The 57,671-nt window shown below is 66.9% G+C and carries 53 protein-coding genes and 2 tRNA genes (2 of these 55 running past the window's edge); 28 read left to right on the top strand and 27 right to left on the bottom strand.

All coding sequences use genetic code 11. The features are described 5' to 3' along the window. Positions 1-814, top strand: partial view of an MFS transporter gene (locus ACFWVD_RS21325; protein ID WP_379245468.1) — the 3' portion only. It extends 440 nt beyond the left edge of the window; only the last 814 of its 1,254 coding nucleotides appear in the window; the start codon falls outside the window, past its left edge; it ends in the stop codon at positions 812-814. On the opposite strand, the gene ACFWVD_RS21320 is transcribed toward ACFWVD_RS21325, so the two are convergent. Beyond that, positions 789-1,043, bottom strand: coding sequence for a hypothetical protein (locus tag ACFWVD_RS21320; RefSeq protein WP_379245332.1), 255 nt, complete (start codon positions 1,041-1,043; stop codon positions 789-791). The genes ACFWVD_RS21325 and ACFWVD_RS21320 overlap by 26 nt on opposite strands. 91 nt (positions 1,044-1,134) lie before the next feature. Between ACFWVD_RS21320 and ACFWVD_RS21315 the strand changes: the two genes are divergently transcribed. Further along, complete coding sequence (locus ACFWVD_RS21315) at positions 1,135-2,649, top strand: DUF4185 domain-containing protein (protein WP_379245330.1); 1,515 nt, start codon at positions 1,135-1,137, stop codon at positions 2,647-2,649. Here the strand turns inward: ACFWVD_RS21315 and ACFWVD_RS21310 are convergent. The 7 genes from ACFWVD_RS21310 to ACFWVD_RS21280 form a co-directional block, all read right to left on the bottom strand. Continuing rightward, positions 2,618-3,496, bottom strand: a complete 879-nt coding sequence (locus tag ACFWVD_RS21310; RefSeq protein WP_379245328.1) for a biotin-dependent carboxyltransferase family protein — start codon at positions 3,494-3,496, stop codon at positions 2,618-2,620. The two genes, ACFWVD_RS21315 and ACFWVD_RS21310, sit on opposite strands and share 32 nt — an antisense overlap. A 73-nt stretch (positions 3,497-3,569) precedes the next feature. After that, positions 3,570-4,220, bottom strand: coding sequence for an allophanate hydrolase subunit 1 (locus tag ACFWVD_RS21305; RefSeq protein ID WP_379245326.1), 651 nt, complete (start codon positions 4,218-4,220; stop codon positions 3,570-3,572). Positions 4,221-4,232: 12 nt separating this feature from the next. Beyond that, on the bottom strand, positions 4,233-4,982 hold the full coding sequence (locus tag ACFWVD_RS21300; RefSeq protein WP_379245324.1) for a LamB/YcsF family protein: 750 nt from the start codon (positions 4,980-4,982) through the stop codon (positions 4,233-4,235). Between the two features lie 61 nt (positions 4,983-5,043). Beyond that, a complete protein-coding gene (locus ACFWVD_RS21295; protein ID WP_379245466.1) occupies positions 5,044-6,168 on the bottom strand; it encodes a sulfate/molybdate ABC transporter ATP-binding protein in 1,125 nt (374 codons plus the stop codon). Between the two features lie 20 nt (positions 6,169-6,188). Then, a complete protein-coding gene (locus tag ACFWVD_RS21290) occupies positions 6,189-7,019 on the bottom strand; it encodes an ABC transporter permease (protein ID WP_379245322.1) in 831 nt (276 codons plus the stop codon). After that, positions 7,016-7,759 (bottom strand): molybdate ABC transporter substrate-binding protein, encoded by a 744-nt coding sequence (modA, locus tag ACFWVD_RS21285; protein WP_379245320.1) that lies wholly within the window; start codon positions 7,757-7,759, stop codon positions 7,016-7,018. Before modA ends, ACFWVD_RS21290 begins: the two co-directional genes overlap by 4 nt. After that, a complete protein-coding gene (locus tag ACFWVD_RS21280) occupies positions 7,756-8,154 on the bottom strand; it encodes a molybdopterin-binding protein (RefSeq protein ID WP_379245318.1) in 399 nt (132 codons plus the stop codon). The genes modA and ACFWVD_RS21280 overlap by 4 nt, the downstream gene beginning before the upstream one ends. 138 nt (positions 8,155-8,292) lie before the next feature. Between ACFWVD_RS21280 and ACFWVD_RS21275 the strand changes: the two genes are divergently transcribed. Then, positions 8,293-9,108: a hypothetical protein gene (locus ACFWVD_RS21275; RefSeq protein WP_379245316.1), complete on the top strand. Its 816-nt coding sequence runs from the start codon at positions 8,293-8,295 to the stop codon at positions 9,106-9,108. Here ACFWVD_RS21275 and ACFWVD_RS21270 read toward each other — a convergent pair whose 3' ends face one another. After that, positions 9,109-10,575, bottom strand: a complete 1,467-nt coding sequence (locus tag ACFWVD_RS21270) for a CCA tRNA nucleotidyltransferase (protein ID WP_379245314.1) — start codon at positions 10,573-10,575, stop codon at positions 9,109-9,111. A gap of 295 nt (positions 10,576-10,870) precedes the next feature. On the opposite strand from ACFWVD_RS21270, the gene ACFWVD_RS21265 reads away from it, so the two are divergent. The 8 genes from ACFWVD_RS21265 (at position 10,871) to ACFWVD_RS21230 (ending at position 23,066) form a co-directional block, all read left to right on the top strand. Continuing rightward, positions 10,871-11,326 (top strand): NUDIX hydrolase, encoded by a 456-nt coding sequence (locus ACFWVD_RS21265; protein ID WP_379245312.1) that lies wholly within the window; start codon positions 10,871-10,873, stop codon positions 11,324-11,326. Beyond that, positions 11,323-13,776 carry a DUF6049 family protein gene (locus tag ACFWVD_RS21260; RefSeq protein ID WP_379245310.1) on the top strand — a complete coding sequence of 818 codons (2,454 nt, stop codon included), beginning with the start codon at positions 11,323-11,325 and terminating at the stop codon, positions 13,774-13,776. Before ACFWVD_RS21265 ends, ACFWVD_RS21260 begins: the two co-directional genes overlap by 4 nt. Before the next feature lie 1,149 nt (positions 13,777-14,925). After that, positions 14,926-18,537, top strand: coding sequence for a murein biosynthesis integral membrane protein MurJ (locus ACFWVD_RS21255; RefSeq protein WP_379245464.1), 3,612 nt, complete (start codon positions 14,926-14,928; stop codon positions 18,535-18,537). A gap of 333 nt (positions 18,538-18,870) precedes the next feature. Then, entirely contained in the window at positions 18,871-19,428 is a 558-nt protein-coding gene (gene sigM, locus ACFWVD_RS21250) for an RNA polymerase sigma factor SigM (protein ID WP_379245462.1), read from the top strand. Between the two features lie 83 nt (positions 19,429-19,511). After that, on the top strand, positions 19,512-20,264 hold the full coding sequence (locus tag ACFWVD_RS21245; protein ID WP_379245308.1) for a hypothetical protein: 753 nt from the start codon (positions 19,512-19,514) through the stop codon (positions 20,262-20,264). 113 nt (positions 20,265-20,377) lie between these two features. Continuing rightward, on the top strand, positions 20,378-21,364 hold the full coding sequence (gene trxB / locus ACFWVD_RS21240; RefSeq protein WP_379245306.1) for a thioredoxin-disulfide reductase: 987 nt from the start codon (positions 20,378-20,380) through the stop codon (positions 21,362-21,364). Positions 21,365-21,392: 28 nt separating this feature from the next. Next, positions 21,393-21,719 (top strand): thioredoxin, encoded by a 327-nt coding sequence (gene trxA, locus ACFWVD_RS21235; RefSeq protein ID WP_379245304.1) that lies wholly within the window; start codon positions 21,393-21,395, stop codon positions 21,717-21,719. Between the two features lie 132 nt (positions 21,720-21,851). Then, positions 21,852-23,066, top strand: a complete 1,215-nt coding sequence (locus ACFWVD_RS21230; protein WP_379245302.1) for an N-acetylmuramoyl-L-alanine amidase — start codon at positions 21,852-21,854, stop codon at positions 23,064-23,066. Positions 23,067-23,128: 62 nt separating this feature from the next. On the opposite strand, the gene ACFWVD_RS21225 is transcribed toward ACFWVD_RS21230, so the two are convergent. From ACFWVD_RS21225 to rpmH, 9 genes are all read right to left on the bottom strand, one after another. Further along, positions 23,129-23,839 (bottom strand): GNAT family N-acetyltransferase, encoded by a 711-nt coding sequence (locus ACFWVD_RS21225; protein WP_379245460.1) that lies wholly within the window; start codon positions 23,837-23,839, stop codon positions 23,129-23,131. A 94-nt stretch (positions 23,840-23,933) separates the two neighbouring features. Beyond that, positions 23,934-24,977, bottom strand: a complete 1,044-nt coding sequence (locus ACFWVD_RS21220; protein WP_379245300.1) for a ParB/RepB/Spo0J family partition protein — start codon at positions 24,975-24,977, stop codon at positions 23,934-23,936. A gap of 53 nt (positions 24,978-25,030) precedes the next feature. Beyond that, positions 25,031-26,026 carry a ParA family protein gene (locus tag ACFWVD_RS21215; RefSeq protein ID WP_379245298.1) on the bottom strand — a complete coding sequence of 332 codons (996 nt, stop codon included), beginning with the start codon at positions 26,024-26,026 and terminating at the stop codon, positions 25,031-25,033. Positions 26,027-26,416: 390 nt separating this feature from the next. Further along, complete coding sequence (rsmG, locus tag ACFWVD_RS21210; RefSeq protein WP_379245296.1) at positions 26,417-27,157, bottom strand: 16S rRNA (guanine(527)-N(7))-methyltransferase RsmG; 741 nt, start codon at positions 27,155-27,157, stop codon at positions 26,417-26,419. Between the two features lie 84 nt (positions 27,158-27,241). Next, the gene (locus ACFWVD_RS21205) at positions 27,242-27,829 is read right to left on the bottom strand and encodes a protein jag (protein WP_379245294.1); all 588 of its coding nucleotides are present in this window, start codon (positions 27,827-27,829) and stop codon (positions 27,242-27,244) included. A 25-nt stretch (positions 27,830-27,854) separates the two neighbouring features. Beyond that, positions 27,855-28,937: a membrane protein insertase YidC gene (gene yidC / locus ACFWVD_RS21200; RefSeq protein ID WP_379245292.1), complete on the bottom strand. Its 1,083-nt coding sequence runs from the start codon at positions 28,935-28,937 to the stop codon at positions 27,855-27,857. A gap of 4 nt (positions 28,938-28,941) precedes the next feature. After that, complete coding sequence (gene yidD, locus ACFWVD_RS21195) at positions 28,942-29,241, bottom strand: membrane protein insertion efficiency factor YidD (RefSeq protein WP_379245290.1); 300 nt, start codon at positions 29,239-29,241, stop codon at positions 28,942-28,944. Next, a complete protein-coding gene (gene rnpA, locus ACFWVD_RS21190) occupies positions 29,238-29,657 on the bottom strand; it encodes a ribonuclease P protein component (RefSeq protein WP_379245288.1) in 420 nt (139 codons plus the stop codon). The genes yidD and rnpA overlap by 4 nt, the downstream gene beginning before the upstream one ends. A gap of 23 nt (positions 29,658-29,680) precedes the next feature. Then, positions 29,681-29,824 (bottom strand): 50S ribosomal protein L34, encoded by a 144-nt coding sequence (gene rpmH / locus ACFWVD_RS21185; RefSeq protein ID WP_194826147.1) that lies wholly within the window; start codon positions 29,822-29,824, stop codon positions 29,681-29,683. 635 nt (positions 29,825-30,459) lie between these two features. Between rpmH and dnaA the strand changes: the two genes are divergently transcribed. The 13 genes from dnaA to ACFWVD_RS21120 all read left to right on the top strand — a co-directional run bounded on the left by dnaA (position 30,460) and on the right by ACFWVD_RS21120 (position 46,583). After that, a complete protein-coding gene (dnaA, locus tag ACFWVD_RS21180) occupies positions 30,460-32,817 on the top strand; it encodes a chromosomal replication initiator protein DnaA (protein WP_379245286.1) in 2,358 nt (785 codons plus the stop codon). 786 nt (positions 32,818-33,603) lie between these two features. After that, positions 33,604-34,779, top strand: coding sequence for a DNA polymerase III subunit beta (gene dnaN / locus ACFWVD_RS21175; RefSeq protein ID WP_379245284.1), 1,176 nt, complete (start codon positions 33,604-33,606; stop codon positions 34,777-34,779). Between the two features lie 15 nt (positions 34,780-34,794). Beyond that, positions 34,795-35,991: a DNA replication/repair protein RecF gene (recF, locus tag ACFWVD_RS21170; protein ID WP_379245282.1), complete on the top strand. Its 1,197-nt coding sequence runs from the start codon at positions 34,795-34,797 to the stop codon at positions 35,989-35,991. A gap of 128 nt (positions 35,992-36,119) precedes the next feature. Beyond that, positions 36,120-36,656, top strand: a complete 537-nt coding sequence (locus ACFWVD_RS21165; protein ID WP_379245280.1) for a DUF721 family protein — start codon at positions 36,120-36,122, stop codon at positions 36,654-36,656. A 441-nt stretch (positions 36,657-37,097) separates the two neighbouring features. Next, entirely contained in the window at positions 37,098-39,131 is a 2,034-nt protein-coding gene (gene gyrB / locus ACFWVD_RS21160) for a DNA topoisomerase (ATP-hydrolyzing) subunit B (protein ID WP_379245278.1), read from the top strand. 57 nt (positions 39,132-39,188) lie between these two features. After that, positions 39,189-41,696, top strand: a complete 2,508-nt coding sequence (gene gyrA / locus ACFWVD_RS21155) for a DNA gyrase subunit A (protein WP_379245276.1) — start codon at positions 39,189-39,191, stop codon at positions 41,694-41,696. 43 nt (positions 41,697-41,739) lie between these two features. After that, positions 41,740-42,741 (top strand): DUF3566 domain-containing protein, encoded by a 1,002-nt coding sequence (locus ACFWVD_RS21150; protein WP_379245274.1) that lies wholly within the window; start codon positions 41,740-41,742, stop codon positions 42,739-42,741. A gap of 136 nt (positions 42,742-42,877) precedes the next feature. Further along, a tRNA-Ile gene (locus tag ACFWVD_RS21145) sits at positions 42,878-42,951 on the top strand. A gap of 29 nt (positions 42,952-42,980) precedes the next feature. Then, positions 42,981-43,088 (top strand): DLW-39 family protein, encoded by a 108-nt coding sequence (locus ACFWVD_RS21140; protein ID WP_379245272.1) that lies wholly within the window; start codon positions 42,981-42,983, stop codon positions 43,086-43,088. Positions 43,089-43,123: 35 nt separating this feature from the next. Continuing rightward, positions 43,124-43,196, top strand: a tRNA-Ala gene (locus ACFWVD_RS21135). Positions 43,197-43,201: 5 nt separating this feature from the next. Beyond that, positions 43,202-44,110 (top strand): acyl-CoA dehydrogenase, encoded by a 909-nt coding sequence (locus ACFWVD_RS21130; RefSeq protein WP_379245270.1) that lies wholly within the window; start codon positions 43,202-43,204, stop codon positions 44,108-44,110. Between the two features lie 626 nt (positions 44,111-44,736). Beyond that, complete coding sequence (locus ACFWVD_RS21125; RefSeq protein ID WP_379245268.1) at positions 44,737-45,732, top strand: ATP-binding cassette domain-containing protein; 996 nt, start codon at positions 44,737-44,739, stop codon at positions 45,730-45,732. Positions 45,733-45,788: 56 nt separating this feature from the next. After that, complete coding sequence (locus ACFWVD_RS21120) at positions 45,789-46,583, top strand: ABC transporter permease (RefSeq protein ID WP_379245458.1); 795 nt, start codon at positions 45,789-45,791, stop codon at positions 46,581-46,583. 7 nt (positions 46,584-46,590) lie between these two features. Here the strand turns inward: ACFWVD_RS21120 and ACFWVD_RS21115 are convergent, their stop codons facing one another. Beyond that, on the bottom strand, positions 46,591-46,740 hold the full coding sequence (locus ACFWVD_RS21115; RefSeq protein WP_379245266.1) for a hypothetical protein: 150 nt from the start codon (positions 46,738-46,740) through the stop codon (positions 46,591-46,593). 52 nt (positions 46,741-46,792) lie between these two features. On the opposite strand from ACFWVD_RS21115, the gene ACFWVD_RS21110 reads away from it, so the two are divergent. Then, positions 46,793-47,326: a peptidylprolyl isomerase gene (locus tag ACFWVD_RS21110; RefSeq protein WP_379245264.1), complete on the top strand. Its 534-nt coding sequence runs from the start codon at positions 46,793-46,795 to the stop codon at positions 47,324-47,326. Positions 47,327-47,408: 82 nt separating this feature from the next. On the opposite strand, the gene ACFWVD_RS21105 is transcribed toward ACFWVD_RS21110, so the two are convergent. Beyond that, positions 47,409-47,858 (bottom strand): PH domain-containing protein, encoded by a 450-nt coding sequence (locus ACFWVD_RS21105; protein WP_379245262.1) that lies wholly within the window; start codon positions 47,856-47,858, stop codon positions 47,409-47,411. A gap of 86 nt (positions 47,859-47,944) precedes the next feature. Beyond that, positions 47,945-48,211, bottom strand: a complete 267-nt coding sequence (gene crgA / locus ACFWVD_RS21100) for a cell division protein CrgA (RefSeq protein ID WP_379245260.1) — start codon at positions 48,209-48,211, stop codon at positions 47,945-47,947. Positions 48,212-48,305: 94 nt separating this feature from the next. Between crgA and ACFWVD_RS21095 the strand changes: the two genes are divergently transcribed. The 3 genes from ACFWVD_RS21095 (at position 48,306) to ACFWVD_RS21085 (ending at position 50,247) form a co-directional block, all read left to right on the top strand. Beyond that, positions 48,306-48,968: an aminodeoxychorismate/anthranilate synthase component II gene (locus ACFWVD_RS21095; RefSeq protein WP_379245258.1), complete on the top strand. Its 663-nt coding sequence runs from the start codon at positions 48,306-48,308 to the stop codon at positions 48,966-48,968. After that, complete coding sequence (locus ACFWVD_RS21090; protein WP_379245256.1) at positions 48,965-49,645, top strand: RibD family protein; 681 nt, start codon at positions 48,965-48,967, stop codon at positions 49,643-49,645. The genes ACFWVD_RS21095 and ACFWVD_RS21090 overlap by 4 nt, the downstream gene beginning before the upstream one ends. Before the next feature lie 143 nt (positions 49,646-49,788). Then, complete coding sequence (locus tag ACFWVD_RS21085; protein ID WP_379245254.1) at positions 49,789-50,247, top strand: deaminase; 459 nt, start codon at positions 49,789-49,791, stop codon at positions 50,245-50,247. 2 nt (positions 50,248-50,249) lie between these two features. On the opposite strand, the gene ACFWVD_RS21080 is transcribed toward ACFWVD_RS21085, so the two are convergent. The 6 genes from ACFWVD_RS21080 to ACFWVD_RS21055 all read right to left on the bottom strand — a co-directional run. Next, positions 50,250-50,669: a CBS domain-containing protein gene (locus ACFWVD_RS21080; protein ID WP_379245252.1), complete on the bottom strand. Its 420-nt coding sequence runs from the start codon at positions 50,667-50,669 to the stop codon at positions 50,250-50,252. A 152-nt stretch (positions 50,670-50,821) separates the two neighbouring features. Beyond that, complete coding sequence (gene pknB / locus ACFWVD_RS21075; RefSeq protein ID WP_379245250.1) at positions 50,822-52,723, bottom strand: Stk1 family PASTA domain-containing Ser/Thr kinase; 1,902 nt, start codon at positions 52,721-52,723, stop codon at positions 50,822-50,824. Then, entirely contained in the window at positions 52,720-54,234 is a 1,515-nt protein-coding gene (locus ACFWVD_RS21070) for a protein kinase (protein WP_379245248.1), read from the bottom strand. Before ACFWVD_RS21070 ends, pknB begins: the two co-directional genes overlap by 4 nt. A 37-nt stretch (positions 54,235-54,271) precedes the next feature. Beyond that, positions 54,272-55,738 carry a peptidoglycan D,D-transpeptidase FtsI family protein gene (locus ACFWVD_RS21065; protein WP_379245246.1) on the bottom strand — a complete coding sequence of 489 codons (1,467 nt, stop codon included), beginning with the start codon at positions 55,736-55,738 and terminating at the stop codon, positions 54,272-54,274. After that, positions 55,735-57,207, bottom strand: a complete 1,473-nt coding sequence (locus tag ACFWVD_RS21060) for an FtsW/RodA/SpoVE family cell cycle protein (protein WP_379245244.1) — start codon at positions 57,205-57,207, stop codon at positions 55,735-55,737. The genes ACFWVD_RS21065 and ACFWVD_RS21060 overlap by 4 nt, the downstream gene beginning before the upstream one ends. Beyond that, a protein-coding gene (locus ACFWVD_RS21055; protein WP_379245242.1) for a PP2C family protein-serine/threonine phosphatase crosses the window boundary here: on the bottom strand, positions 57,207-57,671 show its final stretch. It continues 984 nt past the right edge of the window; 465 of the gene's 1,449 nt are visible here — the last part of the coding sequence; the start codon falls outside the window, past its right edge; the stop codon is at positions 57,207-57,209. Before ACFWVD_RS21055 ends, ACFWVD_RS21060 begins: the two co-directional genes overlap by 1 nt.

Genomic DNA, 57,671 nt, shown 5'->3' with positions numbered 1-57,671 from the left:
CGCGGCGTCGGTGGCGGTGATCGCGCTGATCGGCCCGGGGGATGCGGGGTCGGCGGTGGCGGTGGGGTTGTCGGGGATCGGCTCGCTGGTCGGCGCGATGCTGGCCTACGGGTTCCGCCCGCACGTGCTCGGGCCCGACCGCGGTTCGGCCGACACCGAGAGCACCGTGCACGCCATCGCGGCGGGCTTGCGCACGGGTGCGCGGGCGGTCTGGCATTCGGTGCAGGTGACCACGGCGATGATCGGTATCGGCGCCCACCGCATCGTGTTCGGGATGAACACGCTGATCATGGTGTTGGTGTTGCGGGCGCCGACCGACTCCGAGATGAGCGGCGGGCTGGTCGGTTTCGGGGTGGTGATCGTGGTGATCGCGGCGGGCATGCTGGTGGCGGCGCTGGCCGCACCGATCCTGATTCCGCGGCTGGGCAGGCCGCGCACGGTGCTGCTCGGGTTGACGACCGCGCTGATCGTGCAGCTCACGCTGGTGACCCCGATCGCGCTGGCCACCGGATCGGCGGTGGACAACGCGCACCGGTTGCTGCTGGTGGGCGCGTTCGGCCTCGGCGTTGCCGGTCAGACCATCAAACTGACCGGCGACGCGAGCATGCAGATCGACATTCCCGACGATCAGCGCGGACAGGTATTCGCCCTGCAGGACACGGTGTTCAACATTTCCTTCGTGTTGGCGATCGCGGTGACCGCGCTGGTGATCCCCGCCGACGGACGGTCGATCGGGGTGGTGCTGGCCGGTGCCGCGGTGTACGCGGTCGGCATCGCGGCCATCGCGTTCAACTCCCGTCGAACCGTTCGCTGACCGGCGGGTCCTGGGCCAGCACGGTGCGATGGTCGACGGTGGCGTGCGGGATGTCGGGCAGTAGTTCGTCGTCGAACGACACGCCCGCACTCCACGGCATGTCGTCGATGGGTGCGTCGTAATCGACCCACAGCGCGTCGGCGAGGCTGCTGTGGGCCAAATCGGCGTGGCCGCACCAGTGGTGCGCGAGCGGGTCACCGGTTCCGAAGACGTACTCGATGTCGTTCACATCTGTTAGGACGCATCCCGAGCCCATTCGGTTCCGGTAAGTTCGCACAAGATCACGGTGTTCGGTGTCGACGCCGATTCGAGGGAGCCAGATGCGCGCAAGACCGCACGGAACTGCCGCGTTGGGTGTGGTGCTGTGCGCCATCCTCGCTGTCCCCGCACAGGCCGTCCCGCTGCCGTGGGCGCCGCCGCCGGTGAACGCCTGTGGCGAAACAGGATTCGACCCGGTCAGCCGGTTGCCCGATCCCGCCGCACCGCCGCTGCCCGCCCTGCCGCCGACCATCGACATCCCGATCTGGGTACCGCAACTGACGCCCGTGCCGGTGCCGGATCCGCCGCATGATCAGACCCGGGTGGCGCAGGTTCCGCTGCCGTCGGATCCGTGCCGGAATCCGTGTCCGCAGGTCCGGGACACGCCGGAACCCGAACCCGAACGCGTCGAGGAGACTTCGACCGGTTCCGCGGTGGCGCTACCGAGGATTCGGCTGAATCCGGAGATCGAACCCATTCCCATTCCGGTGCCCGGCGGCGAGGGTGAGCCCGCGCAGGAAGCGCCCGCGCCGGTGATCCGGCCGGTCGAATCGGGACCGCTGGGCGCGCCGATCATGCCCGCGTCGGTGGAGTCGGTGCGCCTGGTCGAGCAGGTCACCGGGCACGGTTCGGCCAACCGGACCGACATGCGCTGGCAGGTCGACGGCACCGACTTGGGACTGTTCTGGGAAACCGAACCGGGCAAGGTCGCCATGGTTTTCGGCGACACCTTCGGCGAAGGCTGGGCCTACGGCGGGGCGGGGGCCGACACGGCCGATTGGCGTTCGAATGCGCTGGCCTACAGCACCGACCGGGACCTGGGCGACGGCATCACCATCGACTCCATGGTGCAGGACAGTGCCTGCCACGCCGCAGAACTGTTGGGCAGCCGCAAGATCAAGAACTGGGAAACCACCACGATCCCCACCTCCGGATTCGCCCTCGGCAAGCGGCAATTCATGAGCTACATGTCGGTGAACCACTGGTCGAAGATCCCGGGCATGTGGCTGACCAACTACGGCGGTCTCGCGTACTCCGATGACGGCGGGCAGACCTGGACCAAAGATCAGCATGCCCGCTGGGAGAACATGTTCGGGCTGGGTCGATTCCAGGTGGCGGCGATGGTGCCGCACGGCGAGTACGTGTACATGTTCGGCACACCCAACGGTCGGATCGGCGTGATCGGGCTGGCCAGGGTGCGCAAGGACGACGTGCTCAACAAGACCGCCTACCAGTACTGGGTGGACGGCAAATGGGCGCCTGCGGCGGAGAATTCGGCGACGCCGCTGGTCCAGGGCACGGCCAGTGAGCTGTCGGTGCGGTTCGACGCCGACAGCCAGCAGTGGCAGATGGTGTACCTGGATTCGGCCGCGAGTCAGATCGTGTTGCGGACCGCGGGTGAACCGCAGGGTGCGTGGACGTCGGCGGTGCCGCTGGTTTCGACCCAGATGTATCCGAAGGCGTACGGCGGCTTCATCCACCCGTGGTCGACGGCGCAGGATCTGTATTTCACGATGTCGGCGTGGGACAGCTACAACGTGTACCTCATGCACGCGCGCCTGCGTCCGCCGCGCTGATCACGAACTTCAGCCGGTCGCCGGGGCGGGCTTGGGCGACGCGGTCCACGTCGGCGTCCAGGACGACCGCGATCACCGGATAGCCGCCGGTGATCGGGTGATCGGCCAGGAAGACGATCGGTTGACCGCTGGGCGGCACCTGCACCGAGCCGAGCGCGACGCCCTCCGACGGCAATTCGCGGGTGATCGACCGGATCAGCGGGGGGCCGTCGGCGCGATCGAGGCGAGCGCCGACGCGGTCGGTGTCGGCGGACACGGTCCAGGAACCGCGGAACAGCTGGTCGGGGTCGGTGAACCAGTCGGCGCGCGGGCCGGGGGTCGCGCGGACTTCCAGTACTTCCGGCGGGAGCGGGACCGGCGCGAACTCCACGGTCGGCAGGGTGCGCGGCGGGGGACCCACGGGTAACTGGGTGCCGACCTGGAGGGGTTCGGGGCCGATGCCGGACAGGGTGTCGCGGCTGCGGGAACCGAGCACCTTGGCCACGTCGATGCCGCCGCGCACGGCCACATAACTGCGCAAACCAGTGGTGGCCAGGCCGAGTCGCAGTACCTGGCCCTCCTCGAGTTCGAGCACGCTGGCGTGTCCGACCGGCGTGCCGTCGATCGTGGCGGGGGCCGGGGCACCGGTGACCGCGACCGTGAGATGGCCGTCGGCGCGCAGTTCCAGGCCGCCCAGCAGTACCTCGATGGCGGCGACGTCCTCCGGATTGCCGACCAGCCGGTTCGCCAACCGCAACGAGCCGCGATCCGCCGCACCCGCCTGACCGACGCCGGAATCGAACCAGCCCTGTCTGCCCAAGTCCTGCACCGTCGCCAGCGGCCCCACCCGCTCGATAAAGATCAGCATGCGATCTCTCCCCGATTCGCTGTCGAGGCGGCGCATCGTTGAGCAGCCCTTGCCTGTACCGCCGAAACGGCTCTTACTCGGACGCGACGAACCGAATCGCCGAACCCGCCCGAACCAGCGCGGGTGGATCGCGGTCCACCACCCACATTCGCAGATCGGTCGTGCCGATCACCTGCCAGCCGCCCGGCGTGCCGCGCGGATATACCCCCGAGTAACCAGCGGCCAAGGCCACCGCACCCGGCGGGATGGCGGTGCGCGCGCGGGCTCGACGCGGCACCGTGAGCCTGCCGTCCGGGGAGGTGAGATAACCGAAACCGGGTGCGAAACCGACGAACGCGCAGTGCCAGACGGTGCCGGTATGCGACGCGATCACCTCGGGGATCGACAGGTCCAGCAGCCGGGCGACCTCGGGTAAATCCTCGCCGTCGTAGCGAACCGGGATCTCCACGATGTTCTCGTCCACTGTTCCACGGGAAACATCCGGTTGCGGCGGCTGCTGATCCAACCGGTCCAGCAGCGAGATCAACTCGCGGCGCACCTGCGTGCCGTAGTTCACCGAATGCATGGTGATCAGCACGGTTTCCGCGGCGGGCAGCACGTCTTCCACGCCGGCGATGGCGTGCACCCGCAACGCCGAGGCCAGCCGCTGCACCGGGCGCGGGTCATCGAGGGTGATGAGCATGGCGCGGTCGCCCGCCGGTCGGATCCGCGTGTTCCAGTCCATCGTGCCTCCCCTTCAGCTGAACGGCTGCACCGGAATTCCGGCTTCGCGCAGCGCCACCCGGATCCGGCCCGCCATATCCACGGCTGCCGGAGAGTCGCCGTGCACGCACACACTGGCCGCCGACACGGCGACCGTACCGGGACCGTCTACGGTACGCGCGGTCCCTGACAGCGCAAGAGATATCGCCTGCGCCACGGCATCGTCGACCGACAGCACCGCCCCGGCAACACCGCGCGGGGCCAGCGAACCTGTTGCAGTGTAGGCGCGATCGGCGAAACCCTCGCCGACGAAACGCAGGTTGTGGGCGGCGGTTTCCATCTCCGTGCCGGCGGGGCCGAGCAGCGCCAGGTTCGGGTCGGCCTCGGCCACGGCGGCCACCAGGGCTTCGGCGAGGAGGCGATCGCGGGCTGCCGCGTGGTAGAGCGCGCCGTGGGCTTTCACATAGCGGACTCGGTCGCCCGCGGCCGTGGCGAAGGCTTGGAGGGCGCCGATTTGGTAGAGCACCTCGTCGCGCAGGTCGGCGGGGGAGAGGGCGATCTCGCGGCGGCCGAAACCGACCAGGTCGCGGTAACCGACGTGGGCGCCTATTCGCACCCCCTTGGCCACGGCGAGCTCGCAGGTGCGGCGCATGATCGACGGGTCGCCGGCATGGAAACCGCACGCGATATTCGCGCTGGTCACGATGTCGAGCATGGCGGCGTCGTCGCCCATCCGCCACGGGCCGAAGCCTTCGCCCAGGTCACTGTTCAGATCCAGCGGCATGCCGGGAATGTACCCCGACAAATCGACCACGAACGAACTGAACCGAACTGTTATCCGCGCGTCAGCAGGCGTAGACGCGGACCTCGGTGGCTTTCACGGCGAAATAGACCTGCGCCCCGAGGGTGAGTTGGAGTTGGGCGACGGCGGCGGGGGTCAGGTCGGCGCACAGGCCGGGGGCTTGCGGTGCGTCGCCGCGGACTCGGACGATGCCGCCTCGGTCGGTGATCTCGGTGATGTCGACGGTGAAGACGTTGCGTGGGCTGCCGCCGGGGGTGGTGCGGAAGACCGAGACCGCGGCGGGGGAGAACACTGCCGCCGCAGGGGATTCGGGGCGGAGTTCGCCGATGACGCAGCCGTCTACGGCGAAATCGTCGACCTGGACGGTGCCCAGTGTCGGCCCTTCGGTGAGCTGCTTCGACGCGGTGCCGCGCAACAGGTTCAGGCCGGCGATGCGGGCGGCGAAGGGGTTGCGTGGGTGCGACATCACCTCGGCGACCGGGCCTTCTTCGACGACGCGGCCCGCTTCGACGATGACGAGGCGGTCGGCGAGGGTGATGGCGTCGATGATGTCGTGGGTGACCAGCACGGCGCAGCGGGGGGGATCGTCGCGCAGGACTGCGCGCAGCAGGGTGCGCATGGCGGGGGCCACGTCGACGTCGAGGGCGGACATGGGTTCGTCGAGCAGGAGCAGGTCCGGGTCGACAGCCAGGGCGCGGGCCAGGGCGACGCGTTGGGCTTGGCCGCCGGAGAGGGTGGCGGGGTGGCGGTCGGCGAATTCGGTGGCGTCGACGGCTTTCAGCCATCTGTCGGCGATTGTTCGCGCAGCGCGGTTGCCTCGGCTGCGGGGGCCGAAGGCGACGTTGTCGCGGACGGTGAGGTGGGGGAACAGGAGTGGGTCCTGGGCGAGCAGGGAGATGCCGCGGCGATGCGGGGGGAGTGCGATGGCCTTCGCGGTGTCGGTGAGGGTGCGGGTGCCTAGTCGGACGTGGCCCGTGTCCGGGGTGATCAGGCCGGCGATGACCTGGAGGAGGCTGGATTTTCCTGCGCCGTTGGGGCCTAGGACGGCCAAGACTTCGCCGGGAGCGACTTCGAGGTGGATGTCGAGGTCGCGGGCGGGTATTCGCGCTGATACCGAAAGTCCTGCTCCGATCCCCTTGGCAGTCGCGTCGGGTGCGATCGGCGGCATCGACTGTTCGGAATCCACGGTCACTTCACCTCGCGCAGCGCAGGGGTGCCGCTGCGCAGTTGGGTGCCGGGGATGGGGCTGGTTCGGCGGTAGGCGAGGAGCACGATCAGCACCGCGACGATGATCAGCACCACCGAGAGGGCGACCGCGGCGTCGGGGTCGGCTTCGCGTTGGAGGTAGATCTCGAGGGGCAGGGTGCGGGTGCGGCCCTGGAGGCTGCCCGCGAAGGTGAGGGTGGCGCCGAATTCGCCGAGGGCTCGGGCGAAGGCGAGGACCGCGCCCGAGATCAGGGCGGGGCGCAGCAGCGGGAGGGTGATCCGCCACCAGACGGTGCTCGGTCCCGCGCCGAGGGTCGCGGCGATCTGCTCGTAGCGGCTGCCTGCCGTGCGCAGGGCTCCTTCGAGGGTGAGGACCAGGAACGGGAGTGCCACGAAGGTTTGTGCCAGCACGACTGCTGTTGTGCTGAACGCGATTTGGATCCCTGCTGCTTCCAGATGTTCGCCTAGTAGGCCGCGTCGGCCGAAGGTGTAGAGCAGCGCTATGCCGCCGACCACCGGTGGTAATACCAAGGGCAGCAACACAAGTGCGCGCAATACCGGAAGCCCTCGCCAGCGCGCCCTGGCCAGCACTGCGGCCATCGGGACCCCGAATACCAGGCACAACACTGTGCTCGCTGTCGCGGTTCGCAGGCTCAACCACAGTGCGTCCCTTGATGCTTCGGTGGTCACCAGTTCCAGGAACCGGCTCCACTCGACACCCCAGGCCAACGCCCCCAAGGGCAACACCACCAGGGCGAAGCCCACGACGGCAGGGATCAGCAGCCAGCGAGGCAATCCCGCGGCTGCGGTCACGGTGCGCCGAAGCCTGCGGCGGTGAGCGCGGCACGACCCGTGGGGCCGGTGACCAGGTCCGTGAATTTCTGCGCGGTGGCTGCTTGCTTCGAATCTGCCACCACCGCAATGGGATAGGTGTTCACGGCTACTGATGCCTCGGGAACGGCGACAACGCCTACCTTCGCGCTCGCGGCGTCGGTGACGTAGACGAAGCCGGCGTCGGCTTGGCCGGAGGTCACCTTGGTGAGCACGTCGGCGACCGACGATTCCTCGCTCACGGGGTGCAGGGTGGTGTTTGCGGCGTCGGCGACCTTCTTCGTCGCGCGACCGCACGGGACCTGGGGGGCGCAGATGACCAAGGTGGCGTCGGCGAGGTCGTTGATTCCGTTGATGCCCTTGGGGTTTCCCGGTGCGGTGACCAGTGTGAGCACGTTGGTGGCGAAAGTTGTTGGTGTTGCGGTGATTCGACCGTCTTTGATCACTTTTTCCATGGTCTGCTGGTCTGCTGAGGCGAAAACGTCAGCGGGAGCGCCTGCTTGGAGTTGCGCTGCCAGATCGGACGATCCCGCGAACGACATCTGCACGTCCACACCGGGATTGGCGGATTCGAACTCCTTCTCCAGTCCCGTGAACACATTCTTCAGCGAAGCCGCCGCGAACACGGTCAGAGTCGATTTGCCTGTGTCCGAAGCAATTTCGCTCGAACAGCTCGCGGCCAGCACCGCCAGCGCACCGACGAGCGCGATCCGGCGGATCACGGTGCTGCCTTTTCGACCACCACGGTCGTGGCCTTGACGCTCGCCAGCGCGACACTGCCGGGTTCCAGCCCCAGCTCGCGCACCGATTCGCTGCTCATCAGCGAAACCACGGTAAAAGGACCGCATTGCATCTCCACCTGTGCCATCACCGTGTCGGTCACCACCCGCGTGACCAGCCCCGGGAACCGATTGCGTGCCGAACTGGCACTACCCACCTGGGTCTGTGGCGTGCGCGCCGCCTCGACGGCATGTTCGGCCAGCTCCCGGCCGTCGAGCACCAGGCGCCCGGCCGCGTCCTTGGTCGCCGTCAGCGTGCCGGTGTCGATCCAGCGACGCACCGTGTCGTCGCTGACGCCGAGCAGATCGGCCGCTTCCTTGATTCGCAATGAGGCCACGCGAACAGGATAGATCCGCAGATTCGTCTACAACAAGCAAATATCACCGCATTTTCGGAACCAACCGGTCGTGATGTCTCCTAATCCGGTCACACTTCATGGTCACGGGGGGTCGCGCCCAGTACGCTCGAATCCATCATGGCCACGTATTTCGATCCGAAGTCCTGGTCACTGGCAGGTGCTGTCGACATGGGCAAACGCCTGCTCGACCCCTCCTGGATCGACCAGTGGCTCGGTTTCACCACGTCCTGGGCCGATCCCGTCGCCGATCTGGGCTCCGGCACGGTCACCGCGCTGCTGCCCGACGTGCTGCTGACCGTGCTCAGCGAGGGCATTCTCAGCCGCTTCGGCGGCCAGGAAGTCGACGCCACGCTGCTGGGCCACGACCTGTCAGCCACCCTCGACACGTTCAAGGTGCGCAGACGCGGCGCTCACTTCCAGAGCAAAACGGTGCTGTCGAACCTGGTGTGGGACTCGCATCCGTTCGACACGGTCACCGTGATCGCGCACGGCGTGCGGTTGATTCCCGGCGTGCCGACCAAGGTGCGGGTGCAGCAGCTCGACATCGAGGGCAGCATCGGGATCGGCGCGCTGGTGGACTGGGTGGACGCGCAGAACCTGGACTGGCGGGTGCGCCTGGACGAGCGCGGCCGCATCGTGGCCACCCATCGCACGCGCAAGATGACCGCGATCGTGGACGGACAGGTCTACGACAACCTGCTCACCCTCGACGTCCACCGGGCCAGTTGGTACGGCATCCGCCTGCCCAAACGCGTGGTGCCCGCGCCCGCGCTGCTGCTGGACGACCTGCCCAACCGGGCGAGCATCAACTACGCGCACCGGCGCGGTGACGTGGTGAAATTCCGGCTCGAACTGCCCGAGACCACCGGTTCGTTCGACCTGACCCAGATACGCGACGCCATCATCGCCGGGACAACACTGATCGTGTTCTGATCAGGACTGCTGCTGCGCCCACCATTCGCGCAGGGCTGTTTCGGCTTCTTCGCGCGTCATCGGACCACGGTCCAGCCGCAGATCCTTCAGGAACTTCCACGCCTTACCCACCTGCGGACCCGGCGGCAGACCGAGCAGTTCCATGATCGCGTTGCCGTCCAGATCCGGGCGCACCCGCGCCAGATCCTCCTGCTCGCGCAGTACGGCGATCCGCTGCTCGAGCTCGTCATAGGTCGAACGCAGCGCTGCCGCGCGACGCTTGTTGCGCGTGGTGCAATCCGCGCGCACGAGTTTGTGCAGCCGATCGAGCAGGTCGTCGGCGTCGGTCACGTACCGGCGCACCGCCGAATCCGTCCACTGACCTTTGCCGTACCCGTGGAAACGCAGGTGCAGGAACACCAGGCGCGCAACCTCTTCGGTGAACGCCTTCGGGTACTTCAATGCCCGCATCCGCTTGCGCACCATCTTCGCGCCGACCACCTCGTGATGGTGGAAGCTCACCCCGCCCGCGGGCTCGTTGCGTTTGGTGTCGGGCTTGCCGATGTCGTGCAGCAGCGCCGCCCAGCGCAACACCAGGTCCGGGTCGCCGTCCTCCTGGTCGATCGCCTGCTGCAGCACCGTCAAAGAATGCTGGTACACATCCTTGTGCTGGTGGTGCTCGTCGATCTCGAGCTTCATCGCGGGCACCTCGGGCAGCACGCGCTGCGCCAGACCGGTGTCGCACATGAGATTGATGCCGTCGATCGGGTGGTCGGCGCCGATCAACTTGTCCAGTTCCGCGCGCACCCGCTCGGCGGTGATCCGGTCGATCTGCTCGGCCATGTCGACGATCGCCGCCCGCACCCGCGGCGCCACCTCGAAACCCAACTGGGCCACGAAGCGCGCGGCACGCAGCATCCGCAGGGGGTCGTCGTCGAACGAATCCTGCGGCAGCGCAGGGGTATCCAGCACGCCCGCGAGCAGGGCGTCGATGCCGTTGAGCGGGTCGACGAACTCCAACGACCCGTCCGAGGCGATCTTCACCGCCATCGCGTTCACCGTGAAATCGCGCCGCACCAGGTCGCCGTCGAGCGTGTCACCGAAGGTCACCTCGGGATTGCGCGACACCCGGTCATAGGTGTCGGCGCGGAACGTGGTGATCTCGAGCTGCTGATCATCCTTGGCCGCACTGACCGTCCCGAACGCCAAGCCGCCGGTATCCCACAGATGATCCGCCCACCCGCGCATCAACTCCTGCACAACCTCCGGCCGCGCATCGGTGGTGAAATCCAGATCATTGCCCAGCCGCCCCAACACCGCATCCCGCACGCTGCCGCCGACCAGATACAGACTGTGCCCCCGCTCGGCGAACATCGCCCCCAACGGCGCCAAAACATCACTGAGCTGCCCCAAAGTCACCGCCGCCCCCGCCAGCAGGCGAGCACGACGATCCGCCACAGCATCAGGGACAACGTCAGGGGAAACCACGAATGTCGACTTTACCGACCCCGTCCAATCGATTGCGCCCACCGCCCCGTATGTAGGTCCAACACCGGAGGGTTTGCGCCCGTCCCGCAGTTGGGAGTGCGATTTTTGCGACGAAGGAACAAAAATCGTGCTCCCAACTGCGGGACACAAGGGGGCGCAAACCCCGCGGCACCGCAGGTGCCGCAAAAATAAACACAGCTAAGCTGGCGGAGTGTCTCCTCCGGCCGATCGCGCGAACAGTCGACGCCGCCAGCCGCGGCGGCGCGGTTCGGCGAACAATGCTGGAAAACCGCGTATGCGAACCGTGCGTGAGACTTCCGCGGGTGGTCTCGTCGTCGAAGGCCTCGACGGACCTAAAGAACAGCGCACTGCCGCACTGATCGGCCGCACCGACCGACGCGGCCGTCTGCTGTGGTCGCTGCCGAAGGGCCACATCGAAGCCGGTGAGACCTGCGAGCAGACCGCCATCCGCGAAGTCGCCGAGGAGACCGGGATCGACGGTGAGGTCGTCGCCGAGCTGGGCAGTATCGATTACTGGTTCGTCACCGAGGGTCGGCGGGTACACAAGACCGTGCACCATTTCCTGCTGCGGTGTCTGGGCGGTGAGCTGTCCGACGCCGACGTCGAGGTCACCCAGGTTGCGTGGGTTCCGCTGAGCGAGTTGGATTCCCGATTGGCCTACGCCGACGAACGACGGTTGGCCGAAGTGGCGAATCGAATGATCGACCGGATGGAGACCGGCAAGCGATGACGGGTGGACTGTTCCGGCTGATCACGGCGGTCCTGACCATCTTGGGTTCGATGACGCTGCTGCCCGCGGTCGCGCACGCTCAAACAGACGGGTCGGGCACGCCGAAGTTCCTCAAACTGACCCTGGACGCGGTGGCGCCGGGCACGGTCACCACCAGCAGCGACCAGAAACTGACGATCTCGGGCACGGTCACCAATATCGGCGACCGGGCCGTCGACGACGTGAGCGTGCGGATCCAGCGCGCGGCCGCGGTCGATTCGCCCAGCGGGTTGCGCAGTTCGCTGCGACTGGACCAGGTGAATTACGAGGTCACGGGGCCGTTCCAGGATGTGACCGAGCGGTTGAATCCTGGTCAGCGCAAGCAGTTCTCGGTCAGTATCGCGTTGCGCGCGGGGTCGGAGGCCTCGCTGGGCCTGACCGATCCCGGCGTGTATCCGCTGCTGCTCAACGTCAACGGTGAGCCCGCCTACGGCACGCAGGCCCGGCTCGACGACGCCCGTTTCCTGCTCCCGGTGCTCGGCCTGCCCGGCACCGACCCGACCGAACCACCCGCCGCCGCACCGCCGACCGTCGCGCCCGTGGCGACCACGATGATCTGGCCGCTGGCCGACCGGCCGCGCATGGTCGCGGGCAAACCGGGGTCAGTGCACGGCGAGGTCGAACTGCTCGACGACGAACTCGCGGTCTCGGTCGGCAAGGGCGGGCGGCTGGAACAGTTGGTCGCCGCGCTGGAATCCGTGGCCCCCGCGCCCGGCAAGGACAAAGGGGTGGCCGGGTCGGTGTGCATCGCCATCGATCCCGATCTGGTGTCCACCGTGCAGACCATGACGCGCGGCTACCGGGTGCTGGCCAGCCCGTCCGATCCCAGCGGCGCCACCCGAGAGGGGACAGGGGCCGTGGCCGCGCAGGAGTGGCTGGACCGGCTGCGGGCGCTGGCCGGGTCGATGTGCACGGTGGCGTTGCCGTTCGCCCAGGTCGACATCTCGGCGCTGGCCGCGGTGAACGATCCGGGACTGTCGGCGCGGGCCCTGCTCGCGCCCGCCGACGTGGTCGACTCGATTCTGGCCACCCAGTCGATGCGCGGGGTGAGCCTGCCCGATTCGGGCACCATCGACGATCCGGCCGGGCACTTGTTGCGCGGATATGGGTTCGGGACGGCGGTGTTGGCCAGTTCGGCGGTGTCGAGTGACGGGGTGCCGGTGGATACCGATAACGCCCTGACCACCGCGCCGACCACGCTCGCGCCCGGTGTCGTCGTCGGTGGCGAGCAGGCCGCGCCTGATGTCGTTCGGGTGCCCGGTGTCAGTGTCGAACAGCCCGCGGGCTCACCTACCGATCCCGCGCTGCGGGTGGCCACCTTCGATATCTGGTCGGCGACGGCGCTGGCCGCGGTCGGTTCGAGTCCGCCGACGCCGTCGTTCACACCGTCGAAAGTGCGGTTCGACGTCACCAACGACTCGCGCGCGGCCCGACTGCAGGACGCACTCGGCGCGATCGCGTGGAGTTCGCTCAATCCGGCACCGGACCGGCCGCGATCGCAGCTGCTGATGCCGCCGCAGCAGTGGGGGGCCAGTCGGGAGGAGGGCGTGGCGCTGCTCAAGCACGTCGAACTGCTCACCCGCAATCAGCTCGCGACCCCGCGCAGTTTCGCCGAACTCGTCGCGACACCGCCGGACCCGCAACCGTTCACCCTGGAATATCTGCCGCGCGCCGCTCAGGACGCGGCGCCGCAGCAGTTCATCGAGCCGGTGCGCGCGCAAGGTGCCCGGGTCACCGAGTTGATGAACGCGCTGGTCGAACTACCGGAATCCGAACTCACGCCGCTCGCGTTCATGACACCGGCGCGCGAGGATCTGCTGCGCGCGCTGAGCCTGTCCGACCGACGCGCCGACAACGACACGCTCGCCGACCTGCACGCGCGACGCCGCATCGACCAGGCCACCCGCGAACTGGACGCGATGTTCGCCTCGGTGTCGGTGCTGCCGCCGGGCGGGGTGTACACGCTGGCGTCGGAACAGAGCCCGTTGTTGCTGGTCGCGCGCAATGAACTGCCCGTGGCGATCCGGGTGATGTTCCGGATCGAGGCACCGGCCGAGACGAACATCACCGATATCGGCGAACAGCTGCTTCCACCGTCCGGAACTCGGTCATTTCAGATACCGACCGAAGTGTCCGACAGCCGTAAGCTGGTGATTCCGATCAGCCTTACCACCCCCGACGGCATCACGCTAGGCGAGCCCACCTCGGTCTCCGTCCGGTCCAATGCCTACGGTCAAGCCCTGGCCATAATTACCGGATGTGCCGCGATACTGCTGTTGCTGTTGGCCGGCCGCCGACTGCTGCGGCGGTTCCGCGGCCAACCCGACCCCGCAGACGTTGGGTTCACCCCCGACACCGTCGAACGGGCCGGCCGACTGCGGCGAGCACGTGCGCGGCTGCAACGGCAGTGAACCCACCCGCCTGACGCGCGAGACAGGCACCATGACAGACAAGGACAGCAGTGGCACGGGTGAGCGAAACGCTCACCGGACCGGCGGGATTCGCGGGTTACGCCGGGTACAGGAGGCATGATGAGCGACGATGATTCCGCTCATCCGCGCGACCACGACGACCATCGCGACGACCCGACCCTGCGCCGGGCCCCCGCCGCGCCGTGGGAGCGCGCGATGACCGCCGGACAGGACGCCGACCGCGACGAAGCCGTGCCGAACGCGGATCGACGGCCCGGATATCGGCCCGAGCCGCGAGATGGACGTCCGCCCGCGCGGGAGTTCGACCAGCAGGGGATGCCCCGTCCGCCCGCGCCCGGTCAACCTCCGCGTCATCCCGGCGCAGCGCCTCAGCAACCGGCCGGATACCGGCCTGACCAGCCCGCCGGACCACGTCCGACCCCCGACCGGCCGGGTGCGGGTCCTCGACCTGCCATGCCGCCGGGCGAGCCGCGCTATCGACCCGAACCGCCACCGACGAACTTCCGGCCCGGACCCGACCGCGATGTGCCGCAGCCTCCCGCCGACCGTCGCGTCGAAGGTGGATTCCGCCAGGAACCGAACCTGCCGCCCCGACCGGCCGACTTCGGACCGGACCAGCAGCGCCCGCCGCACGGCGAACGCCCCGGACCGCCTCCTCGTCAACGGCCACCCGGTCAGGCGAATCACTCGGGTGAGTTCCCGCAGCAGCAGCGCCCAGGGCCTGCGCAGCGACCCGGCCCGCCGCAGCGACCGGTTGGTCCGCCCGCGCGCGCGGTCGCGTTCGGCCCCGACGGCCGTCCTTTACCTCCGCAACGTCCCGCCCCGCGTTCGGGCGAGTTCCCGCAGCAGCGTCCGGGGCCGCCGCGTGGGCCGCAGTCCGGTGCGATTCCGCGGCAGGCTCGGCCGGAGCAGGGTTTCGATCGTCGGCAGGGTCCGCCGGAGCCGACTCGGCCCGCGCCGCCGCGTCCGAGTTTTCCCGGGATGCCGGCTGCGCCCGTTGGTCAGGTTCGGCGTGAGCCTGCCGGATTCGTCGACGATCGTCGGGTAGCCGATCCGTCCGAACGGACTCAGGTCATCGCGCGGCCCAAGAAGGTGTCCGCCGAGAAGGAGTCGGCGGGCGCCGCTCCGATGAGTGCCAACGCGAAGCTGCTCAAGGATTCCGGGTCGATCGCCGTCGCGACGCTGATCAGCCGGATCACCGGGTTCGCCAAGCAGCTGTTGCTGTTGACCGTGCTCGGTCCGGCCATCGCCAGTGCGTTCACCTCGGCGAACCTGGTCCCGAACATGATCGCCGAGCTCGTGCTCGGTGCCGTGCTCACCGCGATCGTGGTGCCGACGTTGATCCGCGCCGAACAGGAGGACGCCGACAACGGCGCCGCGTTCGTGCGCAGACTGGTCACCGCCGCGTTCACGGTGCTGTTCGCCGCGACCGTGTTGACCCTGGCCGCGACCCCGGTGCTGGCCACGCATGTGTTCGTCGCCGCCGACGGCAAGGTGAACACCCATCTGACCACCGCGCTGACCTACCTGCTGGTGCCCGCGATCCTGTTCTACGGCATGTCCGCGCTGTTCACCGCCATTTTGAACACCAGACAGGCGTTCAAACCGGGTGCGTGGGCGCCGGTGCTGAACAACATCGTGGTGCTGGTGGTGTTGGCGGTCTACGCGCTGACCCCGGGCGAGATCAGCCTGGATCCGGTGCGAATGGGCGACCCGAAACTGTTGACGCTTGGCATCGGCATCACCGCCGGTGTCGCGGTGCAGGCGCTGAGTCTGCTGCCCGCGATCCGCAGGCACGGCATCAACCTGCGACCGCTGTGGGGAGTGGACGCGCGCCTGAAGCAGTTCGGCAAAATGGGCGGCGCGATCATCCTGTACGTGCTGATCAGCCAGGTCGGCCTGGTCGTGGCCAACCACATCGCGTCCTCGGCCGACGAGGCCGGTCCGGCGATCTTCCAGAACGCCTGGCTGCTGCTGCAACTGCCGTACGGCGTCCTCGGCGTCACCCTGCTGACCGCGATCATGCCGCGCCTGAGTCGCAACGCCGCCAACGACGACACCCCCGCGGTGGTCGACGACCTGTCGGTGGCGACCAGGCTCACCATGATCGCGCTGATCCCGGTGGTCATGTTCTTGACGCTGGCGGGCCCGCAGGTCGGCGAGGCGCTGTATGGCTACGCCCGGTTCGCCGGCGACGCCGAACGCCTCGGCGCGGCCGTGAGTTGGTCGGCGTTCTCGCTGATCCCGTACTCGCTGGTGCTGATCCACCTGCGCGTGTTCTACGCCCGCGAACAGGCGTGGACGCCCACCTGGATCATCCTGGGCATCACCGCGATCAAGATCTTGTTCTCCTGCCTGGCACCGGTGCTGGCGCGCGACAGCGACGACGTGGTGATCATCCTCGGCGTGGCCACCGGACTCGGTTTCACCGCGGGCGCGATCATCGGCGGCATCCTGCTGCACCGCAGTCTCGGCGATCTGCGCATGTCCAATGTGGGTCGCACGGTGACCCGCGTGGTGCTGGCGTCGGTGGCCGGTGGCGCGGTGATGCTCATCGTCGACACCGTCACCCGCATGGACCAGCTCGAGGGTGGGCCCGCGTCGCTGTTGCGGGTCACCGTCGGCGCGATCGTGATGTTCACCGTGGCGTTTGCCCTGATGCGGCTGGCCGGTGTGCCCGAGGTCGTCGCGATCACCGTCGCGGTCTCGCGCAAGCTCGGCATCACCCCGCCCGCGCCCGATCTCGGACTCGACGACACCCCGTCCGACGACATCTACGCGACCACCATCCTGCGCAGACCCGATACGTACGGATTCCCCGCATACGGCCAGTCTTTGGACACCCAGACCATGGTGCTGCCGGTAATCCGACCGGGGGCTGTTGACAGCACCGGTAAACCACAGTTCCCGTACGCTGTTCCGCAGACCGACACGGGTTTTCAGGCCGAAGGAGGACCGAGGGTGAGCGATGACGCGGTGGGCGGCGTCCCGGCCGCTGATTCTGCGGCGCGCGCGGCAGCAGGAATGTCCACCGATGTCGGGCCCGATGCGCCGGACTCGAAGGATTCCGAGCACGCGCCGGACGAACGCGAGACGCACGACGAACAAGCGCGTCCGGCCATGCCGCCGCACGATCCCACGCACGACACCGGAATGTTGCCGATCCCGCCGCAGGTGCCACCCAGCGCCGCGGCCAACCGTGCGCAACGCGGTCCCAAGCTCATTCCCGGCGCGTCCGTGGCGGGTGGCCGCTATCGGCTGCTGGCCGGGCACGGCGGTGCGCGCGGGCTGAAGTTCTGGCAGGCGCTGGACATCAAGCTCGATCGCGAGGTCGCGCTGACGTTCGTGGACGCCGATCAGTCCGCGAGTGAGAACTCCGGGCACGACGGGCCGCAGGCGGTGCTGTCGCGCACGCTGCGACTGGGCCGGATCAACTCGCCGGGTCTGGCGCGCGTGCTCGATGTGGTGCGCGGTAGCTCCGGCGGCATCGTGGTGGCCGAGTGGACCCCCGGTCGTTCGCTGCGGGAGATGGCCGAGACCGTGCCGTCGCCGATCGGCGCGGCCAGGGCGATCCGGGCGTTGGCCTCGGCGGCCGAACTGGCCCACCGTGGCGGCGGTTCGCTGTCGATCGATCATCCCGACCGGATCCGGATCAGTGCCTCCGGTGACGCCGTGCTCGCCTTCCCGGCCACGCTCGGCGACTCCGACGCGCAATCCGATGTCCGGGGCCTGGGCGCGATGCTCTACGCCCTGATCACCGCGCGCTGGCCCCTTCGGGTCGGCGGTGTCACCGGCAACGCTGCCACCATCGGCGGCCTGCGCCTGGCCGACTTCGGCCCCGACGGCACCCCGGTGGAACCGCGGCAGATCCGGCCGGAGGTCCCGTTCGAGATCTCCGCGGTCGCGGTCCGTTCGCTGGAATCCAACAAGGGTGTGCGCACCGCCGCGACCGTGCAGCACGTGCTCGAGCAGGCGTCGGTCGTGGATCAGAAGACCGATTTCATTCCGGTCTTACGACTGGGTCAGCGAGCGGTGGCACCCGGTGCCGATTCGCTCGCCGACCCGGAACTGCTCGCCGCCGAACGCGAACGCTCCAAGCGGATGATGTGGATCATGGTCGGCCTCGGCGTGCTGGCCGCGCTGGTGGTCGGCGTGCTGATCTGGTGGATGGTCAGCGTGTTCGCGCCCGGCGCGTCGGACAAGCCGCTGGACCAGCAGATCAATATCGGGCTCACCTCGAGTGTGGCGCCGCCCGCGGCGTCCGCACCGCCCGCCTCCGATCCCGCGGCACCGCCCACGAGTGTGCCGGTGCCGGTCACCGGTGCCGCGGTGTTCTCCCCGGAGGGCACCCCCGACGGTGCCGCCGCGGCGGGCGCGGTGCTGGACCACAACGCGACCACGCTGTGGCGCACCGACCAGTACTTCCAGCAGTTCCCCGCCCTCAAGAAGGGCGTGGGGCTGCTGGCCACGCTGCCGACCCCGGCCAAGCTGACCAATGTGTCGATCACCTCACCCAGCGCGGGCAGCACCGTGGAGATCCGCACCTCGCCCACCGAGACGCCCACGCTGGATCAGACCCAGCTGATCGGCTCGGCCACGCTGGGCGACGGGGTCACAGACATCGCCGTCAAGACCGATCAGGCCGCGCGTTTCGTGCTCGTGTGGATCACCGGGCTGGCCAATTCCGGCGGGCAGTTCCAGACCGCGATCGCCGACGTCCGCTTCGACGCCGCTCCGTAATACGGCCCGCTCCGAAAAACCCGTCGCCACCGGCATCAGTGCAGGTGGGAGAACTTTCCTCGGCCCTTTGTCGATCTTCACCGAACCGCGGTCCGGTTGGTGCCCAATTGTTATCGACGGTACGATAGCCCCGCGCTCTCGGTTGGGAGCTCCCCAGGATCTGTCGACGTCGATCCTGGACGCCGCGTAAGTAGTCAGGTGATGGATCGGCTCGCTCGCCGACGTGAAGTCGCCGTCATGAGCGCTGTCTAGGGGTCCGTTTTGTCGTCGGAAGTCAACGAGCAAGTCCGTGGTGCGTCGCCACGGCAGGGGGCGTCACACGTCCGCTCGTTGCTGGAGAACGGCAGCGACAAACAACTGCTGGCCGCCCACGTGCGCGGGGAACCGCACGTGTTCGCCGAACTGCTGCGCCGCCACTCCGACCACCTGTGGCAGACCGCGCTGCGCACCTCCTACAACCGCGAGGACGCCGCCGACTGCCTGCAGGACGCGCTGTTCTCCGCCCACCGCACCGCCGACTCGTTCCGCGCCGAATCCGAGGTCCGCAGCTGGCTGCACGCCATCGTGGTCAACGCCTGCCTGGACCGGATCCGGCGCAACAAGACCCGCCGTGCGGTATGGATCACACCGGACACGATGCCCGAGGCGGTCGACCCCTACGACGCGTACGGCCACTACGAACTGTCGACGGTGGTGAGCGAGGCGTTGTTCACCCTCCCTGACGAACAGCGGTTGGCCCTGGTCATGACCGAAATGGAGGGGCGAAGCGTGGCCGAAGCCGCCGCTGCGCTCGGCGTGGCGGAAGGCACCATCAAGAGCCGCTGCGCCCGAGCGCGCGTACGTTTGCAAGAACGTTTGGAATTTTTCCGGGATCCAGGGAACCGGAACTAGTCGAGATGCGTCATAAACAGTGACGAACAAGTCAGCGATGTAATCCTGCGATCCGATATCGACAGAACAGGGGAGGTGCGAGGGTGACTCGATCCGTACCGCAGCCTCCGTTCCCGTCGGAACTGCTGGCCGATCTGCATGCCGACAACCTCGCGCCCGATCTGCGCGAGCAACTGTGGCCGATGGTCCGCACCGACGTAGACGCGCTGCACTACCTGAACAAGCTCGACGAGGTGAACACCCACCTCCGCACACTGGCCGCCGACGACCGGATCATGCACCCCATGCCCGACGACGTGGCCGACCGGATGTTCCGATTCGTGGCCGAACTCGACGCGGGGGAGGGCCCCACCGAGCGGATCACGCCGATGCGGCCGGACGAAACCACCGAACGGGTCGCGGCTGTGATTCCGATGGACCGGTACCGGGCTCGGCGGCGGATGGGCCTGCTCGCCGCGGCGGCCGCGACGGTGGCGGTGCTCGCGGGGGGCGGTGCGATGGTCAGCATGTTCGACACCACCGAGGGCACGCCGACTGCCGCACCGATCACCGAACCCGACCGGCCCGACGAGCTCAACACGGCTGCTGCTCTGCGGGCGTTGGGTAAGCGGGACGTGGTCGGGCCGCTGGCGGACGAGGCCGCTCTCACCCGGTGTGTGCGGGCCAATGGGATCGATCGGGGGGTGTTGGGGGCGACGAATATGACGTTCCGGGGGGCGGATGCTGTGCTGGTGTTGGTGCAGGGGGCGGTCGCGCCGACGATCACGGCGCTTGTCGTGGGGACCGGCTGCACTACCGGGGCACCGCAGCAGCTGACCGTGCGGGATATCGGGTAGAGCTTTCCCCGGAGTGCGCGGGCACGAGGATTACCCGGCCCGGGGGCGGGAACAACAGCGATTAGGCTGGTGTTGACCGAGACGTTCCCCAGATGCTTTTTCGGAAGGGCCTCATGACCACGCCAGTTCGCGACCTGATCATTGTCGGCTCAGGACCTGCCGGGTACACCGCCGCGGTGTACGCCGCACGGGCGGAGTTGAAGCCGCTGGTCTTCGAGGGCACGCAGTTCGGTGGCGCCCTGATGACCACCACCGAGGTGGAGAACTACCCGGGGTTCCGCGACGGCATCATGGGGCCCGACCTCATGGAGCAGATGCGCGACCAGGCCAAGCGGTTCGGCGCGGAGCTGCGCACCGAGGACGTGGACGCGATCGACCTGTCGGGCACCGTCAAGAAGGTCACCGTCGGCGACGAGACGTTCTCCGCCTACGCGGTGATCCTGGCGATGGGTTCGGCCGCGCGCTACCTGCACGTGCCGGGGGAGCAGGAACTGCTGGGTCGCGGTGTGAGCGCCTGCGCCACCTGCGACGGGTTCTTCTTCAAGGGCCAGGACATCGTCGTAGTCGGCGGCGGCGACTCGGCCATGGAGGAGGCGACCTTCCTCACCAAGTTCGCCGCGAGCGTGACCATCGTGCACCGGCGCGAGGAGTTCCGCGCCTCGCGCATCATGCTCGAGCGGGCCAAGGCCAACGACAAGATCAAGTTCCGCCTCAACAGCGAGGTCGTGAAGGTCAACGGTGAGAAAAGCGTCACCAGCCTCACCCTGCGCGACACCCGCACCGGCGAGGAGTCGCAGCTCGACGCGACCGGCCTGTTCGTGGCGATCGGCCACGACCCGCGCAGCGAACTGGTCAAGGGCCAGGTCGCCATGGACGGCGAAGGCTACGTGCGCGTGACCGAGCCGGGCACCGCCACCGACGTGGCAGGCGTGTTCGCCGCCGGCGACCTCGTCGACCACACCTACCGGCAGGCCATCACCGCCGCGGGCACCGGCTGCCGCGCCGCGATCGACGCCGAACGCTGGCTGGCCGAACAGGGCGACATCACCGCCAACACGCTCGACCACGCCGACGGCTCGGCCGCGGTCCCCACCAACTGAAAACCCCCAACTGAAAACAGGAGAAGCCATGAGCGCCAACACCATCACGGTCACCGACCAGTCCTTCGCCGACGACGTGCTGCTCAGCGAGAAGCCGGTACTGGTCGACTTCTGGGCCGACTGGTGCGGCCCGTGCAAGATGGTCGCCCCGGTGCTGGAGGAGATCGCGGGCACCCACGCCGACAAGCTGACCGTGGCCAAGCTGGACACCGAGGCCAACCCCGGCGCCGCCCGCGACTACCAGATCCTGTCGCTGCCGACGATGATCTTGTTCCAGGGTGGCAAGCCGGTGAAGCAGATCGTGGGAGCCAAGGGCAAGGCCGCTCTGCTGCGCGAACTCGACGGCCTCATCTAACACAGAGCGTCCGATAAAAGCACCTCCTACCGGCCGACGCGCCGTAGGATGCCTGGACCCGGGATTCCCGCAAAGCGGCCCGGGTCTGAGACAATCGAGGCCACGCTCCGGCCGAAGAAAGGGCTCTTACGCATGCACCGACTTCGTCACGGCGATTCAGGACCAGCCGTCGCAGAGGTTCGGAGCACCCTCGCAAGCCTCGGCCTTCTGCATCTGCCCCACGGCGACTCCCAAGACGGGTCCGACGTGGGGGAGTTCTGGAAGGACACCGAGGCGGTGTTCGATCGGCCCCTCGATTCGGCGATCCGCGCGTTCCAGCAGCAGCGCGGACTGCTCGTCGACGGGGTGGTCGGTCCGGCCACCTATCGCGCGCTGAAGGAAGCCTCCTACCGGCTGGGTGCTCGCACACTGATCTACCAACTGTCGGCACCGCTCTACGGTGACGACGTAGCCACCCTGCAGCGCAAGCTGCAGGATCTGGGCTTCTACGTGTACCGGGTGGACGGCCATTTCGGTCCGCACACGCACGAGGGGCTCAGCGCGTTCCAGCGCGAGATCGGCCTGTCCGCGGACGGCATCTGCGGACCCGACACCCTGCGCTCGCTGGATCTGCTGGGCGCGCGCGTCACCGGCGGCAACCCGCATCGCATCGCCGAGGAAGAAGTGGTGCACCGGGCGGGCCCGCAGCTCACCGGCAAGCGGATCGTCATCGACCCCGGATTCGGTGGCACCGACAAGGGTTTCGCGGTGCCCACCGAATTCGGCGAGGTTTTCGAGTCGGAGATCCTGTGGGATCTGGCGTCGCGGCTCGAGGGCCGGATGGCCGCCACGGGCATGGAAACCTTCCTGTCCCGGCCGTGGGGCGCCAACCCCACCGACGTCGAACGCGCGGAAACCTCCAACGCTTTCGACGCGGATCTGATGATCTCGCTGCGCTGCGCGACCAGTGACAACCCGTCCGCGCAAGGTGTGGCCGGCTTCTACTGGGGCAACTCGCACGGTTCGGTGTCGATGATCGGTCAGGTGCTGGCCGGGTTCATCCAGCGCGAAGTGGTGGCCCGCGCCTCGGTGCAGGACTGCCGCACGCATCAGCGCACCTGGGATCTGTTGCGGCTGACCAAGATGCCGACCGTGCAGGTCGATCTCGGCTACCTCACCAACTCCCACGACGCCTCGGTGCTCACCAACCCGCGCATGCGCGACGTGATCGCCGAAGCGATTCTGATCTCGGTGAAGCGCCTGTATCTGCTCGGCCAGGACGACCAGCCCACCGGCACCTACACCTTCGCCGAACTGCTGGCCGAAGAACTGGCGGCGGCGGACAACGTTCCGGCACCTCGCGTGTAATTACTGTCAACGAATAAGGGCCCCGCGATTTCTCGCGGGGCCCTTATTCGTTCGTCCGAGATTCAGTGCACGCCCACGCGCGTCGGCGGTTCCATCGACGCGGCTGCGAGCAGCTGATCCAACGCGCGCTCGACGTCTTCCTTCCAGCCGTGATCGGAGTCCAGCTCCAGTCGCAGCCGGGGGAAGCGGTGGTGCGGGGCAACGACTTCGAAGCCGACCTCGGCGAGGAAGTCCGCGTCGATCATGCAGGTTTCGGGACTGCACCGGGTCGCCGACGACGGATCGCGCAGCGGCGCCGCGATGCGTTCCATCAACCGCATCGACGACCCGAACCCGCGATCGGCCACCGAACTCGACGGGGGACCGTTGCGAATGCCGAACGCCTCCAACGCCCGCACGCCACGACGCACCAGATCGCCCACCACGGCCGTAACCAGGTGGTGGGCTACATCGGCCTCGTCGTAGGGGAATTCGGCCTGCAGCGTGGTCAGCAGGACCGCATCCGGGCTCACGGGAGAGGTGGGGAACAGCGACGACCGCGGCACCGCGCTCGGGGGCGAGTACAGCGCGCAGCCCGCGAGGTTGTTGTCCACGTGGGCCACCTGCCCGCACGAACCCCACTCGAGCATCACCGTCGACAGCCAGGCTTCCTTTTCGAAGACCGGATCGCTGAACGCGTGCGAGTCGGCGGCCACGGCCGGGTCCAGTTCCCAGAACACACATCGTCGCGTGTGTGCGGGCAGCTGTCCCAGCCCGTCCAGAGTCAACGCCATGACGCTGGTCGGCGCCGCCCGGTTCAGCCGCCAGCTTTCGGATTCATCCACGCTCACGCCACATCACTATCCACTGTCCTGCTGCCTCTTTCAGTCACAGTGACGTTTCGGATCCGACTTGCTCCATGAGCCCCACAATGCGCTCGAGATCTTCGACGGACCCGAACTCGACAACGATCTTGCCCTTGCGCTTGCCCAGGCTCACCGTGACCCGAGTGTCGTAGGAACCCGACAGCCGCTCGGCCACTTCCTGCAGACCCGGCATGTGAATCGGCTTGCGCTTGGGCACCAGGGGAGCGACCTCCGACGGGTTGCGGTTGGCCAGCGTCACCGCTTCCTCGGTGGCCCGAACCGACAATCCCTCGGCGACGATCCGTGCCGCCAACACTTCCTGTGCGTCCGCACCCGCGTCCAAACCCAGCAGCGCCCTGGCATGTCCGGCCGACAGCACTCCGGCCGCCACCCGACGCTGCACCGGAATCGGCAGCTTCAGCAAGCGAATCATATTCGTCACCACGGGGCGGGAGCGACCGATTCGCGACGCCAGTTCCTCGTGGGTGACATCGAATTCCTCGAGCAGCTGCTGATACGCCGCAGCCTCTTCGAGGGGGTTCAACTGCACGCGGTGGATGTTCTCCAGCAGCGCGTCGCGCAGCATCGAGCTGTCGTCGGTGTCGCGGATGATCGCCGGGATGGCGGCGAGTCCTGCCTCCTGGCACGCGCGCCACCGGCGCTCGCCCATGACCAACTGGAACTTGTCCACGCCCGGATCGACCCGGCGAACCACGATCGGCTGCATGAGCCCGAACTCGCGAATCGAGTGCACCAGCTCGGCCAGTGCGTCTTCCTCGAAGACCTGACGCGGCTGCTTCGGGTTCGGCTCGATCTGCTCCGCCGGGATCTCCCGGTACACAGCGCCGCCGGGGGAGACCAGTTCCGCTTCGGCCGCGGCGTCGGTCTCGGGTTCCGGCTCGACGTCCGGAACGCGATGCAGGAACGCCTCCGCCGGTTGCGGGCCGATCGGATTGATCCCGATCACGCTCGCGGCGGCACTGCTCAAGCCCGGCGCCACGGCCGGACCCGTCGGGATCAATGCCGCCAACCCGCGACCCAGACCGCCCTTTTTCGCCTGACTCATCGGCTACTGATCCCTTCCTCGTTCACACACAGCGTTCCCACTCACACTCACCGCTACGACGCGTCTTGCTCGAGCTGCGCGCGACTGGCCAGCTCGCGGCCCGCGTCCATGTAACTCATCGCACCGCGGGAGCCCGGATCGTAATCGAGCACGGTCATGCCGTAGCCCGGCGCCTCCGAGACCTTCACGCTGCGCGGGATCATCGACTTCAACACGATGTCGCCGAAGTGATTGCGCACCTCCTCGGCCACCTGATCGGCCAGCTTGGTGCGGCCGTCGTACATAGTGAGCAGGACCGTGGACACGTGCAGTTCCGGGTTCAGGTGCGCCTGCACCAGCCCGATATTGCGCAGCAGCTGACCCACACCTTCCAGCGCGTAGTACTCGCACTGGATCGGAATCAGGACCTCTTTGGCCGCCACGAGCGCGTTCACCGTGAGCAGACCCAGCGACGGCGGGCAGTCGATCAGCACGTAATCGATGTCGAATCCGGCCATGCTCGCCTCGCGAATGGCGGTCTTCAACCGCCCTTCCCGCGCGACCATCGAGACCAGTTCGATCTCCGCGCCGGCCAGGTCGATCGTGGCCGGGACACACAGCAGACGTTCGCTGTGCGGGCTCACCTGGATCGCGTCCTTGACCGTCACTTCGCCGATCAGCAACTCGTAGCTGGACGGCACACCCGACTGGTGCGCGACGCCCAGCGCCGTACTCGCGTTCCCCTGCGGATCAAGATCGACCACCAGGACCGTCATTCCCTGGTGCGCTAGCGCCGCAGCGAGATTGACCGTCGTGGTGGTCTTACCCACGCCACCCTTTTGGTTGGCGATCGTGATGATCCGTTGCTCACGGGGTTTCGGCACAGTGACCTTTCCTGGATGCAGAATCTGGCTGGCGCGTTGCGCTTCCGCCGCGATCGGGGTCTCGGCCGGGGAGATGTGCCCGAAAGGAGTGTTCCCGAACGTCTCCGCGTCGAAGCTGCTGGAATCCAGCATCCCCGGGACCCGCGACGCTGTTTCCCGTGAAACATTCGCCGGACCGCTCGACATAGATTGCTCCTTACCCGAGAAACTTCAGATCACGTACCCCCGACGAGCGTCGGCGCCGTGTCGTCACAAACAAACAGTGTCGGTGGAGAACTCGAAGATTCGAGGAGGGTGGCTCGCTCCCGCCCGACTCTGACAGCTTGCCAGCCCCAACCCGTTTCGGAAAGCTGAATCGCGGGCTCGCCGAGCAAGACACACCCAAGACCGAAGAATTAACCCCCCGGACCGATGTTTCACGGGAAACAGGGGGAGTGGACCCGTCACGTTCCACGTGAAACGACGCCGGCATCCAACAATGTTGAGCTCGGCCGGAACTAGCAAAAATCCGCCAAATCCCGGCCTAGGCAAGGACCCCTGCCTTGAAACGTCACGTTACGAAACGTGAAATCGGGCCTATCGACGCTTCCGCGCCTTCTTCTCGACCCCGGCTGCTTTCCGTTCGCTCCGACGACTCGGACGTTCGCCACGGGGGAGTAGTTCGGCACTGATCACCAGAGTCGGCACCTCGACGATCCCGGCACCGCAACCCACGACCCGAAGATCGGTAGCACCATCGCGAATCAACTCGGCGCCATCGCGTTCGAGTTCTTCGGCGGCGCTGGTTCCCTTGAGCGCGAGCATCCGTCCGTGATCGCGGAGCAGCGGCAGCGACCAGTGCGCGAGTTTGGCAAGGGGAGCGACCGCACGCGAAGTGACGACATCCGCGCCGCCCGCTTCCTTGATCACACCGGACTGCTCGGCCCGACCTCGCACCACCGTGATGTCGAGACCGACTTCTTCGATGAACTCACTGAGAAAAATCGTGCGACGCAGCAACGGCTCCACGAGCGTGATCCGAAGATCCGGCCGCGCGATGGCAAGGGGGATACCGGGAAGCCCTGCGCCGCTACCGATATCGACCACCGAGGCGCCCTCATCGATCAACTCACCGATGACCGCGCAGTTGAGAATGTGACGCTCCCATAGCCGGGGGACTTCCCGTGGTCCGATGAGACCGCGCTCGACACCGGCCGTCGCCAGCGCCGCGTAGTACCGGCGGGCGATGTCCAAGCGGTCGCCGAACACTCGAGCAGCGGCGGCGGGCGGATCCTGCTCGTCGGACTGCGCGCCCAGTTCTCGTTCCACGTGAAACATCCTTCTCCGTTGAGGGCAATGAAAAAGCCCCCGGTCCGAGACCGGAGGCCTAATCACAAGTTCGTGGTTACGGCAGGAGTCACCCTACTCGGGCACGACCACCACGTGACGATTCGGCTCGGCGCCTTCGCTCTCGCTCGCCACCCCATCGATATCCGCCACCGCGTCGTGCACGATCTTGCGCTCGAACGGCGTCATCGCGGACAGCGCTTCGGGCGCACCCGAGGCGAGCACGCGCTTGGCCGCCGCGACACCGATCTCACTCAGGTCGGTGCGACGCTGCGCACGCCAGCCCGCCACGTCCAGCATCAGCCGGCTACGCACGCCGGTCGCCTGCTGCACGGCCAGGCGGGTGAGCTCCTGCAGCGCGTCGAGCACTTCACCGTTGCGCCCGACCAGCTTGGTCAGATCGCGGCCGCCGTCGATGCTCACGATGGCGCGGTCGCCTTCGACATCGAGGTCGATATCGCCATCGAAGTCGAGCACGTCGAGCAACTGCTCGAGGTAGTCGCCGGCGATCTCGCCCTCTTCGATCAACGCCTCTTCGGCATCGACCACTACCTCGTTCACGTCATCAACAGCGGTTTCCGCCACAGCAGTGGTGGTGTCGGGCACTTCGGTAGTTGTCGACACAGTGGCGTCCCCTCCGTCGGTCTCGGTCTCAACAGTCATTGGATTCCCTCTATCCGGTCGCGTCTCAGCGCTTACGCTTCTGGTTCGCGCGGCCACGGTTGCCCGGCCGCTGCTGCCCGCCGGGCTTGCGCTTGGCGCCGCCCTGCTTGTTGGCCGACTGCTTGGGGGTGCCGTTGGTCGACGCGGTGCCGTTGGTCGAGGACTGATCCTCGGCGGGCGCGTCCTGCACGCGCTTGCGAACATCGACCGGCTTGACGCCCGGCTTTGGCGCGTTCTGTGCCCGCTGCTCGAGCTTCTTCTGCTTGCGCTCTTCGTCTTCCTTCTCCATCCGGCCGAACACCAGGTGCTGCTGTCCGTAGGTCCAGATGTTGTTGGCGACCCAGTACAGCAGGATGCCGATCATCAGGAAGGGGCCACCGACCATGACGCCGAGCGGGAAGACCCACAGCGACAGCTTGTTCATGATGGCGGCCTGCGGGTTGGCCGCGGCTTCGGGAGTCTGACGCTGCACCGAGGCGCGCGCGTTGAAGTGGGTGGCCAGACCGGCGATGATCATCAGCGGGATCGCGATCATCGCGATGTTCAGCTTGGTCGGCGTGCCACCCCAGTCGGCGAACGCCTGCATCTCGCTGGCGGGCGCGGTGATGAACGACGCGATCGGCGCACCGAAGATGCGCGCGCTGAGGAACGACTGGACGTCGTGCGCGCTGAAGATGTAGTTCGCGGTGTGCGCGTTGTCGTAGGGGGACATGCCCAACTGGCCCCAGCCGTGGCCGGTGCGGTTGAACGAGCGCAGCACGTGGAACAGGCCGAGGAACACCGGCACCTGCACCAGGACCGGCAGGCAGCCCATGAGCGGGTTGAAGCCGTGTTCCTTCTGCAGTTTCTGCATCTCCCGCGCCATGGTCTCGCGGTCGTTCTTGTACTTCTTCTGCAGCTCCTTGATCTGGGGCTGCAGCTCCTGCATCTGCTTGGTGGTGCGGACCTGCTTCACGAACGGCTTGTACAGCACCAGCCGCAGGGTGAAGACCAGGAACACCACGGCCAGGCTCCAGGTGAGCCCGCTGTCGGCCCCGAACACAAAGCCGAAGGCCTTGTGCCAGAACCACAGAATCGCCGATACCGGCCAATAGATGATGTCGAGCACGGCTCTAGGTACTCCCGTCGTTCGTATCGCCGGTCAGCGCGGGCGATGACTTGGTGAAGGCATTCGACCCGCGACCAGGCACGGGATCCCACCCTCCAGGGTGCCAGGGCGCACATTTGCCCAGGCGCACGACCGTCAATGCCGATCCGACGACCAACCCGCGGGTTCGCAAGGCAGTCACCGCGTACTCACTGCAGGTGGGGGTGAACCGGCAGATCGGCATCCGGGTGGGGGAGACATAGGTCCGATAGAGCTCGATCAGGGCGATCAGGGCCTTAGCGGGGAAGCGGGTGATGGTGTTCATCGCCGTTCACCGGCCGGGGTGCGACCGAGCGCGAGCTCCGGTTCTACATGCAAGCGCAGCTTGCGTAGACCGGTGCGTAGCTGGCGCAGCATCTCGGCGGAATCAGCGGTGGCGGCGCCGGGCAGGGCGCGGATCACGACGTCGGTATCGGCGGGCAGTTCCTCGACGACCTGGGCACAGATATGACGCAGGCGGCGGGCGACGCGGTGGCGAACCACCGCGTTACCCACCGCCTTGCTGACAATCAGTCCGAATCGCGGACCGCCTACGCGGACCACACAATCGCCGTCGACGAGATCGTCGTACCCGAGCGTGAGCGCGTGCACGACAAGATCTCGTCTCCCGATTCGCTGACCGCGGCGCACCGTGCGGGAGAATTCGGCACGGTGATGCAACCGATACGGCTCAGGCAACACCCGAGCGTGGCGACTACGCGCGATCAGGCAGTCAGTTCGGTGCGGCCCTTACGGCGACGCGCACCGACGATGGCGCGACCCGCACGGGTACGCATCCGGAGACGGAAGCCGTGCACGCGTGCCCGACGACGGTTGTTCGGCTGGAACGTCCGCTTGCCCTTGGCCACGGTCAACTCCTGTAGTAGTTGGGCACCGTTGGGCGCCCTAAGTCTGTACAAATGATTTGTTCTCTGCGCAGCGGACCGCGGTCTACGCGCAGATTGCCTTGGCGATCGATGTGCAGCAGACAGCCGCCAACCGCGCCAAGGGGTGACTGTACGAGGGTACTTACCCCGAAGGGCCGGGTCAAACTCGGCCCCCACGTACCTGTCACCGGCACGAGCTCCAGAATACCGGACCACCGAACCGGACCCGGAGTCGGCCCGACCAGGCACGACACGCCCGAGCATCAGTGACGCACGCGGCAAGTTTTCGTGAGTTCATCCACACCGGTGGCTTTGCGCGCGCGCCGCCGCTAGGGTCTTGTAGCCGGGGGCTATGGTCTGTAGCCGGGGGATTGCTGAAGAACCGCTGGTCGGGCTCAGTTCACTGCCGCACGCAGGCAGAATTGCTTTATCCCCAGGTTTGTCCACATCTGTGGATAATTGTGTGGATAACCTGCCGCAGTGGCATATTCAGCTGTATCTACTAGGGCCGACGGTGCCCGCGCCGCGGTCCGGGATCACCGGATCGCACCGCGTCCGACCGGCTTCGGTTGTACGCAGCATCACTGGATTTCACCTGGTCACAGGCTTTTTCCGACATGCGCGCAGGCCGTAGGCCCCAACAACCGGTCCGGGGAGGACGCTGCATGGACGACGAGCAGAACGTGCTGGCCACAGTGTGGCCGGAGGTGGTCGCCGAGCTCACCACCGGCTCTGCCGACGGCGCCATCCCCGCGGTCAGTCGTGCCCAGCAGGCCTGGTTGAAGTTGGTGAAACCGCTCACGGTCGCGCAGGGTTTCGCGTTGCTGTCGGTGCCGTCGTCGCTGGCGCAGGAGGCTATCGAGCGCGATCTGCGCGAGCCGATCCTGCGATCGCTGGCCCGTCGACTGGGTCCGCGGGTGGAAGGACTCGGTGTTCGCATCGCCGCGCCGAGCCCGGCCGCGGGGGAGCGGGCCGGCAATTCGCCGCGGCACGCCAGGATGACCAGCAGACCGGAGCGTCCGCGCGAACAGGTGCGTCCGCCCGCCGGGTACCCCGGCCCCGATTTCAGTGTTCCCGACTACGCCGCGCGCGGTGAGTACGGCAGGCCCCGCTACGGCGCGAACGACTACCCGGTGCAGGGCGGCGAGTACGGCAACGACTATCCCGCCACCGGCGAGTACCCCAACAGCTACGGCGGCCGCGAGTATCCCGGGCAGGGCGGCGAGTACGGCGAGCGCGCCGACAACTACTCCGGGCACCGTGAGTACCCCGCCGACGCGGAGTACCAGCAGCAACAGCCCGAGTACCAGCAGAAGCCGGAATACCAGCAGGCACCGTCGGAATACGGCCAGGCCCCCGAGTACAAACAGCCGCCCGCCGAGTACAGCCCCGGCGAGCGCAACCAGCCCACCGAATACAACCAGCCCACTGAATACAAGCAGCCAGGTTCCGAGTACAACCAGGCCCCGGAATACGGCCAGGCACCCGAGTACAAGCAGCCGTCGTCGGAGTACAGCCAGCCCACCGAATACCAGGGCGAGCGCACCGAGTACCAGGGCGAGCGCGCCGAGTTCAGTGGCACCGATTTCGAGCAGAACTCGGGGTACCCGGCAGCGGACTACGCCGGTGGCGAGTTCGGCGGCCGTGACTTCCGTGGCACGCGCCCCACACCCGAGTCCGCACCACGCCGGGACCAGCAGCCCGCCCCGTCGCGTCGCGAGCCTTCGGGCCAGGAGTCGCTGTTCACGCCGGAGCCGCAGCGCGCACCCACGCGCAGGCCCGCCGACGAGCCCGCCCGGGCCGAGGAGTCCGACGGCGACAGCGCCGACAAGCCGTTCCCCGGTCAGCCCGGTGCGCAGCCCGCCGATGACGAGCCGGTGGTGAGCAACCGCAACAACTGGCCGACGTATTTCAACAAGTCGCCCGAGTCCGCGCCGCAGTCCTCGTCGGCCAGTCTCAATGCCAAGTACACGTTCGAGACGTTCGTGATCGGCGCGTCCAACCGGTTCGCGCATGCCGCCGCGGTGGCCATCGCGGAGGCACCCGCGCGTGCGTACAACCCCCTATTCGTTTGGGGCGCTTCGGGATTGGGCAAGACGCACCTGTTGCACGCGGCCGGTCACTACGCGCAGCGGCTGTTCCCCGGTATGCGGGTGAAGTACGTGTCCACCGAGGAATTCACCAACGACTTCATCAACAGCCTGCGCGACGACCGCAAGGTCGCGTTCAAGCGCCGCTACCGCGAGACCGACATCTTGCTGGTGGACGACATCCAGTTCATCGAGGGCAAGGAAGGCATCCAGGAGGAGTTCTTCCACACCTTCAACACCCTGCACAACGCGAACAAGCAGATCGTGGTGTCCTCGGACCGCCCGCCCAAGCAGCTGGCCACGCTGGAAGAACGACTACGCACTCGCTTCGAGTGGGGCCTGATCACCGACGTGCAGCCGCCCGAGCTAGAGACCCGCATCGCGATCCTGCGCAAGAAGGCGCGCATGGATCGACTCGACGTGCCGCACGACGTGCTCGAGCTGATCGCCAGCCGCGTGGAGCGCAATATCCGCGAACTGGAGGGCGCACTGATCCGAGTGACGGCGTTCGCCTCGCTCAACGGTCAGCCGCTGGACCTGTCGCTGGCGGAGGTGGTGCTGCGCGATCTGATGCCCGACACCGCTGCCCTCGAGATCAACGCGGCCACGATCATGGCCGTGACCGCCGAGTACTTCAACACCACCCTGGAAGAGCTGACGGGGCCGGGCAAGGCGCGGCCGCTGGCGCAGGCGCGGCAGATCGCCATGTACCTGTGCCGTGAGCTGACCGATCTGTCGCTGCCCAAGATCGGGCAGGCGTTCGGTCGCGACCACACCACGGTGATGTACGCGGAGAAAAAAGTGCGCAAGGAGATGACCGAGCGCCGCCGCGTGTACGACCAGGTCCAAGAACTCACAGCCCGAATCAAACAGCGCTCCCGCTGATTTCATCCACAGCCCGAACACCGCCCTGACCTGGGGCGGTGTTCTTTTTTGCCCTGTGGAGTTCCTGTGGAATCCTCGAGGAATCCACAGGGTTACCAACAGGGTTACCAACAGGTCGGTGCACAGGGTGTTGGCCGAGCCTGGGGAGCGTTCATGCACAGGCAGTTGTCCACAGTTTCCACAGGACGATCTACTAACAGCTATGCACTAGGTGTGACCTGCGACATCGCCGAATCGGGCCTGTGGATTCCTCGAGGAATTCCTGTGGACTCCTCGAGGAATCAACAACGTTGTCACCAGGGTGACCTCGGCTGTGAACAACTGGGTGAATCTGGTGGAACAACTCGAGGACAACTCGAGGATGGATTGTGGACAACTTCGGGTCTCCACAGGCGCCGCGGATTCATCCTCGAGTCACCCCCAGGCCATCCCCAGGCCGCCATGCCGTCTGACCTGCGAAAACGGCCGGAATCCACAGATTCCACAGTGCCTACTATTACTTCGGTTCTCCTTCTAGAGAGAACTCTTTTAAAACAGGCTGTGTGGAAACTCGGTTGGGGACAGTCCAGCCGGGCGGTCGTCCACTCACAGGCAGGCAAGGAGGAACGGGGATGGGGACGTAGGTGCGAAACCACCGGGAGGGTCGATGCGGAGATCGCGGATCACCCAGGTACGGTCTGGTTGTCGGTTGGTTGTGCCAGACTCGGGGCGCGGCCGACACAGCAGCTGGACTTCGCTGACACACCCCCGCACACGGATTCGAAACTCGGAGAGGACAATCGGGCGATGGAGCTTGCGAGCATGAAGTTTCGGGTCGCCCGAGAGGACTTCGCCGAATCAGTGGCCTGGGTGGCGCGCAGTCTCCCGTCCCGGCCCGCGGTACCGGTTCTGGGCGGTGTCCTGCTGGTGGCCGACGAGAACGGGCTGACGGTCTCCGGGTTCGACTACGAGGTCTCCGCGCAGATGCGCGTCGCGGCCGAGGTCGCCGGTCCCGGCCAGGTCCTGGTCTCGGGTCGCCTGCTCGCCGACATCACCAAGTCGCTGTCGAACAAGCCTGTGGATGTCTCGGTCGACGGCACTCGCGTGCTCATCGCCTGTGGCAGCGCGAAGTTCTCCCTGCCGACCATGCCGGTCGAGGACTATCCCCAGCTGCCCGAGGTACCGCAGCAGACCGGTGAACTCACCGTCGACGTGTTCGCCGAGGCCGTGGGCCAGGTCGCCGTCGCCGCCGGCCGTGACGACACCCTGCCGATGCTCACCGGCATCCGCGTCGAGATCGAAGGCAACGACGTGGTCCTCGCGGCCACCGACCGTTTCCGCCTCGCCGTGCGGCACCTGCAGTGGAATCCCACCCGCTCCGACATCGAGACCGCGGTGCTGATCCCCGCGCGCACGCTGTCCGAAGCCGCCAAGACCCTCGGTGCCGCCGAGGCGCCCGTGCAGCTGTCGCTGGGCAGCGCCGGTGGCGCAGACGGCCTGCTGGGCATCGTCAACGGCGGTCGCCGCACCACCACCCGCCTGCTCGACGCGGAGTTCCCCAAGTTCCGCCAGTTGCTGCCCAAGGAACACACCTCCATCGCCACGCTGCCCGTCGCGGTGCTGTCGGAGGCGATCAAGCGCGTGGCCCTGGTGGCCGAGCGTGGCGCCCAGGTGCGGCTGGAGTTCTCCACAGACGGCGTGCTGCTGTCCGCGGGTGGGGACGACGCGGGCCGGGCCGAGGAATGGCTCGAGGCCGATTTCCGTGGCGAACCGCTGACCATCGCGTTCAACCCCGGCTACCTGACCGAGGGCCTGGCCGCGCTGCACACCGAGCGGGTGACCTTCGGGTTCACCACCCCCAGTCGTCCCGCGGTGCTGCTGCCCGCTTCCGACGAGGAGCCCAAGGTGCTCGAGTCGGGTGCGTTCGCGGCGCTGGAGAGCCAGTACATCTACCTGTTGATGCCGGTCCGGCTGCCCGGCTGAGTCGGCTGTCGCGGCATGTTCATCCGTGAGCTGTCGGTCCGCGATTTCCGGTCGTGGGAACATGCCGACCTAGAGTTGTCCCCAGGGCGCACGGTCCTGTTGGGGGCCAACGGCAACGGCAAGACCAATCTGCTCGAAGCGGTCGGCTACCTGGCGACGCTGGGCTCGCACCGCGTCTCCGCCGACGCGCCCCTGATCCGAATGGGCGCCACCCAGGCGCGGATCGGTGCCTCGGTGGTCAACACCGGCCGCGAACTGCGCGTGGATGTGGAACTCAAAGCGGGCGCCGCCAACCGCGCACAGATCAATCGCTCGCCGGTGCGCCGGTCCCGCGAGATCCTGGGGATTCTGCAGACCGTGTTGTTCGCGCCCGAGGATCTGGCGTTGGTGCGCGGCGATCCGGGGGAGCGGCGACGGTTCCTCGACGAGTTGTCCACAGCCCGCTTGCCCAGGCTCGCCGGCGTGCGCGCGGACTACGACAAGGTGTTGCGGCAACGCTCCGCCCTGTTGAAAACCGCTGGGCGCCAATCCCGTTCGCGTGCGGATCTGAGCACCCTTGACGTGTGGGACGGGCACCTCGCCGACCACGCGGCAGTGCTGCTGGCCGAACGGTTACGGCTGGTCCACGACCTGTATCCCCATGTGTCCCAGTCCTATCGGTCGATCGCGCCCGAATCACGTCCTGCCGCAATCACTTACCGCTCGGGCTACCTGCCACCGGAATTACTCGATCCGGCCAGGACACCCCAGCCCGATGATCCACAGCTGCTGCACGAGATCATGCTGCGCGAACTGGCCGCCGCCCGCAGTCGCGAACTCGACCGCGGCGTGTGCCTTGTCGGTCCCCATCGTGACGATCTGGAACTGCTACTTGGCAGCGCACCCGCCAAGGGTTTCGCCAGTCACGGGGAATCCTGGTCGTACGCGCTTGCCCTGCGACTGGCCTCGTTCGAACTGTTGCGCAGCGAAGGTTCCGAGCCGGTGCTGCTGCTCGACGACGTGTTCGCCGAACTGGATCGCCGTCGACGCGCCGCGCTGGCGGAGGTCGCCGCGGGTGCCGAGCAGGTGTTGATCACCGCCGCCGTGGCCGAGGATGTCCCGTCGGAACTGGCCGCGACACCGTTGCGTGTACACACCACCGGCGAGGCCGACCGGCGTACCTCACAGATCGTGCTCGAACCGGTCGAACAGCCCGAAGATATGCACAGTTAGCGAAAGTTATCCCCAGCCCCTGTGGAAAACCTGCAACATGCTGGACATATGCCGAAAGAAGCTGTCGGCACCCCGGCGTAGACTGCGATCCGCGCCGCACCACCCACGACACCGGAAGGCGGAAGCCCGTGCCCGAAGATCCCGCCCCGGAGTTGCGTGGCATCGATCTGGCCCGCCGCGCGCTGGAGGAGGCGCGGGCCGCGGCCAAGGCCAACGGCAAGTCCGTCGGGCAGGGCAGAGCCTCACCGGTGCGCAAATTACGCGCGGGCGGCAGGCGTCGCAGCGGGTGGTCCGGCTCGGGTCCCGACGCCCGCGATCCCCAACTGTTGGGCGCGCTGAGCGGCACGCTGGCGAAGAGTCGTGGCTGGTCAGGCAAGGTAGCCGAGGGGACAGTGTTCGGCAGCTGGCCCCGCGTGGTCGGCGAGGACATCGCCTCGCACGCCACCCCGGTGACCCTGGAGGACGGGGTTCTCAAGATCGCCGCCGAGTCCACCGCATGGGCCACTCAGCTGCGCATGTTGCAGAGCCAGATCCTGGCCAAGATCGCCGCCGCGGTCGGTCACGGCGTGGTCACCTCGCTGCGGATCACCGGCCCCGCGGCACCGAGTTGGCGCAAGGGCGATCGCCACGTCAAGGGCCGTGGACCGCGCGATACCTACGGGTAGCCGCGCGGTGACCGGCGCGAGATCCATTGAGCCCGCACCGCTCTCGCCCCGACTTGTACACAGGCCCTGTGGATAACTCCCATGGTGACAACTGGTCTCGCAAGAACATGGGTAACTCACCGGGAACGGGCCAACCGAACCGCCATCACAAGTCTGGCCGCCAGCGCAGAGTTCCCCGCGCCTAGATCCGACCAAGAGGCGCGGAGTAGCGGACAGGGCGCAAAACTCCCGCAGTCATACGAGTTCTTGCATTACCGGGGAAGCTAGGGGTGTCGTAGGTGCACTGTAAGTTGGGCTTACCAGTAGGATGGTGACGTAACCAGCGGCGAACCTTCGGCGCGTGCTGTGCAGTCCGTGATATCTGATGGCTCCGATCGAGCCGTGCGCGTGCTGCCCAGGTCGCTGCGCCAGGGATCAGCAAGTAAGGAGAGCTACCGACAAGTGGCTGCCAACGACTCCAACGCATCGGGCAAAGATTCAGGCTACGGTGCCTCTTCCATCACGGTCCTCGAGGGTCTCGAGGCGGTGCGCAAGCGCCCTGGCATGTACATCGGCTCCACCGGCGAGCGCGGTCTGCACCACCTCATCTGGGAGGTTGTGGACAACTCGGTCGACGAGGCGATGGCCGGCTACGCCAGCAAGGTCGAGGTGACCCTGCTCGCCGACGGCGGCGTCGAGGTGATCGACGACGGCCGTGGCATCCCGGTCGCGATGCACGCCCAGGGCGTGCCCACGATCGAGGTCGTCATGACCCAGCTGCACGCGGGCGGCAAGTTCGACTCCGATTCCTACGCGGTGTCGGGTGGTCTGCACGGTGTCGGTATCTCGGTGGTGAACGCGCTGTCGACCAAGGTCGAGGTCGAGGTCAACACCGACGGCTACCACTGGAGCCAGACCTACAAGGACGCCAAGCCGGGCAAGTTGGTGCAGGGCGAGCCGACCTCGGCCACCGGCACCACGGTCCGTTTCTGGGCCGATCCGGAGATCTTCGAGACCACGCACTACAACTTCGAGACCGTGGCGCGGCGCCTGCAGGAGATGGCCTTCCTGAACAAGGGCCTGACCATCAAGCTCACCGACGAGCGGGTCAGCGACGGTGAGGTCATCGACGAGGTGGTCAGTGAGACCGCCGAGGCGCCCAAGGATGCCGAGGTCGTGGCCGCGGAAGCGGTCGAGCACAAGGTGAAGACCCGCACCTATCACTACCCGGGCGGCCTGGTGGACTTCGTGCGCCACATCAACCGCACCAAGTCGGCCATCCACAACTCGGTCGTCGGGTACACCGTGAAGGGCACCGGCCACGAGCTCGAGGTCGCGATGCAGTGGAACTCGGGCTATTCCGAGTCCGTGCACACCTTCGCCAACACGATCAACACCCACGAGGGCGGCACCCACGAAGAGGGCTTCCGCGCGGCGCTGACCACGGTGGTCAACAAGTACGCCAAGGAGAAGAAGCTCCTCAAGGAAAAAGACGGCAACCTCACCGGTGACGACATCCGCGAGGGCCTGGCCGCCATCGTCAGCGTCAAGGTCGGCGAGCCGCAGTTCGAGGGTCAGACCAAGACCAAGCTGGGCAACACCGAGGTGAAGTCGTTCGTGCAGCGTGCCTGCAACGAGCACCTGCAGCACTGGTTCGAGGCCAACCCGGCCGACGCGAAGACCATCGTGCAGAAGGCGGTGTCCTCGGCGCAGGCCCGCATGGCCGCGCGTAAGGCGCGGGAGCTGGTGCGTCGCAAGTCGGCCACCGATCTGGGCGGGCTGCCGGGCAAGCTGGCGGATTGCCGTTCCAAGGATCCGGCCAAGTGCGAGATCTACATCGTGGAGGGCGACTCCGCCGGTGGTTCGGCCAAGTCCGGCCGAGACTCGATGTACCAGGCGATTCTTCCGCTGCGCGGCAAGATCATCAATGTCGAGAAGGCCCGGATCGACCGTGTCCTCAAGAACAACGAGGTCCAGTCGATCATCACCGCGTTCGGCACCGGCATCCATGACGAGTTCGATCTGGCCAAGCTGCGCTACGGCAAGATCATTCTGATGGCCGACGCCGACGTGGACGGTCAGCACATCGCGACGCTGCTGCTCACGCTGCTGTTCCGGTTCATGCGTCCGCTGGTGGAGCACGGTCACGTGTTCCTGGCCGCGCCGCCGCTGTACAAGCTCAAGTGGATGCGTTCGGAGCCGGAGTTCGCCTACTCCGACCGTGAGCGTGACTCGATGATCGAGGCGGGCCTGGCAGCAGGCAAGAAGATCAACAAGGACGACGGCGTCCAGCGCTACAAGGGTCTGGGCGAGATGAACGCCAAGGAGCTGTGGGAAACCACCATGGACCCGGCGGTGCGGGTGCTTCGTCAGGTGACGCTCGATGACGCCGCGGCGGCCGACGAGCTGTTCTCGGTGCTGATGGGCGAAGACGTGGAGGCACGTCGCAGCTTCATCACCCGCAATGCCAAGGACGTCCGCTTCCTCGATGTGTAAGCAGCGCAGCGCTTTCCAGCGCGCCCGCGAGCACGTCGGCCCCTCGAAGGAGATTTGATGACTGAGACCACGCTGCCGCCCACCGGCGGTGCGGGCGACCGGGTCGAACCGGTCGACATCCAGACCGAAATGCAGAACAGCTACATCGATTACGCGATGAGCGTGATCGTTGGCCGTGCGCTGCCCGACGTGCGCGACGGCCTCAAGCCTGTGCACCGGCGCGTGCTGTACGCGATGTACGACAACGGCTACCGCCCCGATCGCGGCTATGTGAAGTCCGCGCGTCCGGTCGCGGAGACCATGGGTAACTACCACCCGCACGGCGACTCGTCGATCTACGACACCCTCGTGCGCATGGCCCAGCCCTGGTCGCTGCGCTACCCGCTGGTCGACGGCCAGGGCAACTTCGGTTCCCGCGGCAACGACGGCGCGGCCGCCATGCGATACACCGAGTGCCGTCTGACGCCGCTGGCGATGGAGATGCTGCGCGATATCGACCAGGAGACGGTCGATTTCGTGCCCAACTACGACGGTCGCTCGCAGGAGCCGACCGTGCTGCCCGCGCGCGTGCCCGCCCTGTTGATGAACGGGTCCAACGGCATCGCGGTCGGCATGGCCACCAACATTCCGCCGCACAACCTCAACGAGCTCGCCGACGCCATCTACTGGGCGTTGGAGAACTACGAGGCCGACGAGGAATCCACCCTCGCCGCGTGCATGGAACGGGTCAAGGGCCCCGACTTCCCCACGCACGGCCTGATCGTGGGCGGCCAGGGCATCCACGACGCCTACACCACCGGTCGCGGTTCCATCCGCATGCGCGGTGTGGTCGAGATCGAGGAAGACGCGCGTGGCCGCACCACGATCGTCATCACCGAGCTGCCGTACCAGGTCAACACCGACAACTTCGTGAACTCGATCGCCGAGCAGGTCAAGGACGCGAAGATCGCGGGTATCTCCGATATCCACGACGAGTCCTCGGACCGTGTCGGCATGCGCATCGTGGTCACGGTCAAGCGTGACGCGGTGGCGAAGGTGGTGCTGAACAACCTCTACAAGCACACCCAGCTGCAGACCAGCTTCGGCGCGAACATGCTGTCGATCGTCGACGGTGTTCCGCGCACGCTGCGCCTGGACCAGATGATTCGCTACTACGTGAATCACGAGCTAGAGGTCATCGTCCGGCGCACCCGCTACCTGCTGCGCAAGGCCGAGGAGCGGGCGCATATCCTGCGTGGCCTGGTCAAGGCGTTGGACATGCTCGACGAGGTCATCGCGCTGATCCGGCGCGCGGCCAACACCGACACCGCCCGCACCGGCCTGATGCAGCTGCTCGAGATCGACGAGATCCAGTCCACCGCGATCTTGGACATGCAGCTGCGTCGCCTTTCGGCGTTGGAGCGGCAGAAGATCGTCGACGATCTGGCCAAGATCGAGATCGAGATCGCCGACTACAAGGACATTCTCGACAAGCCCGAGCGTCAGCGCGCGATCGTGCGTGACGAGCTGGCCGAGATCGTGGAGAAGTACGGCGACGACCGTCGTACCCGGATCATCGCCGCCGACGGTGACGTCAACGACGAGGATCTGATCGCCCGCGAGGACGTGGTCGTCACGATCACCGAGACCGGGTACGCCAAGCGCACCAAGACCGATCTGTACCGGTCGCAGAAGCGTGGCGGCAAGGGCGTGATGGGCGCCGGTCTGAAGCAGGACGACATCGTCAAGCACTTCTTCATCTCGTCCACCCACGACTGGCTGCTGTTCTTCACCAACAAGGGTCGCGTCTACCGGGCCAAGGCGTACGAGCTGCCCGAGGCCAACCGGACCGCGCGCGGTCAGCACGTGGCCAACCTGCTCGCGTTCCAGCCGGATGAGAAGATCGCTCAGATCATCCAGCTCAAGACCTACGAGGACGCCCCGTACCTGGTGCTGGCGACGCGCGCGGGCCTGGTGAAGAAGTCCAAGCTCACCGATTTCGACTCCAACCGGTCCGGTGGCATCGTCGCGGTGAACCTGCGCGATGACGACGAACTGGTCGGCGCGGTGCTGTGCTCGTCCGACGACGACCTGCTGTTGGTGTCGGCGCACGGGCAGTCGATCCGCTTCGCCGCCACCGACGAGGCGCTGCGTCCGATGGGTCGCGCCACCTCCGGTGTGCAGGGCATGCGGTTCAACACCGACGACCAACTGTTGTCGCTGAATGTGGTTCGCCCGGAAACGTACTTGCTTGTGGCCACCGCAGGTGGGTACGCCAAACGTACGGCGATCGAGGAGTACACCGCGCAGGGTCGTGGCGGAAAAGGCGTATTGACAATCCAGTACGACCCGAAACGTGGCAGCCTGGTGGGTGCGCTCATCGTCGACGACGAGGACGAGCTGTACGCGATCACTTCCAGTGGTGGTGTCATCCGCACCGCAGCCAAGCAGGTTCGTAAAGCCGGACGCCAGACCAAGGGCGTGCGATTGATGAACCTCGCGGATGGCGATACCTTGCTAGCGATCGCGCGCAACGCCGACGAGCCCGATCCCGATCAGCTCACCGGCGACGTGGCTTCGGAGTAGTAACACCAAACAGCGGCGGCAACGAACGGATCTGAGGATTCCCTTGACCACACCGAATCAGTCGAACGACGATCGGAACCAGACCAACGGCGTCACCGAGCGGATCGCCACGTCTGGAATCCAGCCGCGACCGATACCGAGGCCCGACGGCCAGGGCGGTCCGGCGAAGGGCTCGGCGCCGGAAACCGGTGCGGCCGGGGCCGATTCGTTCGACGGTAAGGGCAGCAAATCGTCGCCCTACCAGGACGGGTGGGCTCAGCTTCCGCAGCGTGAACCGCAGTCGAACCTGTACCGGCCCGGCGAATCGCCGAGTCAGGGCAAGCCGGCTGCCGGTTCTTCGGGCACGGGTTCTTCGGGTGCCGGGTCGTCTTCGGGCGGCCTGAAGGGCGGCGGCGCGTCCAATGCCCGCACCACCGCGGACTTGGCGGCCAAGGCGGCGCGCAAGGAAGCGGCGATGGTGAAGTCCGTCGGTATCGACGGGCCGACCCGTTCCATCGCGCGTCCGGAACTGGTCAAGGACATGCCCGACCTGTCCGACGTGCGGCACCCGGCTCCCGAAGCGCCGGTGGCGCCTCCTGGGCTGCCGATGGCGCCGACCCCGCAGCGTCCCATGGGGCCCAGTGCCCGTGCGGCCGCGGCGGGCACGGTCTCGCCGGCGGTGCCGGTGGCCATCGCGGCGTCGGGTGAGCCGCTGCGCGCCACGGTGCAGATCCGCCGGATCGACCCGTGGTCGACCCTGAAGATCACCCTGGTGATCAGTGTCGCGCTGTTCTTCGTGTGGATGCTGGCCGTGGGCCTGCTCTACATCGTGCTGGCCGGCATGGGCGTGTGGGACAACCTGGACAACTCGCTGGGCGAGATGTTGAACCAGGAGGGCAGCTCGTCGAGCCTGATCGACGCGGGCACGATCTTCGGGTACGCGGGCGTGATCGGTCTGATCAATGTGGTGCTTTTCACCGCGTTGGCCACGGTCGGCGTGTTCATCTACAACCAGTGCTGTGATCTGGTCGGTGGCATCCAGGTAACCCTGGCCGATCCGGACTAGAAGTCAGTGTTCGACCACGGCCGGTCGGGCTCGGGAAACCGGGTCTGACCGGCCGTTTTGGTTATCGGTAGCTCGGTAAGGTAACCTCGTTTCTCGTTGCGGTTCACTGCTCACGCAGGGGATCGACAATGAGTTCGGGCCTATAGCTCAGGCGGTTAGAGCGCTTCGCTGATAACGAAGAGGTCGGAGGTTCAAGTCCTCCTAGGCCCACTCCCGAACAGCACAGTAGGGTGGGAATCATGAAGATTGTCCTCATGGTCGGTGTTGTGATCGCCGTTCTGATCGGCGTCAACAAATTCCGTCAGCGCGATGACGCGGACCTCTGGCGTGAGGTCACCACCCGCTGATTTCGGTTTATGCCAACTGGTCACTTGACCAGTAAGGGGCCTTAGCTCAATTGGCAGAGCACTGCCTTTGCAAGGCAGGGGTTAGGGGTTCGATTCCCCTAGGCTCCACATCTGTGAATTCTTCGGTATTCGATTTCCTCCTCACTGCCACCCCCGCCGACTCCGTTTCGGTTGATTTCGCGGGTGCGTGGGCAACTCACCGCGAACGGTCCGCCGGATTCGTGAATTCCATCGACCGGGCCGCGATCGCCGGATTCGACAGTGCCGGAACAGGTCTGGCTTTCCTCGGCGGATATCAAGAAGCGCTGCACGCGCTTGTTCCCTCGCTGGGTCCCGCTGAACTGTCGTCGATGTGCGCGACCGAGGCCGCCGGTGCGCGACCGTCGACGATGACCACCACGGTCGATGACGACGGCATCGTGCACGGAACGAAGTCCTTCGCCACGCTCGGAACGTTCGCTGACCGCTTTCTGGTGATCGCGCGAGCCGGTACTTCCGAGGACGGTCGGCCGGTGCTGCGAGCGGTGTTGGTGCCCGCCGGGCCGGCCACCTCGGTGACACCGCTGCCCGCGTTGCCGTTCGCACCCGAAATCCCGCATGCCACAGTCACTTTCGATCATGCTTGTGGCGAAGTACTGCCCGGTGACGGCTACGCGGACTATCTGAAGCCGTTTCGCACCGTCGAGGACCTGCATGTGGTGGCCGCTGTGCTCGGTCAGCTCGTGCGGGTTGCCCGGCTAGCGCAATGGCCCGCGGAGCCCGTAGAACAGCTGCTGGCGCTGTTTGCGGCGGTGCGTGGGGTGGCGGCGCAGGATCCGGCGTCGGCGGGGGCGCATATCGCGCTCGGTGGGGTTTTCGAGCAGTTGACGCGGGTGCGGCAGGAGATACAGCCGTGGTGGCCGCAAGTCGACGCGCACACCAGGGACCGGTGGGAGCGGGACGCGCCGCTGCTCGGGGTGGCGGGGAAGGTGCGGGCGTTGCGGCTGGCGACGGCGTGGCGCACGGTGGCCGAACTGCGGTGATTTCTGTGAGCCGATCCCGGCGATAATTCCCGATAGCCGGGTAATCGCCGGGCTATCGGCCCGACCGGTGACGCTGCGGCTTCGGTGCGCGGTGGTTGATCCACCGAACTGCGACCTTGCCGGAAAATGGGGAGCGGGCCTCGGCGAAGGGGGGGAGTTAGCCGAGGCCCGCGTAGGGTCGGCCCGGGGGGGAGGGGCCGACCTGAACGATCCTACGCGATATGAGCGGAATTCGGGTACGCGCATCGGGTGAGTTCTACGAGATTTTTCGGCGGTGTCTGCGAGTGTCGGCGCAGGCCGGGGGCCGCGCGCCCGCTTTGTACTGATTGGAAGTACTGGTCGGCTGCCCGAATATCGCTGAAAGATGCTGGTACGCACGGTTTTACGGGAAAATGGCGGTGAACGTGTTCTCGTGGCGACCCTGGCGAGGTCACTAGGAAAAGGTGCTCTTGTTCGTGGCGAGAGCCAGAAAATCAGTCCGATTCGCCGCGTGTCGCGACGTTCGGCATGTCGAACAGTTGTGTACACCCGGCCCGCGGGACCCGCCGGAATTGGGGATGCGACTTGTCAGTGGGTAGGGCAATACTGGGTCCGAAGGGTTCGCCACCTACGACTTCAGGAGAATCATGCCCGACGCAATTGTCGCCGAGGGGCTGGTCAAACGGTATGGGAAGCTCGTCGCCCTGGACGGGCTCGACCTGACCGTGCCGGAAGGTACCGTCACCGCGCTGCTCGGCCCCAACGGCGCGGGCAAGACCACCACCGTCCGCGTGCTCACCACGTTGCTGATCCCCGACGAGGGCACCGCCACCGTCGCCGGCATCGACGTACTGAAAGATCCACAGGCCCTGCGCTCCCGCATCGGCGCGTCCGGCCAGTACTCCGCGGTGGACGAGTACCTCACCGGCTTCGAGAACCTCGAAATGGTGGGCAGGCTCTACCATCTGGGCACCCAGCGCAGTAAGGAACGCGCGCGCGAACTGCTCGACCGCTTCCGGCTCAGCGATGCCGCCGACCGGCCGGTGAAGGGTTACTCCGGCGGTATGCGAAGACGCCTCGATCTGGCGGGCGCGCTGGTGGCCAATCCGCCGGTGCTGTTCCTCGACGAGCCGACCACCGGCCTGGATCCCCGTGCGCGCCTTGATCTTTGGGACGTCATCGAGGAACTGGTCGCCGGCGGCACCACGCTGCTGCTCACCACCCAGTACATGGACGAAGCCGACCGCCTCGCCGATTCCATCGCGGTGATCGACCACGGCAAGGTGATCGCGCGCGGCACCGCAGACGAACTCAAGGCACTGGTCGGCGGCGACCGCATCGAACTCACCGTCGGTTCGGTGGATCAGCTGGCCGCTGCCAAGCAGGTGCTCGGCGGAATGGCCGACGGGGAGATCCACGTGGAACCCGGCTTACGCAAGCTCACGGTGCCGGTGTCGGACGGGTCGCAGGACCTGGTCGCCGCGATCGGCAGGCTCACCGAACACAAGATCCAGATCAGCGATGTCGCCCTCCGCAGACCCTCGCTCGACGACGTCTTCCTGACGCTCACCGGGCACGAAGCCGAAGAACTCGTCAACGGTGAAGCGCAGACCGTAGGCGCCGGGGAAGGAAAGAACCGATGACCGTCACCGTGGACAAGCATGGGGTGGAACAACTTCCGCTCGCGCAGCGACTGTCGATGGTCGTCAGCGACAGCATCACCATCGCCAAACGCAATGTCATCAAGATCAAGCGCGTGCCCGACGTACTGATCTTCACGACCATGTCGCCGATCATGTTCGTGCTCATGTTCGCGTACGTGTTCGGCTCCGCGATCAAGGTCCCCGGCATGGAAGGCGGCTACCGCGAGTTCCTGATCGCGGGCATCTTCGTGCAGACCGTGGTGTTCGGCGCCTCGTTCACCGGCGCGGGCCTGGCCGAGGACATGCAGAAGGGCATCATCGACCGATTCCGCTCGCTGCCGATGGCGCCGTCGGCGGTGCTGGTGGGCCGCACGATCAGCGACGTGGTGATCAATGTCGTCAGCCTGGTGGTGATGTCGCTGACCGGTCTGATCGTGGGCTGGCGCATCCGCGGGTCGTTCCTGGACGCGGTGCTGGCCTACGCGCTGATGCTGCTGTTCGCCTACGCGCTGTCGTGGATGATGGCCGTGGTCGGGCTGCTCGTGCGGGCACCGGAGGTGTTCAACAACGCCAGTTTCATGGTGATCTTCCCGCTGACGTTCCTGTCCAACGCGTTCGTGCCGATCGACGACCTGCCCACGCCGCTGCGCATCTTCGCCGAATGGAACCCGATGTCCGCGGTCACCCAGGCCGTGCGCGAACTGTTCGGCAACACCAGTCCGCTCGCGCCCGCGTCACAGGCGTGGACGATGCAGCATCCGGTGGCGACCTCGCTGATCTGGATCGTGGTCATCCTGATCATCTTCGTGCCGCTGGCTCAGATCCAGTACAAGAAGTCGGTCGCCCGCTGACGCGGAACTAGTGCGCCGAGCCGTTGCGTGAATAACCCAAGCGCGGCGGCTCGGCGGCCGGTTCGGGCAGTTGTGGGCGCTTGGCGCGGGCCAGGTAGGCCACGGCACCGGCCCCGGCGAGTGCGAGCGACGCGAGCAGCGGATTACGAAGCTTCATTCCACCACTGTGGCACAGCCGGATTCGGCGCGCCGCGTGGCACCATAACTGCGTGACCTCACCCAACCAGACGGCCGTGGCGACTCTGCACACCAACCACGGCGATATCAGGATCGCGCTTTTCGGCAACCACGCCCCGAAAACGGTGCGCAACTTCGTCGGCCTCGCCGACGGCAGCGCGCCGTACTCCACCGTCAACGCCGGTGGCACGGAAGCGGGCCCGTTCTACGACGGCGCCGTCTTCCATCGGGTCATCCCGGGGTTCATGATCCAGGGTGGCGACCCGACGGGGACCGGCCGTGGTGGGCCGGGCTTCGAGTTCGCCGACGAACTCCACCCGGACCTGCGTTTCGACCGCGGCTACCTGCTCGCGATGGCCAATGCGGGCGCGGGTACCGCCACCAATGGTTCGCAGTTCTTCATCACCGTCGGCGCGCAGCCGCACCTCAATCGCAAGCACTCGATCTTCGGCGAGGTGGTCGACCCGGATTCGCGCAAGGTCGTCGACGCGATCGCCTCGGTGAAGACCGACCGCAACGATCGTCCGGCTGAGCCCGTGATCATCTCGGCCGTGACGATCGACTAGTCACACACTGTCACTGGCACAAAAAGAGCTCCCCGTCGCGATCTTCTGCGGCGGGGAGCTCTTTGCTTCACGTGAAACAACGTCAGTCGGAAGTCACCGAGGCGAAGCCGTTGACTACCAAGGCGTCGTAGACGTCGTGGGGGTTGGTGCCCAGGTCCCAGCGGCCGAAGATCAGGAGGCGTTCGGCGTCGTTGTGGCGGACGTCGATCTCGAGCATCGCGGATTTACGGCCGATGCGACGGTAGGACACCATGCGGATCCGGTCGATCTGATCCAGGGGGTAGTCCTTGGGCCCGGTGAGGGTGCCGACCACCAGGCGCGGCTTCGAGCCGGGAATCATGGTGAGTCGGGGCCGTTGACGCACCGCCAGGGCCGCCATCGCCAGGACGGCGACCGCGCCGATGCCGACCAGCAGTCGGCTCGGCCCGTCCTTGGCCAGGATTGCGGCCGCTACCAGCAGTAATCCGCCACCGGCGACCGCGAACAAACCCGCTACGGGGGTGGACCACGAGACGGGTTGTGCTTCGTTCACGCGGGTGTCCGCCCCTTTATCCTCGAGTTGTGCACAGGGTTATCCACAGGTGTGCATGAATTACACGCGTGTAATCCGGTGTGGGATCAGCGCCAGCGCATGGTCATGATCAGGCCGACGACCATCAGGCCGAAACCGATCAGGAAGTTCCAGGCGTTGAGGTCGTTCATGAAGCCGATGTGCTCTGCGGCCAGGTAATACACGATCAGCCAAATCAGGCCGGCGAGCATGAAGCCCAGCATGATCGCGACGTACCAGACCGGCGACGGCCCCACAGCTTTCACCTTCACCGGCGTGCGACTGGCAGGGCTGGGGGAGTAGTCGGCCTTCTTGCGGACCTTGGACTTGGGCATGACGTCCTCGAATTCGGAGTACAGGTTAAATACCAGGCTATCCCACCAGGTAATGGACGCGACGACCTACTGGGCCGACAAGTACGCTCAACGCATGCGTGTATTGGTCGTCGACAACTACGACAGCTTCGTGTTCAACCTGGTGCAGTACCTCGGCCAGCTTGGGGCCGACGCCGTGGTCTGGCGCAATGACGATCCTCGCCTGGCCGATCTGGACACTCTGCTGACCGTCGGTGACGAAGGCGGGGCGTTCGACGGGGTGTTGGTGAGTCCCGGGCCCGGCAGTCCGGATCGCGCGGGTGCGAGCATTCCGCTGGTGCACGCGGCGGCGAAGCACAACAAGCCGCTGCTGGGTGTGTGCTTGGGGCATCAGGCGATCGGTGAGGCGTTCGGTGGCACGGTGGACCGGGCGCCGGAACTGCTGCACGGCAAGACCAGCGACGTGTTCCATATCGGTTCCGGCGTGCTGGCCGGCCTGCCCGACCCGTTCACCGCCACCCGCTACCACTCGCTGACGGTCCTGCCCGAAACCATGCCGGAGGAACTGGTGGTCGTCGGCCACACCGAGAGCGGCATCGTGATGGCCATGCGCCACCGCACCCTGCCCATCCACGGCGTGCAATTCCACCCGGAGTCCGTGCTCACCCAGGGCGGCCACCGGATGCTGGCGAACTGGCTCGAGGTCTGCGGTGAACGTCCCGCGGAAGGTCTCGTGTGTGCGCTCGAGGCGGAGGTCGCCGCGCTGGTGACCAAGTGAGAGTCTTGCTCTCGGTCGCGGCCAGTCTCGACGGGTACATCGATGACACGAGCGCGCAGCGTCTGCTCCTGTCGAATGCCGAAGACTTCGATCGGGTCGATCAGATCCGGGCCGAATCCGACGCGATCCTGATCGGTGCGCAGACGTTGCGCACCGACAACCCCCGGCTGCTGGTGAACAGTGCGCAGCGCCGGGCCGCGCGGGTAGCGCAGGGCAAGCCGGAATATCCGGTGAAGGTGACCGTCACCGATTCCGGCGATCTCGATCCACACCTGAACTTCTGGCACACCGGCGGCGACAAACTCGTCTACACCTCGAACCGGGGCGCGGCGAAACTGGGCAACCGGCTCGACGGACTCGCCGAAGTGATCAGCCTCGGCGAGCGTCTGGAACTCCCCAGCCTGGTCGAAGACCTCGGCACCAGAGATATCCACAGCCTCATGGTCGAAGGCGGCACCGGTATGCACACCGGATTCCTCGCCGCCGACCTCGTCGACGAGATCCGGCTGGCGATCGCCCCGATCCTGGTCGGCGATCCGGCCGCTCCCCGCTTCGTCGGACCCGCCCAGTTCCCCGGTGGCGTAGGTCGCAGACTACACCTGGCGGGTGTGGAGAAACTTGGGGATATCGCTGTGATGAACTACCTGGTCAACCCCGGTACACACCCCGACAACTAACTGGTACCGCGAACAACTTCCCTGCACTGACCTGGGAAAATATAGCTGTTCACAGTTCGCGGACAACTTTTCTCCACACGTGAACATGACCAATTCCACATCACGCCAGGGTTGTGGATAACTTCGAACCGGAGGGACTGCCCGTGAGCCGAGAAGACACCGATCACCGGTTCATGCACAGGGCGATAGAACTGGCCCGACAGTGTCCCCCCAGCGACACCGCCTACTCGGTGGGCGCGGTCATCGTCGCCGACGGTGTGGAGATCGCGACCGGTTTCTCCCGCGAAACCGACGCGAAAGTGCACGCCGAAGAGGCGGCACTGAACAAACTCGACCCGCACGACCCCCGCCTGACCAGGGCAACGATCTACAGCACGCTCGAACCGTGCTCCACCCGCGCCACCGCGACCCGCCTACCGTGCACCGACCGCATCCTGGCCGCGGGCATCCCCACCGTGGTCATCGCCTGGCGCGAGCCGAGCTTGTTCGTGGCCGCCTGCGAGGGTGTGGACACGTTGCGCACCCACGGCGTGCGCGTGGTGGAGCTCACCGACCTGGCCGAACAGGCCATGTCGATGAACACCCACCTGGACCTGAGCTAGAGCTAGGGCCGCCCGTAGATCGCGGTCACGAACTCACCGAGCTGATTGTCGTCCAGGTGCCGGGCCAGATCGGCCTCGCTGATCATCCCGACCAGCCGCTTGTTCTCGATCACCGGCATCCGCTTCACCCGGTGCGATTCCATCTCGTCGAGCACGTCTTCCACATCGGCGTCGGCGCTGACCCAACGCGGCGTCGCCTCGCACAGTTCCGCCGCGGTGGTGGTGTCGGGGGACAGGCCCAGCGCGATGCACTTCACGACGATGTCGCGGTCGGTGATGATGCCGCACATGCGTTCGTCGTCGTCGGCCACCACCAGCGAACCGACCCCGAGATCGGCCATCGCGGCCGCGGCGGTCGCGACGGTGTCACCGCGGGTGATCCACTGCGCACCCGGTTTCATGATGTCCCTGGCTGTGGTCATCGGCTACTCCTGTTTCAGCAGAGCTGGATAGGGATGAAGCAGCCTCATTCTGCGCCCGCGCGACCGCGGCGCACGCGTTCGCCATGCAATCGAGACCTGGGTCGGAACCGAACAGGTTCCGACCCAGGTCTCAGCGTGAAATCGGCCCCGCGTCAGCGAGGAATCGGCGAAGCACCCACGTGCAGCACCACGTTGCCGCTGATCGTCACCGACGACCCGGCCGCGGGATTCTGCCCGACGACCTTGCCCGAGGCATTGCCGTCCAACGTGATCACCGTGGTCTGACTGAGCTGCCCCGTCCATCCCAGCCCGCGCAGTACTTCCTGCGCCTGCACCGGCGTGAGCCCGCTCAGATCCGGGATGGTGATCCGGTCGCCGGCGGAGACCTGGACCGTGATCGTGGACCCCTTCTCCGCGTTGCTGCCGCCGCCGGGGCTGGTGGCCAGCACCTGCCCCTTGGGCTGCGCGGACTTCACTTCCTGGACCTCGACCTTGAAACCGGCACCGTCGACCAGGTTCGGCTTGGCCACGGAGATGTCCTGGCCCACCACCTGCGGCACCCGGATCTCCTCGGGGCCACCGCCGATGGTGACGATGATCAGCCGGTCGATGTCGACCTTGATGCCCGCGCTGGGTTCCTGCGCGATCACCTTGTCGATGTCGGCGGTGCTGGACGGCTGGCGCACCACATTCGGATCCATCTGCAGTCCGATGGCGTTGAGCTGCCGTTCGGCGTCGGCCCGGTTCATCCCGATCAGCCGCGGCAGCTGCACCTGGGTGGGTCCGGTCGAGACCTGCACGGTCACGGTGCTGCCCTCGTCGATGCGCGAACCGCCCAGCGGCTGGGTCGCGATCACATTGCCCTGCGCCACTTTCGCGTCGGGTTTCTCCTGCACGAACACATGGAAACCGGCGCGCACGAGTTCGCCCTGAGCCTCTTGCGAGCTCTTGCCCGACAGGTCGGGAACGGCCACCTGATCGGCCTTGCTGCCGGGACCGACCAGCACCCAGAACAACCCGAACGCCACGGCAAGCGCCGCCGCGACACCGAGCGCGATCAGCCCGGTGCGGTTGCGTTCCTCGCTGGGTGGGCCGATCGCGGCGTGCTCGGAGGTGTCGTCGCGGCGGTCGTGGAAGGTGCGCGGCGCGGGTTCGTCGTCGTAGTCGTAGTCGCCGCGGTCTTCGTCGTTCATCACCATCGGCGCGCTGGGCCGCTGCCCGCCCAACACCCGGATCAGGTCGGCGCGCATCTCCGCGGCTGTCTGGTACCGGTTGGCCGGGTTCTTGGCCATGGCCTTGAGGATCACCGAATCCAGTTCGCGCGGCACGCCGGGATTGACCGACGACGGCAGCGGCGGATCTTCCTTCACGTGCTGGTAGGCGACCGCGACCGGCGAGTCACCGGTGAACGGCGGCTGCCCGGTGAGAATCTCGAACAGCACACAGCCCACCGAGTACACGTCCGAGCGCGCGTCGACGGTCTCGCCGCGCGCCTGCTCGGGCGACAGGTACTGGGCGGTGCCGATCACCGCGGACGTCTGGGTCATCGGGTTGGCGCTGTCGGCGATCGCGCGGGCGATGCCGAAGTCCATCACCTTCACCGCACCGGCGCGGTTGATCATGATGTTGGCGGGTTTCATGTCGCGGTGCACGATCCCGGCCTTGTGGCTGAAATCCAGTGCCGCGCACACGTCGGCCACGACTTCCATCGCCTTGCGCGGAGCAAGGGGGCCCTTGCCGCGCACGATGTCGCGCAGGGTGTCGCCCTCGACGTACTCCATGACGATGTAGGGCAGCGGCCCGCCGTCGACGGTGGCCTCACCGGTGTCGTACACGGCCACGATCGCCGGGTGGTTCAGCGCGGCCGCGTTCTGGGCTTCACGCTTGAACCGCAGGTAGAACGTAGGATCGCGGGCCAGGTCGGCCCGCAGCACCTTGATCGCCACGTCGCGCGACAGCCGCACGTCGCGCGCGCGGTGCACCTCCGACATGCCGCCGAACCCGATGATCTCGCCAAGCTCGTACCGCGAGGAGAGATTCTTCGGGGTCGTCATGGTTGTCCTATGGTCGGGCCTACGACCGTGTCGCCATTGGGAAACGGCAGGTCGAAGGTGGGCAGCCGAGGTCGACCCGCGGTGGTGGTGCCCGCGGCGGGTTCCGTCGTGACCGGCGGTTTGGTGGTCTTGGTCGTCGTCGTCGGCTTGGGCTTGGTGGTGGTTTCCGGCGGCGTCGTGGTGGTCACCGGCGGTTCGGTCGTGGTGGTCACCGGCGGTTCGGTGGTCGTGGTCGGACGCGGCGGTTCCGTGGTGGTCGGCCGGTCCTCGGTGGTCACGACCGGCGGCGGCACGACCTTGGTGGTGGTCACCGGCGGCGTGGTCTTGGTGGTGGTCTGCACCGTGGTGGTCGTGGGCCCCGTACCGCGGGTGGGTTCGGTGCCGAACAGCAGATACAGCACACCACCACCCAGCACCAGCGCGCCCACACCCAGCGCGATCAGCCACTTCTGGTTGTTCTTGGCGTTGTTCGCCGGGACCGGCGCGGCTGCGGCAGCCTGCGTGGCCGGACCGCTGTAACCACCGGTCGGCGGGCCCGCGGGACCACCGGGCTGATGACCGAAACGCATAGTGGCGCCGTCGTAGTCGGCCGCGGGGATGGCCACGGTCGGTCCGGGCGGCAGCACCCTGGTCGCACCGGTCATCGACGCACCACCGGCGCCACCGGGCAGCGGCGGCATGTGACCCGCGCGCACCGCGGCCACGGCGTCGGCGAACTCGCCGCCGCTGCTGTAGCGCTGCAGCGGGTCCTTGGCCATGGTGATGGCGATCAGTTCGTGCACGTTGGCGGGCAGGTCGTCGGGCAGCGGCGGCGGTGCGTCGCGCACATGCTTCATCGCGACCGTGATCGCGCCCTCGCCGGTGAACGGACGGACTCCGGCCAGTGCTTCGTAGCCGACGATGCCCAGCGCGTACACGTCCGAGGCCGCGGTGGCGTCTTCGCCGATGGCCTGCTCGGGCGCGATGTACTGGGCGGTGCCCATCACCATGCCGGTCTTGGTCACCGGCGACGCGTCCACGGCCTTGGCGATGCCGAAGTCGGTGATCTTCACCTGACCGGTCGGCGTGACCAGGATGTTGCCTGGTTTCACGTCGCGGTGCACCACGCCTGCCGCGTGCGCGACCTCGAGTGCGCGCCCGGTCTGTTCGAGCATGTCCAGACCCTGGATGACCGAGAGTCGGCCCATCCGGTTGAGCACCGCGTTGAGCGGTTCGCCCTGCACCAGTTCCATGACCAGGTACGCGGTCTCGCCGCCCGACGGGTCGGCGGTCTCGCCGTAGTCGTAGATGCCGGCGATACCGGGCGCGTTGAGCTGCGCGGTGGTGCGCGCCTCCACCCGGAATCGCGCGCGGAAGGTCGGGTCGGCGGAGAACTCGGTCTTGAGGACCTTGACCGCCACCCGGCGATCCAGCCGGGTGTCCATGGCCTCCCACACCTGACCCATACCGCCGGTGGCGATGAGCCGCTGCAGGCGGTAGCGGTCGGCGATCAAAGCACCGTTGTTCAGCATCGGGGCCCCCGTGTTGTCACTCGCACACTCATTTCGTTCAGCCCCCTGCCAGGCCAGCGTCCAGTACCGACCTCGCGATCGGCGCGGCTACCGAACCTCCGGTGGCCGCCAGCGCCCGATCGCCGCCGTTCTCGACGATCACCGCGATGGCGATCTTCGGGTTCTGCGCGGGCGCGAAGGCCATATACCAGGCGTGGGGCGGGGTGTTACGGGGATTGCTGCCGTGTTCGGCGGTTCCGGTCTTGGACGCGATCTGGTAGCGCGTTCGCCCACCGCCCGCGGTATTGGCTTCGGAGGCGATCATCAGGTCGGTCAGCGTCGACGCTACCGGCTGGCTCACGGCCTGGCCGATGCTGACCGGCTCGGTCTCGCCGAGGTCGGACAGATCGGGCGCTTGGATCCGGTCCACCAGGTACGGCTGCATTCTGGTGCCGCCGTTGGCGATGGTCGCGGCGATCACCGCGACGTTGAGCGGGGTCACCGCCACATCGCGCTGGCCGATGCTGGATTGGCCCAGTGCCGCGTTGTCCGGGATCGGACCGACGGTGGACTCGGCCACGGGCATCGGCACGCCACGCATGGGACCGATGCCGAACGCCGCCGCCTCGTCCTTGAGCTTGGCCGCGCCGACCTTCACACCCAGTTCCACGAACGCGGTGTTGCACGACCGCCGGAACGCCTCGTAGAGGCTGGCGGTGGGCTGGTCGCCGCAGGTGCTGCCGTTGTAGTTCTCCAGCGTGGTGCTGGTGCCGGGCAGGGTGATGTTGGGCGCGGCGGTGAACTGGTCGTTGGGCCCGGCCACCCCGTTGGACAGCGCCGCGGCGGTGACCACGGCCTTGAACGTCGAGCCGGGCGGGTAGGTCTGCGAGATCGCGCGATTGAGCATCGGCTGGGTGGGGTCGGTGCTCAGCCGTTCCCAGGCCGCCTTGCCCGCGGCGCCGTCGTGCGCGGACAGCTCGTTGGGGTCGTAGCTGGGCGTGGAGACCATGGTCAAGATCTTGCCGGTGCTCGGCTCGATCGCCACGACGGAGCCGGTGTAGCCCTTCGACGTCATCTGGTCGTAGGCCACCTGCTGCATGATCGGATTCAGCGTGGTCAGCACGTTGGCCCCGCGCGGATCGCGACCGGCGAACATGTCGATCAGTCGGCGACCGAACAGGCTCGAGTCATTGCCCGACAGCAACGGATCCTCGGCCAGTTCCAGGCCGGTCTTGCCGTACTGCATCGAGTAGAAACCGGTGATCGGTGCGTAAGCCGGTGGGGTGGAAGGGTATTCGCGCAGGTACTTGTACCGGTCGTCGGTGGCCACCGAGCTCGCCAGCACCGTGCCGTCCGCGGAGATCTGACCGCGCTGGCGCGAGTACTCGTCCAGCAGCACCCGCGAGTTACGCGGATCCGCGCGCAGGTCGTCGGCCTTGACCACCTGCAGGTAGGTCGCGTTCACGAGCAACGCCACCACCATCACCATGACGGCGACGGCGACGCGACGCAGTGGTGTATTCATTCGCTCACCCTGCTTTCCGGCCTGCGGACCAGCTCTGTCGCGGCGTCGGCGATCGGCGCCGGGGCACGCTTGCGCGCCGGGGCCGGTGCGCGCGCGGCATCGGAGATCTTCATCAACAGCGCCAGCAGCGCGTAGTTCGCCAGCAGCGACGATCCGCCGTAGGAGATGAACGGCGTGGTCAGACCGGTCAGCGGGATCAGTTTGGTGACACCGCCCACGACCACGAAGATCTGGATCGCGATGGTGAACGACAGGCCGGCGGCCAGCAGCTTGCCGAAGCTGTCGCGCACGGCGAGCGCGGTGCGCAGCCCACGCACGATGAAGATCAGGAACAGCATCAGCACCGCGGTCAGGCCGATCAGGCCCAGTTCCTCGCCGATGGTGGTGACGATGAAGTCGGTCTTGGCGAACGGCACCGTGTCCGGGCGCCCGCTACCCAGGCCCGTGCCCGCCAGGCCGCCGGTGGCGAAACCGAACATCGACTGCGAGATCTGGTAACCGGTGTTGTGGTAGTCGTCGAACGGGTGCAGCCAGGTGTCCACGCGCACGCGCACATGCCCGAACAGCTGATAGGCGAACACGAAACCCAGCGTGAGCAGCCCGCCGCCGATGATCAGCCAACCCACCCGCTCGGTGGCGATGTAGATCATCACCAGCACCGTGCCGAAGATGAGCAGCGAAGTGCCCAAGTCCTTTTCGAGCACGAGCACACCGATGCACACGACCCACACGATCAGCACCGGGCCCATATCGCGCGGACGCGGCCACTCCATGCCGAGGAAGTGCTTGCCCGCCGCGGTGAACAGGTCACGCTTGGCCACCAGCACGCCCGCGAAGAACACGATCAGCGCGATCTTCGCGAATTCGCCCGGCTGCATGCTGAATCCGGGCAGCCGGATCCAGATCTTGGCGCCGTTGACTTCGGAGAAACGGCTGGGCAACAGTGCCGGAATCGCCAGCGCGATCAGCCCGACCAGGCCTACTGTGTAGGTGTAACGCGCCAGCGTGCGGTAGTCCCGCAAGACCACGAGCAGGCCGATGAACACCACGATGCCCAAGCCGGTCCACATGATCTGCTGGTTGGCGTCGGGCGAAGGCACCGGGGTCGCGTTGTACTTGGCCAGCTGTGCCTCGGCCAGATCAAGGCGATGGATCAGCACCAGCCCTAAACCGTTGAGCAGCGCCACGATCGGTAGCAGCAGTGGGTCGGCGAACGGCGCGAACCGGCGCACCGCCAGATGCGCGATCCCGAACAGCGCGAGGAACGCCACCCCGTACTTGGCGATGTCCCAGGTGATCGACTGTTCCTGGCTCGCCTCGACGATGAACAGCGACACCGTCGTGATTCCCGCCGCGCCCGCCAACAGCAGCAACTCCTGGTTGCGGCGTGTCGACGGTGGTGGCGCGGGCGCGAATCCGCCGGGGGGACTTGGGAAGGCCCCGGCCGACGGCTGTGGGGGTGCGGACATCAGTCCGTCACCCGGCAGTTCTCCCCTGAGATCTGCGGGGGTGTGGTGGTGGTCGGTACCGGCGCGGTGGTCGGCGCGGGCGTGGTCGGCGTCGCCGGCTGATCAGGGCCGGGAGTCGGTGTCGCGCCGGGGATCACCGGGGTGGGCTCGGGCGGCAGCACGCCGGGCTGCGGGACCGCTTCCTTCTTCACGCACGGCGGCAGGAGCTCTTTCTTCAGCGCCTTCATGCTGTCGCGTGCCTTGTCCAGCGAGTCCGGCGGCAGGCTCTTGCGCACCTGTTCGCGCACGGCCTGCTGCAGGTCGGCCACCATCAGCTTCTTGCACCCGGCCGGCGCGGACTTGCCCGCTTCCACCACCGTGAGCTCGCTCTGGTTGGTCACACAGGCCGTGAGCTCCACGTCCTGGATGGAGTAGCCAAGGATCGAACCGGGCAGCCCGCGCATCACGACCACCTGGTCGTTGTC

Origin of the sequence: Nocardia sp. NPDC058666, from assembly GCF_042714895.1 — a bacterium.
Classification (GTDB): Bacteria; Actinomycetota; Actinomycetes; order Mycobacteriales; family Mycobacteriaceae; genus Nocardia.
This window is presented reverse-complemented; position numbering and strand designations above follow the sequence as displayed.

Bases quoted from the DNA above. Each gene is read 5' to 3' on its own strand.
- ACFWVD_RS21315 (WP_379245330.1), top strand. From the start codon at position 1,135: ATGCGCGCAAGACCGCACGGAACTGCCGCGTTGGGTGTGGTGCTGTGC.
- ACFWVD_RS21310 (WP_379245328.1), bottom strand. From the start codon at position 3,496: ATGCTGATCTTTATCGAGCGGGTGGGGCCGCTGGCGACGGTGCAGGAC.
- ACFWVD_RS21305 (WP_379245326.1), bottom strand. From the start codon at position 4,220: ATGGACTGGAACACGCGGATCCGACCGGCGGGCGACCGCGCCATGCTC.
- ACFWVD_RS21300 (WP_379245324.1), bottom strand. From the start codon at position 4,982: ATGCCGCTGGATCTGAACAGTGACCTGGGCGAAGGCTTCGGCCCGTGG.
- ACFWVD_RS21295 (WP_379245466.1), bottom strand. From the start codon at position 6,168: ATGCCGCCGATCGCACCCGACGCGACTGCCAAGGGGATCGGAGCAGGA.
- ACFWVD_RS21275 (WP_379245316.1), top strand. From the start codon at position 8,293: ATGGCCACGTATTTCGATCCGAAGTCCTGGTCACTGGCAGGTGCTGTC.
- ACFWVD_RS21265 (WP_379245312.1), top strand. From the start codon at position 10,871: ATGCGAACCGTGCGTGAGACTTCCGCGGGTGGTCTCGTCGTCGAAGGC.
- ACFWVD_RS21260 (WP_379245310.1), top strand. From the start codon at position 11,323: ATGACGGGTGGACTGTTCCGGCTGATCACGGCGGTCCTGACCATCTTG.
- ACFWVD_RS21255 (WP_379245464.1), top strand. From the start codon at position 14,926: ATGAGTGCCAACGCGAAGCTGCTCAAGGATTCCGGGTCGATCGCCGTC.
- trxB (WP_379245306.1), top strand. From the start codon at position 20,378: ATGACCACGCCAGTTCGCGACCTGATCATTGTCGGCTCAGGACCTGCC.
- trxA (WP_379245304.1), top strand. From the start codon at position 21,393: ATGAGCGCCAACACCATCACGGTCACCGACCAGTCCTTCGCCGACGAC.
- ACFWVD_RS21230 (WP_379245302.1), top strand. From the start codon at position 21,852: ATGCACCGACTTCGTCACGGCGATTCAGGACCAGCCGTCGCAGAGGTT.
- ACFWVD_RS21225 (WP_379245460.1), bottom strand. From the start codon at position 23,839: ATGGCGTTGACTCTGGACGGGCTGGGACAGCTGCCCGCACACACGCGA.
- ACFWVD_RS21220 (WP_379245300.1), bottom strand. From the start codon at position 24,977: ATGAGTCAGGCGAAAAAGGGCGGTCTGGGTCGCGGGTTGGCGGCATTG.
- ACFWVD_RS21215 (WP_379245298.1), bottom strand. From the start codon at position 26,026: ATGTCGAGCGGTCCGGCGAATGTTTCACGGGAAACAGCGTCGCGGGTC.
- rsmG (WP_379245296.1), bottom strand. From the start codon at position 27,157: ATGTTTCACGTGGAACGAGAACTGGGCGCGCAGTCCGACGAGCAGGAT.
- ACFWVD_RS21205 (WP_379245294.1), bottom strand. From the start codon at position 27,829: ATGACTGTTGAGACCGAGACCGACGGAGGGGACGCCACTGTGTCGACA.
- yidD (WP_379245290.1), bottom strand. From the start codon at position 29,241: ATGAACACCATCACCCGCTTCCCCGCTAAGGCCCTGATCGCCCTGATC.
- dnaA (WP_379245286.1), top strand. From the start codon at position 30,460: ATGCGCGCAGGCCGTAGGCCCCAACAACCGGTCCGGGGAGGACGCTGC.
- dnaN (WP_379245284.1), top strand. From the start codon at position 33,604: ATGGAGCTTGCGAGCATGAAGTTTCGGGTCGCCCGAGAGGACTTCGCC.
- recF (WP_379245282.1), top strand. From the start codon at position 34,795: ATGTTCATCCGTGAGCTGTCGGTCCGCGATTTCCGGTCGTGGGAACAT.
- gyrA (WP_379245276.1), top strand. From the start codon at position 39,189: ATGACTGAGACCACGCTGCCGCCCACCGGCGGTGCGGGCGACCGGGTC.
- ACFWVD_RS21140 (WP_379245272.1), top strand. From the start codon at position 42,981: ATGAAGATTGTCCTCATGGTCGGTGTTGTGATCGCCGTTCTGATCGGC.
- ACFWVD_RS21125 (WP_379245268.1), top strand. From the start codon at position 44,737: ATGCCCGACGCAATTGTCGCCGAGGGGCTGGTCAAACGGTATGGGAAG.
- ACFWVD_RS21120 (WP_379245458.1), top strand. From the start codon at position 45,789: ATGGTCGTCAGCGACAGCATCACCATCGCCAAACGCAATGTCATCAAG.
- ACFWVD_RS21115 (WP_379245266.1), bottom strand. From the start codon at position 46,740: ATGAAGCTTCGTAATCCGCTGCTCGCGTCGCTCGCACTCGCCGGGGCC.
- crgA (WP_379245260.1), bottom strand. From the start codon at position 48,211: ATGCCCAAGTCCAAGGTCCGCAAGAAGGCCGACTACTCCCCCAGCCCT.
- ACFWVD_RS21095 (WP_379245258.1), top strand. From the start codon at position 48,306: ATGCGTGTATTGGTCGTCGACAACTACGACAGCTTCGTGTTCAACCTG.
- ACFWVD_RS21080 (WP_379245252.1), bottom strand. From the start codon at position 50,669: ATGACCACAGCCAGGGACATCATGAAACCGGGTGCGCAGTGGATCACC.
- pknB (WP_379245250.1), bottom strand. From the start codon at position 52,723: ATGACGACCCCGAAGAATCTCTCCTCGCGGTACGAGCTTGGCGAGATC.
- ACFWVD_RS21070 (WP_379245248.1), bottom strand. From the start codon at position 54,234: ATGCTGAACAACGGTGCTTTGATCGCCGACCGCTACCGCCTGCAGCGG.
- ACFWVD_RS21065 (WP_379245246.1), bottom strand. From the start codon at position 55,738: ATGAATACACCACTGCGTCGCGTCGCCGTCGCCGTCATGGTGATGGTG.
- ACFWVD_RS21060 (WP_379245244.1), bottom strand. From the start codon at position 57,207: ATGTCCGCACCCCCACAGCCGTCGGCCGGGGCCTTCCCAAGTCCCCCC.